We start from the raw sequence: 49463 nt of genomic DNA on the forward strand, positions 1-49463 counted from the left end.
GTTTCAGCGCCGCCGGCCCGAGGGCCCTGGAGCAAGGTCCCCGGGCGGAATCCGGGTGCCCTTCTTTGGGTACTTTCTTGGGCAAGCAAGAAAGTGCCTCGCGGCGCGCTCGCGAGTGAGCGCACGGCAGGCGGCCGGACGAAGCCACCGTAAACTCCAGAGGACGAACCAGGCCCCGCCCCAGCAGGGCAGGCGGCCCGGCAACGGGAAATCAGGGTTCGGCGCGTGGGGCGGATGAGGCGCGGGCGCCGCGGCGTTCGCCGTCGACGTCGGTGACTTCGGCGTCGAGGTCGTGCAGGCGGCGGGTAGTCGCCAGCGGCGAGGTGGTGCCGCGCGCGACCAGGCTGTAGGCCGCCGGGATCACGAACAGCGTGAACAGCGTGGCGAACAGCACGCCGGAGAACACCGCCACCCCGATCACGAAGCGCGTCTCCTCGCCCGGCCCGGAGGCCAGGATCAGCGGGATCGACCCGGCTACGGTGGTCAGCGCGGTCATCAGCACCGGCCGCAGGCGCATACGCGCCGCCTCGACCACGGCGGTGTCGAAGTCGCGCCCGCGGTCTCGCAGCTGGTTGGCGAACTCGACAATCAGGATGCCGTTCTTCGCCGCCAGCCCGATCAGCATGACCATTCCGATCTGGCTGTAGATATTCAGGGTCTGGCCGGTCAGGTGCAGCCCGAGCAATGCCCCGACCACCGCGAGCGGTACGGTCAGCATGATCACGAACGGGTGCACGAAGCTCTCGAACTGTGCGGCCAGCACCAGGAACACAACCAGCAACGCCAGCGCAAAGACGAACAGGATCGCCTCGGATCCCGTGCGCAGGTCCAGCGACTCGCCCTTGTAGTCGATCCCGGCCTCGTCGGGCAGCAACTCCGCCGCCTTGGCATCCAGGGCATCCAGCGCCTGACCGAGCGTCATCCCGTCCTGCAGGCCGGCGGTCAGGGTGACCGAGCGGGAGCGGTTGTAGCGCTCCAGCGACGAGGGACCGGCGAACTCCTCGTAGGTGACCAGACTCGACAGCGGCACCATGGAGCCGGCCGCCGAACGCACGTAGAGGTTGTCGATATCCCCCGGGGTGCGGCGTTGGTCCGTCAGCCCCTCGATGATCACGTCGTACTCCTCGCCACGATCGACAAAGGTGGTCACATCGCGGCCGCCGAGCACGATGTCCAGCGTGCGCCCGACATCGCGCATGGATACGCCGAGGTCGCCTGCGCGATCGCGGTCCAGGCGTACATTGATCTGCGGCTGCGTGGGCTCGTAGTCGAGATCCACGCGTGTGAGGCCGTCAATGCCCTCGGCCGCCTCGCGCATGATCTCGCCCCACTCCTCGAGGGTGTCGTAGTCCGGCCCGGAGATCACGAACTGTACGGGTGGACCGATACGTCCGCGCGAGAGGCCCTGGCGCATGACCACGCGCGCCTCGACCCCCGGCATCTCTTCGACGATTTCCCTCACCTCGTCGATCACCTCCTGCCCCGACATGTCGCGGTCATCCCAGTGCTCGAGGATCGCGATCACAAAGCCGTTGTTCATCAGCTCCGAGCCACCGAAGCCGCGCGGCGTACGCACCAGGGCCCGGCGAATGGGACCATCCTCGATCAAGGGCTGGATGCGCGTCTCGATCTCGGCCATCTGGCGGCTCATGTAGTCGAAATTGGCCCCCTCCGGGCCGTCCACCATTACGAAGAAGGCACCACGATCCTCGTGCGGTGCGAACTCCTCGGGCAGGGTGTCGAACAGATACCAGGCCGCCGCGAGCACCAGGGCAAGGATCGGCACGATCAGCCAGGCGCCCTTCAGGCCGGTCTGCAGCGCCCGCCCGTAACCGCGTTCCAGGTAGGAAAAGCCACGGCTGATGAAGCGCGCCGCACCGGTGTCGTCGTCGCCCTTGTGCATCAAGCGCCCGGACAGCACCGGCGCGAGGGTGAGCGCGACAATACTGGAGAAGAACACGGCGATCGCCATCGCGATCGCGAACTCCGTAAACAGGCGTCCGACCGTACCCTCGAGGAAGGCCAGCGGCACGAATACCGCGATCAGTACCGAGGTGGTTGCCACGATCGCGAAGCCCACCTGCCCGGCGCCGCGATAAGCGGCCAGCAGGCCGGGCTCGCCACGCTCGATGCGGCGATGGATGTTCTCCAGCATCACGATGGAATCATCCACCACCAACCCGACCGCAAGCACCAGCGCCAGCAGGGTCAGCAGGTTGACCGAGAAACCGAACAGGTTGATGCCGATAAAGGCCGCCGTGATCGCCACGGGTACCGTGACCGCCGGGATGATGGTCGCCCGCCAGCTGCCCAGGAACAGCCAGATCACGAACACCACCGCCGCGGTTGCCACGGCCAGTGTGATGTAGACCTCGCGGATCGCCCCCTCGATGAACACCGACTCGTCGTAGGTGGTCACCAGCGAGGTGCCCTCCGGCAGGCTGTCCTGCAGATCGGCCGCCAGGGCCTTCACCCCGTTGGCGACATCCAGCACGTTTGCGTTCGACTGGCGGATGATCCCCAGCCCGATCATGTCCTCGCGGTTGCCCCGGAACTCGCTGCGTTCGGTGTCCGCGCCGATATTGACCTCGGCGACGTCGCTCAGCCGCACCAGCTGCCCTTCCTCGCCACGCTTGAGCACGAGGTTGGAGAAGTCCTCCGGGGTGCGGTACTGGCGATCGACCCGCACCGTGAACTCGCGCTCGACCGACTCCAGACGCCCGGCCGGGAGCTCGACGTTCTCCTGTTCCAGGGCATCGGCGATGTCCGTTACGGTCAGCTCGCGCGCAGCCAGGGCCTCGCGGTCCACCCAGATCCGCATCGCATAGCTGCGCGCACCGCCGCGGCGCACCAGCGCGACACCATCCACCACCGAGATGCGGTCGATCAGGTGACGCTCCGCGTAGTCCGCCAGCTCCAGCTGATCCATCGTGGTACTGGACAGGTTCAGCCAGAGGATCGGGTTGGCGTCGGCATCCGCCTTGGTGACCTCCGGCGGGTCAATATCCTCGGGCAGGTCGCGCATCGCGCGGCTGACGGCCTCGCGCACGTCGTTGGCCGCCGCGTCCAGGTCGCGATTCAGGTTGAATTCGATGGTAATGCGGGACTGGCCGTCCTCGCTGGTGGACTCCACATAGCGGATGCCCTCGATCCCCGCGACCCGGTCTTCCAGCCGCTGGGTCACCTCGCGCTCGATGATGTCGCCGCTGGCGCCAGGGTAGACGGTGTCGATCGTGACCACGGGCGGGTCCACGTCGGGGTATTCACGTAGCGGCAGGTTGTCGTAGGCGATCAGGCCGAAGGTAATCAGCAGCAGGTTGAAGACAATCGCCAGGACCGGACGGCGATTGGCGACATCCGAGATAATCATTGCGCGTCACCGGCCTCGCCGGTTTCCAGGAACTCGGGCACGCGCGGCGGCAGTACGCGCACGGACTGCCCGTCACGCACCCGGGACACGCCCTCGGAGACGACCACATCCCCGGTTTCCAGCCCGGAGAGGATCTCGGCAAAGCCCGGCATGCGCCGCCCGATGCGGATCCGTACGCGCTCTACCGTGCCGTCATCCAGATGGCGGAAGGTGAAGTGCTGATCGGCCACCTGCTGAACCGCGCCCTCGGGGATAGCGACCCGTTCGACCGGATCCAGCGCCAGGCGAATATTGACCAGCATCCCCGGGCGCAGGATGAAGTCGGGGTTGTCCACCGTCGCGCGCACCGTCAGCGTCCGGGTCGACACATCGAGGCGGTTGCTCACCGCAGAGACCTGCCCCTCGAACGCGCCGATCGCGCTGCGGCCCATTACCGTGCTGCCCAGTGGAATCGCGGCCGCGTGCCGCTCGGGCACCGCGAAATCGACCCTCACCCGTTCGATATCGTCCAGCTCCGCGATCGGGGTGCCGGGGCTTACCAGCGAACCGGGACTGACCTGACGCAGACCCAGCCGGCCGGAGAACGGGGCACGGATGGTGCGATTGGCCACACGCGCCTGGGCGGCCGCCAGCCGGGCCTCGGCCTCGCTCAGGCGCGAGCGCTGCTGGTCCACCTGCTGCTGTGTCACGACGCCATCGGCCACGCGATCACGCACGCGTTCCAGTTCGCGCCGGGCCTCCTCCACCTGGACCCGGGCCTCGCGCAGGGCCGCCTCGGCCTCGTCCGCATCCAGGCGCACCAGGACCTGCCCGGCCTCGACCTCGTCACCGTCGTCGAACAGGACCTCGACCACGCGCTCGGTCACGTTTGCCGTGACCAGTACCGACTCGTTGGCGCGGACCGTGCCCAGGGACTCGACGATGGTTTCGAAGGTGCGCGGCTGCACGATGGAGGTCCGTACCGGGGTGCGACGATCCGCCTCCTCGGGGGCTTCATCAGTGGCCTGGCCCTCTCCGTTGGCCTCCGGACGTTCACCCTCGACCCCGTACCAGACGGCCACGCCAAGCGCCACCACGGCCAACAACCCCAGCAACCAGCCAATCGCCTTCACCCAGCCAACCCCTCGATACAAGGATGGCCCGGGCAAGCCCGGGCCAGCGTAGTCCCCGCCAATAGTGTAACGACCGTCACATCTCCGCGGCGTTCCGAAGCTCGGCCGGGAGATCCCCCAGCGGCCGACCGTGCGGCGCACTGTAATCGATCACCGGGCCCTTCGGCACGATGCCACTGGGATTCAGCATCGGGTGGCTGCCGTAGTAGTGCGACTTGATGTGATCCATGCGCACGGTCTCGGCCACGCCGGGGCGCTGGTAGAGCATGCGCAGGTAGGCCGACAGTGCCGGGAAGTCGATAATGCGCTGGCGGTTGCACTTGAAGTGGTTGTAGTAGACCGGGTCGAAGCGCACCAGCGTGGTGAACAGCCGCCAGTCGGCCTCGGTGATCCGGTCACCCACCAGGAACGGCTGGCGCGCCAGGCGCTCTTCCAGCCAGTCCAGGGTCTCGAACAGGCGGTCCCAGGCGGCATCGTAGGCCTTCTGGGAGGTCGCGAAGCCGGAGCGGTAGACCCCGTTGTTCACGTTCTCGTAGACACGCTCGTTGACCGCGTGGATCTCCTCGCGCAGGTCCTCCGGGTAGAAATCCAGGGTGTTGCCGGTGATGCCGTCGAAGGCGCTGTTGAACATGCGCACCAGGTCTTCCGACTCGTTGTTCACGATCCGGTCGGTCTGGGTGTCGAACAGCACCGGGACGGTCACGATGCCCGTGTACTTCGGATCGGTGCGGGTGTAGAGCTCGTGCATGTAGCGTGAGCCGTGCACCCGGTCGCCGGTGCAGCCGTCACAGTCATCGAAGGACCAGCCGGCATCGCCCATGTAGTGATGCACGACCGACAGCCCGATGTGCGGCTCCAGACCCTTGAGCCTGCGCAGGATCAACGCGCGGTGTGCCCAGGGGCAGGCATAGGAGACGTACAGGTGATAGCGCCCGGACTCGGCCGGGTAGCCGCCCTCGCCCAGCGGGCCCGCGGAGCCGTCGGCAGTCACGTAGTTGCGGTACTGCTGGTCCTGGCGCACGAACTCGCCGTTCTCGTCGGACTCCTCTTCCAGCCAGCCCTCGCGCAGTTCGCCGTTGATCAGAAGACTCATGGGATTCCCTCGGAGACGGTCCGGCCGCCACGGTTACGGATGATGAGCCCCGATTATCCTGTCGATAAACCCGAAAATAAATTGCGTAATTTGCGCTTGATAATTCGAAAATGTCGAACTCAAACTCAGGAGGCGCGCAGGGTCCCGTCGAAGTAGCGCTGCAGGAAGGTGTCGAAATCCAGGGTATCGGCCACCTCGATCGCCGCCTGCTCCGCCAGGCTCTGGCGCGCCAGGGCCTCCAGGGTCTCCGCGCGCGGCAATGGGCCGTTAAAGCGAAACGCCTCGCGGTGCTGCGCGGACAGACGGCGCGCATAGCGGTAGAAGCCTTCCTCCCGCGCCATCATGTCTTCAAGCATGCGTGCCGAGGGGGTCAGGTCGGCCTGTTCGACCTTGCCCCACTGCTCGCTGAGGGCGCGGCGGTACGGGTCGCCCGGCAGCTCCTGGTCAAGGATCGCGGCGACCGGGCGCATCACGGCCAGCAGCTTCCGGGCCCAGTCCTGCAGCGCGATCTCGCCGTCGGGGCGGCGCAGTTTCAACCCGGGCCGGCGGCCGTAGTGCGCCACATCCAGCAGGTTGGCGTCGATCGCATCCAGCTCACCCGGCTCCAGCTGCGGCCCCGGATGCAGCAGGCAGGTCAGGGCGAACACCTCGAGAAAGCGCAGCTGGGTCTCGTCCACCCCCAACGGGTGCTGGGCATTGATATCCACCGAGCGCAGCTCGACATACTCGATCCCGCGTGCCTCCAGCGCATCGGTGGGCTTCTCGAAGCGCTCCAGCGGCTGCTTCGGGCGCACGGTGGAGTAGTACTCGTTCTCGATCTGCAGGATGTTGGCGTTGAGCTGGCGGTATTCGCCATCGACTTTCACGCCGATGCGCTCCCACTCCGGACTGGGCGTGTTGATTGCGCAGCGCAGCGAGTCGACATAGCCGGCCAGCGAGTTGTAGTCCGCCTTGATGCCGGTGTCCGCCTCCTTGCGGTTGGTGTAGCCGATGTCGCCCATGCGCAGGCTGGTGGCATGCGGGAGGTAGGAGGTGTCGTCGTCGAAGTCCTCCAGCACCGCCCCGTGGCCCTCGAGAAAGGAATTGCAAACGGCCGGCGAGGCCCCGAACAGGTACGGCACCAGCCAGCCGAAGCGCAGCAGGTTGCGGATCATGCCCATCATGCGCTCGTCGCGGAAGGCGCGGTCGTCCTGCTCGCCCAGCACCTGCGCGAGCGCCGGCCAGAACTCGGGGCGCGGGGAATAGTTGAAGTGCACCCCGGCGATCACCTGCATCTTGCGCCCGTAGCGGTGCCCCAGTCCGATACGGTAAACGGTCTTCATGCGCCCGGCGTTGGACGTGCCGTACTGCGCGACCGGGATGGCGCTGTCATCGGCGGTCACGCAGGGCATGGAGGTGGACCACAGGGTCTCGTCGCCGACATTGGCGGCGGCGAAGGCCTGCAGGTCGTGCAGGAAACCCAGCGTCTCGCGCACATCGTCGAACGGCGGGGTGACCAGCTCCAGCAGGGCCTCGGAGTAGTCGGTCGTGATATTCGGATGGGTCAGGGCCGAGCCCAGCGCCGTCGGGTGCGGGGTCAGGGCCGGCGACCCTTGCGGGCCAACGCGCAGGGTCTCCTTCTCCAGGCCAATGCGCCCGTGCAGGCCGGTGCCCGCCAGGCGCTCCGCCAGCTGCGCGACCAGTCCCTGCAGATTGCGTTCGTCGGTTCCCACGGGGCTGCGTTTCCTGCCTGTCTGCAAACCCGGCGAACATACCGGAATGCGCCCCCGGGGTCACATGCAACCGGCACGGGGTTGCGGGAAGCCCGGCGCCCGCGCAACCTTCCCGGCAACCGATTGCGCTGACCGGAAGCCGCCGCGATGCCCAGTAACAAGCTGCCCCCTGAATTAATGGAACGCCTGAATGCGCGCGCCCGCCGCGAGGACCTGGACCCGCAGGCCCTGCTCGAGCGCTGGCTGGAGACGCCGGCGGCCCCCGCCAGCCTGTACGTCTCGGCACCGGTGAACGCCCTGGTCGAAGGACTTTATCGCGAGGACACGACGATCGCCGACATCCTTGATCGCGGCGATTTCGGGCTGGGTACCTTCAACGACCTCGACGGCGAGATGGTGGTCCTGGATGGCGAGGTCTTCCAGCTGCGCTCGGACGGCCGCGCCTACGCGGTCGTGCCGGAGACGCGCACGCCCTTCGCCTGCGTCACGCGCTTTCGCCCGTGGAGCGAGGAAACCATCAATACCCCGATGGACTACGACGGGCTGCTCGCCCTGTTCGACCGTCTGATCCCGTCACACAACATGGTCTACGCGATTCGGCTGGACGGCGTTTTCGACTACGTGCGCACCCGCTCGGTCCCGCGCCAGGATGCCTACCGGCCGCTGGTGGAGGTCGCCCGCGAGCAGCCGGAATACGAATTCGAGGGCATCGAGGGTTCGATGGCCGGCTTCTGGACCCCCGCGTTCATGCAGTCGGTCGCGGTGCCCGGCTACCACCTGCACTTTATCGATGCCGACCGCCGCTGCGGCGGTCACCTGCTCGAGGCCCGCCCGCGATCCATCCGGATCACCCTGCAGCACCTCCCGCGCGTGGATCTGGGCCTGCCCATGACGCTGGACTACCTGACCGCGGACCTGTCGCGGGACACATCCGAGGACCTGGACGAGGCCGAACACTGAGCTGACCATTCATACGCGCCTTTGCCTGCGCCCGCGCTGTATATTAGTCTTTTCTTATTTTTGGTAATCGGGGGCGCCAGTGGACCAGGAAAGACAACGCCGCAGCTGGGACGAGATCGTGGTGGATGCCCTGCGCACGCCCGCCGCCTGGCTGTTCCTGCTCGGGCTGGCCGCGGGCGCGGCACTGGTGCACTGGGGCGTCGAGCCGGGGCCGCCCGAGGGGGTCCTGATGGTCACCCTGCACAACGACAGCGAGGTCCCCATCCGCGCGGTCCACTTCGACTTCGGACACGACCTGTCCGAGTCGTCGCTGCGCGAGGGCGAGATCGGCCCCGGAGAACGCCGCCGTGTGGCCCTGAACCACCCGCCCGGGGCCGGTTTCAACGTGGAGATCCGCTACGCCGACGGCCATGAACAGGAGTTCTGCGCCAACCGCGGCGTGGAGGGCCGGGAACAGGAAGTCCGGGTCTATCGCTGACACCCCTGTCGCGGGAATCCCGTCACAAGTGGATCGACGGCTCGCCATGGCCTATAAGCCAGGTTGCGGGGTGCAGACGATGCCACAACGATCGACCAGTATGCTCGACTTCTTTGCGCGGGGGCGCGACGCGCCGTTCCTGCAGGAGGTCCGCGCGCGGGGAAACCCGCCGATCCCGATGCTCGAGAACGCCCACCCGCCGGGGCGCATGAGCACCCCGCCGGTGCGCGAGCTGATGATCAGCGACACCTGCGGGGCGCCCTTTCGCTTTCGTTGCGACATCGGTGCCGGGGCTTTTTCCGGCTGGGCAGACCCGAAGGAGTTCGTGGTGATCCCACCGAACGTTCCTACTTACTGCCAGATGCACGACCCTGCCAGGATGCGTTTTGTCGGTATACCAGCGGGACTCGCCCGCGCCTGCCTGGAACGCGACCCCGATGACCCACTGGACTTTGGCCCCCTTCATACCCGCACACAGGCCGACCCGCTGGTGAGTCAGGCCCTGGCGTGCCTTTGGCAGGAGATGGGGCGGCAGGACCCGGCCGCACGTCTGTTCGTGGAAAGCATGATCGCGGTGCTGGTCGTGCGCCTCGCCCGCCTCGCGGATCAGCACCAGGAACTGGCGTCGCGCCGAGCGAGTCTCGCGCCGCACCAGTCGGCACGGGTCATCGAATACATGCGCGGCCATCTGGATCACCGTGTCACACTGGGCGACCTGGCCGCCCTGACCGGTCTGTCACCCTGGCACTTCGCGCGCGCCTTCCGCGAGACGCATGGCCTGCCACCACATCGGTACCTCACGCGCCTGCGCCTGGAGCGGGCCCGCGACCTGCTGGTCCGCACCCCCCTGAGCGTTACCGAGATCGCCAGCGCCACCGGGTACTCGTCGCAGCAGCTGGCCCGACACTTCCGCCGCGCCTTCGGTGTTGCCCCGGCGGCCTACCGGCGCATCCACGCGGGCAGCGCCGCATAGGGCCACACGGTTTTTTCGAGCCTTCCTCGCTCGACCCGCACCCGCCTCGGGGTGGCCGGCCAGCGGCGGACGCCCCCGGCGGGACATTTGCCGCAAGAAAGCGCCGCCCGGCGCAAGTTTCTGACAGCGCAGGGCGCCCCCGCCCCCTAGGCTCGAGACAAAGCCATCCGCCACCCCCGAGGCCGGCCCATGTCTTCTGTCTCGCAAACCAGAGCAACGCCACGGACTGCCGAGGCCTTCGGCGAGCACCTGATCGAGGTCCTCAACCACGGCGCGGTGTGCCTGATGCTCTCGGTCGGACACCGCACCGGGCTGTTCGACCAGATGCGCGACCGACCCGCCGCGACCGCGGAGGCGATCGCCACGGCCGCGGGCCTTAACCCGCGCTACGTGCGCGAATGGCTGGGCGCGATGGCCACCGGCGGCTTCGTCACCGTGGAGCCGGAGGGCCCGCGCTTCGCCCTGCCCCCGGCACACGCCGCCTGCCTGACCCGGGCCGCCGCGGCTGACAACCTGGCCGTCTTCGCCCAGTACATCGGCCTGCTGGGCGGCGTGGAGGACCGGATCGTGGACGCCTTCCATACCGGCGAAGGCGTCGGATACGAACACTATGCCCGCTTCCACGAGGTGATGGCCGAGGACAGCGGCCAGTCCGTCCTGTCGTCGCTGGAAAGCGACATCCTGCCGCTGGTGCCGGGCCTGACCGACCACCTCGAGCGCGGCATCCGCGTACTGGATGTCGGCTGCGGCAGGGGCCGTATCCTCAACCGGCTGGCGACGCTCTACCCGCGCAGCGAGTTCACGGGGCTCGACCTGTCGGCAGAGGCCATCGAGCAGGCCCGAGCCGAGACGCAGACCCTCGGGCTGGACAACGCGGTATTCATTGAGGCGGATGCCGCAACGCTCGATCGCCACGTGCCGGCACGCCAGTTCGAGCTGATTACCACCTTCGACGCCATCCACGACCAGGCCGACCCGCTGGCCACCCTGGAGGGCATCCACCGCGCACTCGCGCCCGAAGGGATCTACCTGATGCAGGACATCCGCGGTTCCGGCGCGATCCGCGACGATCTCGATCATCCCCTGGGCCCCTTTCTCTACACCGTGTCCTGCATGCACTGCATGCCGGTATCACTCGCTCAGGGCGGCCCGGGACTGGGCGCGATGTGGGGCGAGCCCCGGGCCCGCGAATACCTGGCGCGCGCCGGCTTTCACGACATCCAGGTCCATCAACTGGCCCATGACCCGCAGAACAACTGGTACGTGGCCACCCGATAACCCCCGCGAGGAGGATTCATCATGACCGACACAAATCTCTACGAACGCCTGGGCGGCGAGACGCGCATCCGCGAACTCGCCACCACCATCTTCGACAAGCACACGCAGAACGCCACCATCCGCAACCGCTACGCCAATACGGATCGCGATGACGTGATTCGCCTGGTGACCGAATTCATCTGCAACGGCACCGGCGGCCCGCAGGCCTACAGCGGACGCGACATGCTGACCACCCATCGCGGCATGAACATCAGCGAAGAGGAATTCGTCGCGGTGGTCGACGACATCGTCGAGGCCCTGGACGAACACGGGGTCGGCCAGCGCGAGAAGGAAGAACTGCTGATGATCTCCTGGTCGCTGAAGCCGGAGATCGTGCGGGTCTGACATCCCTGTCTCCCTGGAGGACACCATCATGAACATACCTGCACACTTCCCCGCGCTCGCCCTGTGCATCGCCGGCGCCGCCGCTGTGGGCCTGGGCACACCGGTCGCCAGCGCGGACGAACCGGACGACCACTTCATCATCCGCGACTGCGAACAGTCCCGCGAGGATCTGGCCCGCGCCATCCGCGAGTTCGCCGAGAACGAGGAGGACTGGATCTTTCTGGCCGAGTTCGACCTGGCCGGTGGCGACATCACGGCCCTGAAGGTCTGCTATCTGCCACTGGGCCCGGACATCGTGGATGCCGGACTGCACGTCGGAGCGATGATGCCCTGCGGCCAGATCGGTCTGTACGAGGAGAACGGCAACACGAAACTCTCGATGCTGCATCCGAAGTTCATGACCACGCTGCAGCCGCACCCCAGTCTGGAGCGCGCGGTAGAACGCGCCGAGCCGGCCTTCGAGACGCTGCTCGATCATGTCCTGGGTGGTCCGTAGCGCACGCGGCCCGGCACGCTGGCCCCGCTGCCTTGCGCTGGCCCTGCTGGCACTGGCCGCGTCACTGGCGTCGGCCAGCGCCGGGGCCTCGGGAGAATTACAGATACACACGGACGCAAGCAGCGGCCTGACGACCTGGACGTGGCAGGACAGGAGTCTCTCGCTGGAGCTGGCGCAACTGCTACCGGACCAGACGCGCGCGTTCTTCCAGGGGCGTGGCTTCGGCTCCGACCACGCCGAGCTTGTCGCAAGCCATTGCGTCTTTCAGGCGATCCTGCGCAATCGCGGCCAGCATGCCATCGAGGTGGCCCTGCCCCACTGGAGCAGCCACGGACCGGAAGGGTCAGCCCCTCCGCGCACAAACCGGGACTGGCAGGCCGCATGGGCGCAAGGGGAGGTAGCGGACGCGGCACGCATCGCCTTTCGCTGGGCCCTGTTTCCCGGCGAGCATCACTTCGAACCCGGCGACTGGCTGATGGGCATGATCCTGTTCGATCTCCCGCCAGCCACCCCCTTTGAACTCACGTTGCGCTGGCGTGAGGCCGGGGAGACGCAAGAGGCCCGTCTGCCGGACCTGAGCTGCGCCGGGGAACCGTCGGGATGACGACCATGTACCGGATCACGATGGGGCTGATCCTTGTCGCCCTGCTGGCTGGCACCGGCGCGGCAGACACCGGCACTCTTACCGGCATCGAGCCGCGCCCGGAAGCCCCGCCCCTGGAACTCGGAGATCTGGACGGCCGGGAGCACACCCTGGGCGATTACCGGGGCCAGGTCGTGGTCGTGAACTTCTGGGCGACCTGGTGCCCGCCGTGCCGCGAGGAGTTGCCATCCCTGCAGAGACTGTGGGACACGCTGGGGCCCGAAGGGCTGGTCGTCCTCGGCGTCAACGTTGGCGAGGACGCCGATCGCATCTTCTTTTTCACCGCCGACTACCCGGTCGACTTCCCCCTGTTGCTGGACCGCGCTGCTAACGCCATCGATACCTGGCCGGTACGCGGCATCCCCACCACCTTTGTGATCGACCCGGAGGGACGCATCGCGTATCGCGCCATCGGGGCGCGCGAGTTCGACCACCCCGACATCGTCGAACGACTGCGCGAGTTGCGGCGGACCCACTCACCCGAGGCAGCCATGCCCGAGTAACGCGGGCCCGGGGTCGGCGCGCGTTGCGCAGACCGAGACGTCATTCAAGGAACCATGCCTCCGGGGGCAGGCATATCCGGCACCACCGACTCAAGGCGCCGGGCACGCTCGAACCGGTGCCATAGCCACTTGCAGCCGCTGCCCAGCACGCGGAGCCGGGGCCCGGCCAGGGGATGCGGAGACTTGAACCTGCGCGGCCGCCCCGACAGGATGTTGGTTTCCCTCTCGCACAGGAACTGCGCACGCGATGTCGGTCGTCGCCCACCTGCAAACCCGCCTGCGGCGCTTTATCTGGCCGGGCTGGGCCACCCGTGTCCTGGGGTCGCTGTCGATCCCGGGGCTGATCCTGGCCACGCTGTTCTTCGCCGCCTCGCTGACGCCAAGCCTGATCCCGCGTACGGACGATGTACAGGGCATCCTGTCCGGGTTGTCGCTGGCCGCGGGGTACGGGCTGGGCGTGTTTTTCCACTGGCTGTGGTCCTACCTGGAGCTGCCAGAGTTCGGCGAGCGTACGCACAACACCCTGGTGGTAATCGCCGGCGGCGGGGCCGCGCTGATCGTGCTGACGTTCCTGTGGCAGGCCACCGAGTGGCAGAACACCATCCGCGAGCTGATGGAGCAGGAGCCAGTGGACGGCGGCTTCCCGATCCGGCTGGGCCTCATCGCCGCGGCGGTATTCGCGGCCACCCTTGCCGTCGCACGACTGTTCCGGCTGCTGGTACGTTTTCTTGCGCGGCACCTGCGGCGCTTCGTCCCGCGGCGGCTTTCGAATGTGATCGGCGTCCTGGCCGCCGCCGCCGTGTTCTGGGCCATCATTGACGGCGTGGTGCTGGAGTACGGCCTGCGCACCGCCGATCGCAGCTTCCAGCAGTTCGACGTACGCGAGTACCCCGGGGCCGAACAACCCACCAACCCCGCTCGCACCGGCAGTGCCGAGTCGTTGATCTCCTGGGACGAGGGACTGGGCCGTCAGGGGCAGCGCTTTATCAGCGACACCCCGGCCGCATCCGATATTGCGGACTTCACCCGCGAAGAGGCCCTTGATCCGATTCGGGTGTACGTCGGCCTGAATGCGGCCGAGGAAATCGAGGAACGTGCACGCCTGGCCCTGCAGGAGCTCGTTCGCACGGACGCCTTCGAGCGCTCCGTATTGATTCTGGCAACGCCCACCGGACGCGGCTGGGTGGACAACCGCGCGATCGCGCCGGTGGAATACCTGCACGGCGGCGACATCGCAACGGTCGCCGTCCAGTACTCCTACCTGCCGAGCTGGCTGTCGCTGATGTCGGAATCCCAGTACGGCCACGAGACGGCCCAGGCCGTATTCGCGGAGATCTACAGCTACTGGAAACAGCTCCCCGCGGACGCGCGACCGGAGCTTTACCTCTATGGCCTGAGCCTGGGTGCGCTGAACTCCGAACGCGCAGCGGACCTGTACGACGTGATCGGCGACCCGTTCAACGGTGCGCTCTGGGCGGGGCCACCGTTTCGAAGCGAGACCTGGCGCGACATCACGCGCCAGCGCCAGCCGGACTCCCCGGCCTGGCTCCCGCGTTTTCGCGACAGTTCGGTCGTGCGCTTCACCAACCAGGAGAACCACCTCGACATCCCCGGCGCCTCGTGGGGCCCGATGCGCATCGTTTACCTGCAGTACGCGAGCGACCCGATCACCTTCTTCGAGCCTCAGGCGCTGTACCGGAAGCCGGAATGGATGCAGCATCCACGCGGTCCGGACGTCTCGCCGGACCTGACCTGGTATCCGGTCGTCACCATGCTTCAGCTGGCCGTGGATGTGGCCATCGGCGATGCCGCGCCGCGCGGCTACGGCCACGTCTACGCGGCTGAACACTATGTCGACGCCTGGCAGGCGGTGACGGATACGGAGTGGTCCGAAGACGAGATCGCATGGCTCAAGCGCCACCTGGCCGACTAGTCGGAAGCCCCATGGGGAACCAGGCCGCGCTTGCGGAGATTGCGCCCCGTGAGGTTGACCAGCGCCACCACGAATCCCGCATACAAAAGCGCGAAGAAGCCCACGATCCCGAGGACCACGGCGTCGAGTGCGATGCCTTCGGCCCATACCAGCAGCAGCGTGAGGGGCAGCTGGGTACCCCAGAGCACGGCCACCATCACTGTGATCACCCGCCGTTTCTCGGAGGGTGACAGATAGCGCCCGTTCCTGCGCCCGAAGGCCTCGCAGGGCCACATGACCGCCAGCACGAGAATCGCGATGCCAAGCGGCGTACCGAGCTCGTCCAGCCCGAACCAGGCCACCACCAACATCGCAGCGATCGACAGCGAGAAATAAAGCAGGACGAACCGCGTCAGCAGATTCTTGATGGACATGAGCCCCCTCCCTGGGTGTGCGTCGGCCGCACCATCCTGTGCGGCCCGAATGAAATCCGAAGTTGCGCCGACCCTGCGGTCAGGGCGGGCCGCTACTGCTCGGCAAACTCCGCGTCCTCAATGATCACGGGATAGGTATAGCCCGCGCCGAAGTCGCGATCCAGAACCAGCGTCCCCGTCACCGAGACGCGTTCGCCGGCCTCGGGCAACTCGGTGGACGTGATCGTGATGTAGTCACCCTCGCTGCCGGTTCCATCCACGAAGTGGATAAAGTTCACGCCCATGATGTCCTCGTTGACCCGACCCACGATCCCCTCCAGGCGGACCATTTCGCCTTCGAGTTCAGCCGGCGCCTGGTTCAATTGCTCGACCGTATGGACCTCATCCGCGGCCACGAAGGGCACCCAAAGTGCCACCACCAGCAGTCCCGCCACGATTCCCGCTTGCTTGCGCATCCGCTCAACTCCGTCGTCTTGTTTGTGGCAGCCGTGCCGGGCCGCCCGAGTCCGCGATTCTGGCACAGAACGACCCCTTCGCGTCGCGACGCCGTCGCCCGGCGCGGACAGGAGGCCCGATGGTCTTCGACAGCCGCCCGTCGCCCGCCCTGTCCCGGGCTGGGCCGCATCCGTCCAGGCGGCATGCCGGCCGCAAACATGCGACGATGTGGCTATGCACGACACGCCCCACTATCCTTTGCGCGGCCTGCTCAAGCGGCTGATCGAGCCCTTTGCGGCCGGTCATGCCGGCCGAGTCTCGCTAAGCCCCGATGAATGGGAGACCCTGCGGCGCCAGGTCCCGTTTATCGCGACCCTCACCCCCGAGGAAACCGAGCGTCTGAAGGGACTGGTGGAAGGGCTGCTGGGAACCCGGGAGTTCGTGGGCATCGAATCGGAGCCGACACCGGGGCAGTGCCGCATGATCGCGGCCTACGCCGCCCTGCCGGTCCTGGAGCTGGGGCTCGCCCCCTACCGCGACTGGCGCACGCTGGTGCTTTACCCAGACACCTTCGTGCCGGAGCACGAATGGGTGGACGAGGACGGCATCGTGCATCAGGGGGCCATGCCGCAGTCCGGCGAGGCCTGGGAGCGTGGCCCGGTGATTCTGTCCTGGGCCGATATCGTTCGCGACGGTGCCGTGGTGGTGCACGAGATGACCCACGTACTGGATGCCGGCAACGGCGACGTGAACGGCTTTCCGCCGCTCGCGCGCGACCACTCCGCCGAGGACTGGACCCGTGACTTCACCGCCGCCTACGAGGCATTTGTGGCGGCCGTGGAGAACGACACCCCGGAAGACCAGCTGCCGCTGGACCCCTACGCCGCGACCGCACCGGAGGAATTCCTGGCCGTGGCCGCGGAGGCCTTCTTCTTCGAGCCGCAGGGGCTGCGCGAGACCCTGCCGGCGGTCTATGATCATCTGGCCCGATATTTCCGCCAGGAACCGCACCGTCGCGCGGCGACCATCGCCACGCGAGGGGCCCACTTGCCACACGAGATCTCCGCATGAAGACCCCGTCGCCAAGCCTTTTCCTGCTTCTCCTGCTGTGGTGGGTCATCCCCGGCAGCGTCCTCGCAGTCGATGACCTGGACAGCCGCTACGTGACCCTGGAACCCGTGGTGGTCAACATGGAGTCTTCCGACCGCGCCCGCTACCTGCAGGCGAAGATTCAGCTCGAGGCCGCCGAGATGGACGATGCCCGCCAGATCCGCGAACACATCCCGGCCGTCCGCGATCGCCTCATCCAGGTCATGGGGGGGCGCGCGCCCGACAACCTGCGTGGCAGCGCGGCCCGCGAAGACCTGCGTCAGGAAGCGCTGGAGGAACTCAACGAACTGCTGGAGGAACTGACCGGCGCGCCCCGCATCGAGGCCCTGTACTTCTCCGACTTCATTCGCCAGTAACGCACGACCCCCATAAAGGAGACCCCGGCAACCACATCCTGCCGGGGTCCAAGGGGCCCGACGGAGGACCGGGCCGGGGTCCCGCCAGGGACCCAGTAAAGTCAGTGCGGCCGGTGCAGCAGTGGCATCTCGCCACGCTCGACCATGTGCCGGATCAGTGTCGCCCGCCCCGGATCCGCCTGCTCCAGCTCGGCGGCACACTGCGAGTCCTGGTGCGTGGCCTCGGCCAGCAGCACTTCGAGCTCGCGCAGGTCCACCTTCGGCTGCTGCAAATCCTCCGGCTTCGGGTTTTCCACCATGTGAGTCTCCCAGAACATCCTGGGATGCCAGCAGTGCAATTGCGCGTCCGGGTGATGAAAGAGTTCTACACAGCGACGATTGAGTTCCTGTGCATTCATTGCGAATGACCCCTCTTGCCGGTGTATTCACCCTCCTGTATAGACGCCCGAATATCCGAGTTCAAGGGTCAGGCATTAGGCCCTGGTCACAGAATCATCCCGGTCCGACTCAAGCCGTGCCGCCTCCAGCGCCTCGAGCGCCTCCATCCATTCCGCCTCGGCGTTCTCCAGGCGCGTGCGCAACTCGCCCTGTTCGCGGGTGAGTTCCGCCAGGCGACCCGCGTTACCTCCCGCGTACAGGGCGGGATCGGCCAGCTCGCCCTCGATCGCCTGCAGCCGATCTTGCAGCTCACCACAGCTCTGTTCCGCCGCATCGGCCCGCTTCTGCAGGGGACGCAACGCCGCGCGCGCCTGCGCAGCCTGCTGACGCCGTTCCTTCTGTGAACGCGGCGCCTCGATGGTGGGGGTGATCGACGGAGTGGAGGCGCTCTGTGCCTCCCGCTCGCGCTGCAGCTCACGAGCGTAGTCGTCCAGGTCACCGTCGAATTCTGTGAGATACCCACCCTCGACCCGCCAGAAACGGTCGCAGACACGCGCCAGCAGTTCCCGGTCATGCGCCACCACGACCAGCCCGCCGGCATAGTTCTCCAGCGCCTCGGCCAGGGCCTCGCGCATATCGAGGTCCAGGTGATTGGTCGGCTCGTCAAGCAGCAACAGCGCGGGCGCCTGCCAGATCAGCATCGCCAGAACCAGGCGCACCCGCTCGCCACCGGAGCACTGACCAACGGGGCCATCCGCGCGCTCGCCTGGAAACCCCAACCCCCCCAGGAAGTCGCGCAGGCGCTGTTCGGGGGCGGCGGCGTCCAGCCGCTTCATATGCGTCAGGGGCGAGGCCGCAAGGTCCAGTTGCTCACGCTGATGCTGGGCGAAATACCCCACCCTCAAATTGGGGTCGACGCGCCGCTCGCCCGCCGTCGGCGCGAGCACGCCCGCCAGCAGGGACAACAGCGTCGATTTCCCGGCGCCATTGGGCCCCAGCACACCAATGCGATCCTCCGGGCGCAGACGCAGATCAGTCGCCTGCAGGCGACAGGTCTCGCCCTCGCAGACCTCCGCCGCCTCCAGCGCCAGCAGTGGGTCGGGTAGTCGCTCCGGGGTCGGGATCTCCAGGTGGATCGGGCGCGCGGCGCGAATCACGGCGACCTCGTCCAGCCGTTCGAGGCGCTTCAGCCGGCTCTGGGCCTGGCGCGCCTTGCTGGCCTTGGCGCGAAAGCGGCGCACGAAGTCCTCCAGGTGCGCACGCTCGGCCGCAACCTTCGCCGCGGCGGCCTCGCTTTGTGCGGCGGCCTCCGCGCGTCGCGCCTCCGCCTGGGAATAGCCGCCGCTGTAGAGCTGGATCCGCCCACGCTCGATATGGGCGATGTGCGTCACAACCGCATCCAGGAAACGTCGGTCATGTGCGATCACGATGACCGTGCCAGGATAACGCGCCAGCCAGCCCTCCAGCCAGACGATGGCCTCCATGTCGAGGTGGTTGGTCGGCTCGTCCAGCAGCAGCAGGTCCGAGCGGGTCATCAGGGTCCGCCCCAGACCAAGCCGCATGCGCCAGCCACCGGAGAAGTCGCTCATCGGGCGATCGGCATCCTCCGGCGCAAACCCGAGACCGGCCAGCAGGCGGCGCGCCCGGGCATCGGCGGCCCAGCCATCGATTGCGTCGATGGCCGCATACAGCCGCGCGTGTTCCGCGCCATCCTCGACCGACTCCAGCTGCCGCTCCAGGTCGCGCAGCTCGGCGTCGCCGTCGAGCACGTAGTCGACCGCGCGGCGGGGGCTGCCCGGGACCTCCTGCGGGAGATGGGCCACGACCCACTCCTCCGGCACCTCGACCTGGCCCGCATCCACGGACAACTCGCCCTGCAATGCCGCCAGCAACGAGGACTTGCCGCAACCATTCGCGCCGGTGAGGCCCACGCGCCACCCGGCGTGAACAGTGAGGTCGCTGTGCTGCAACAGCACCTGCCGGCCACGCCGCAACTCAATGTCGGAGAGACGAATCATGGGCGCAGTTTAGGGAAACGCTGACCAATGTACACGCTCGCGCTCGAGTCGCTCTTGCGTGCTGACAAGGCGCGGTGAGCGCGGTGTAGCCGAGCTACATAAGCGAGCCGCAACGCCGTAAGCGGGCAAGAGCGGCCGAGCCCCTGCATTGAATGGTTTGTGGGGTTGGTGCCCCCTGTTCCCCGATCCTGCGTTGCGCCGCTTGCGGGTAGAACCACTACCCGCTGCACGACGCGCCTTGTCTCGGAAAACAGGGGGCACCAACGCGAGTGCGTACATTGGTCAGCGTTTCCCTGAGGAAACGCTGAAAAAACATACACGCCGGCACACGCGGCCAAAGGCTGCACCCGCACCGATGCGTCAATATCTTGCCACCCCTTGCCGCCCGGGGCGGTCCCGCCTTGCCGCCCCGGCAGAAGGGCGCCGATTTTTTGTCACCCGCTCAAACCAATCCCACACAACATGCTGTTTGTGTGGCCTTTAATCAGTCTGGCACAAAAATCGCTTTACCCGGGGTCCGAGACTATTGGATTTGGCGAGGAAGCCATGAATCGCGACGGAAACGCAGGGAATCTGCGCCTGGTACCGGGCAAGGGGAAATCGACCGCACGCCCCGAGGCCCCATTCGATGCACTGGCCTTCGTCCAGTCTCTGACCGCAACACTGGAATTTGAGACCGTGCTTCAGCGCCTGCACGAGCAGCTCTACGCCCTCCTGCAGCATTCAGGCTGGATCTTCTACACCGAGGGCGACGAGCAATCCTGGTCGGGCGGCGAGGACGATCGCCATCGTATCGAATACGGACTGAGCTACAACGGCGCCAGCATGGGCTCGTTGATCCTGATGCGCGGACGCCGTTTCAGTGACGCGGAACAGCAGCAGATCGAAGCCGTGCTGGGCCTGGCCGCCCCGGCCCTGCACAACGCCCATCGGTACCGCCGACTCGTATCCACCCTGGAGACCGACGAGCTCACGGGACTGGGCAACCGCCGCGCCTTCGAGATCCAGGGTGCCAAATGGCTGGCCGACTGCCGGCGCCAGGACCGCCCCCTGTCCGTGCTGGCCATTGATCTGGATCACTTCAAGCGCATCAACGACGACTATGGCCATTCCGTCGGGGATGAGCTGCTGCGCCGGGTAGCCGATACCCTGCGCACGGCCACGCGACAGTCCGATCTGCTCGTGCGCATGGGCGGGGAAGAGTTTCTGGCCGTCTTGCCGGGCGCGGACCTGGCTTGTGCCATGGAATGCGCAGAGCGCATCCGTCTGGCAATTGGCAGCACCCGCGCCACCGCGACGGCCGACGACGCATCGGCCCTGCAAAGCGAGGGCATGGTCAGGGTCACCGCCAGCATCGGGGTTGCCAGCGTTGGCCGCAACACCACCCTGCAGGCCCTCTATCAGAAGGCCGACGAGGCGCTGTACGCTGCCAAGCAGTCCGGTCGCAACCGCGTCCTGGCCGGCCACTGAATCCCAGCCCGTTCGGTCTTCAGCAACTCTCTCCGGGCTGAATGAAATCCACGCAGGTCAGTGCGGTGGCGAGTATGGCCTGACGCAGGGCCTCAATCGCTTCCGGACGCGGAAAGCTGGTGCGCCAGGCCAGTGCCACCCGGCGACTGGGCACCGGATCCTGGAACCGGCGCACGGCCAGCAGGCGCTGGGCGTAGCGATCCGCCCCTACGGCCGTACATGGCAGGATGGTCACTCCCATGCCCGAGGCCACCATATGGCGGATCGTTTCCAGTGAGGATCCCTCGAGATTGCGCGGCGTACTGCCGTCTGCGGTAACCGTCCTCTGGCAGGCGGGACACCGCTCCAGCACCTGGTCACGGAAGCAGTGCCCGGCCCCGAGCATCAGCAGGGTGGCATCCGCCATGTCTTCGAGGGCCAGCGTCTCCTTGTCCTGTAACGGGTGGCCGCCCGGCAGCACCGCAACGAATGGCTCGTCATACAATGGAAGCGTGACCACTCCCGGCTCCTCAAACGGCAGCGAGATCACGATTACGTCCAGCTCGCCCTGCTTCAGACGCTGCCGCAATCGGTCCGTGTAGTTTTCCTCGATGACCAGCGGCATCCTCGGTGCGCGTTCGCGCAACGCGGGGATCAGTTCGGGCAGCAGGTACGGCCCGATGGTATAAATCGCCCCAAGCCGCAGGGGTCCGGCCAGTTGATCCTGGCTTTGCACCGCCACCGCACGCAGCTGTTCCACCTCGGTCAGTACACGCCGTGCCTGCGCCACCACCTGCTCGCCGGCAGGGGTCACATTCACATCGCCACGCCCACGCTCGAACAGCGTGACGCCCAGTTCATCCTCGAGTTTGCGAATGGCAACCGACAAAGAGGGCTGGCTGACATGACAGGCCTCGGCCGCGCGGCCAAAATGACGCTGGTCGGCCACCGCCACGACATAGCGCAGTTCGCTCAGCGTCATCGCCCGGGGCCCCGATGCCCCGCACCGTCATCGCCATCCACCAGGCGCCCGTCATCGGGCAGATCGAGGGTGACCTGACGCAGGCGACGGCCGTCCAGCGAAATCTCGCCGACATGCCGACTGGAGCCGTCGGTGGCAAACTCAAAGCGGTACTGCCGCCACCAGCCCAGCCCCCCAGGCCGGCGCCGGATGGCCTGGTGCGTGCGCACTACACTGCCGTCGAGGAACTGCACACCGGCCTGTTCACAGCTGCGCCGTGCGATCTGGCGCACACGCTCGTGCGTGCGCCAGGAGTCATTCACATAAAAGGCCACCAGAACCAGGGCGAGGATTATCAGCAAAGCCGTCATGGATCGGTATGATACCCACATTCCATTTCCGGCCGACGATCACCCCAAACTCGACGCCCATGCCCATCAGCGACCCCGTATTCAATCAACTGGCCGAAGAGCTCCGTGCTGTCGGCCGCAGCGAGCTGCTACCGCGCTTCGAGGCCGGGATTGCGGTGGACTACAAGGACGATGGCTCGGTAATTACCCAGGCCGACCACGCCGTTGATGCTCGGCTGCGCGACCTTTTGACGCGCACGGTCGCAGACGAACCCGTGCTGAGCGAGGAGCAGCCCCGGCAGGAACAAGCCCGCGTGCTCGAACAGGCACCAGCCTTCTGGCTGGTCGACCCCCTGGATGGCACCAGCAATTTCGCCGGCGGCATGCCCTTTTTCGCGATCTCCATTGCACGCATCGAACAAGACCGCGTGACCCACGGCGCGACGTACGACCCAGTGCGCGACGAACTCTTTACCGCACGAGAAGACGGGCCGCTACTGCTGAACGATGTGCCCCCTCCGGCGGCCACCCGCGCGCCAGCCAGCCGCCTGGACCAGGCGATAGCCCTGGTCGATTACAAGCGCCTGGGCCCCGACCTGGCGGCTGCCATGGCCACGGACGCCCCGTATCGCTCGCAGCGCAACCTGGGGGCCTGCGCCCTGGAATGGGCGTGGCTGGCAGCCGGACGTGCCGATCTGTATCTGCACGGCGGACAGGCCCTGTGGGACAGCGCCGCCGGGACCCTGATGCTGGCGCGCGCAGGCGGCACGATGAGCAACCTCGACGGCGAGGCGGCATTCAGCCGCTCCCTGGAGAAGCGCTCCGCCATAGCGGCGCGCTCGGCAGCATTGTTTGATCTGTGGCAGGCGTGGCTGACCCCACGCCGAAAGTCCTCCATGGCCTCCGTCTCGTGAAAGCCGGGAAACAAGGCAACGGGCGTCTCTCTGCGGGGGATTTCACCCCACGCTATCTCCCCATTGCGTGGAAAATCGTCGCGGTCGTCGCCATTCTCACCCTGCTCGGGATCGGCACCCTGTCGGTCGTGGTGCTGAATCAGGTCACCAACGTCCTCAATAACCAGGTACGGGCTCAGGCCGAGCTGACCCTGGCACCCATCGCGCGCACCTCGGCCGAGCTTATGCTGGCCGAAGACCATCTGACGCTGGAGACCCTGCTGAATTCGCTGGTCGAGGACGGTCGCGTGGAATCGGTAACCGCCTACGCCATCGACCGCGGCGCAATCGCCTCGGCTGGTACCCCGCCCTCGCCAGCCGGGGGCATCGGTGAAGGGGTCTGGCCATTGGCGGCTTCGGCTGAGCCCTACCGGCGCGAGGTGCGCTTTCAGGATGTCCAGGTCGGCTACATCGAGGCGCATATCGACACGACCCCGATGCAGGAGCTGATCCGCAACACGATCAATGCGGGGATCGCGACCGCCATCGGCGTGTTTCTGCTCAGCCTGATCCTGGCGATCGACATCAGCAAGCGCCTGGTGCGCCCGCTGGAGCGCCTGGCACACGCCATGCGCGAACGCATACGCCACCCGGTCGACGAGCACGGGCGCCCCTTGCCGATGGTGCACGAGGACGAGATCGCCCAGCTCACCGCTGCCTTCAACAACATGGCCCAGGACCTGCTGCGCAAGGACCAGGTCGAATCGGCTCTGCGCCGTTATGTATCCGACGCGATCGCCCAGGACATCCTGGAAAACCTGGACCGCATCGAGCTGGGCGGGCGTGCGGTCGAGGGGTCCGTGCTGTTTGCGGACATCAAGGGGTATACCGCGCTGTCGGAACGCTGCACGCCGGAAGAGCTCGGGCGCATGCTGAACGAATTCTTCGGTCCGATGGCGGAATGTATTGCCCGTCACGGTGGAACGGTAGACAAGTACATGGGCGACTGTACCATGGCGGTCTTCGGCCTCGGCGGCGATGACAACCATCGCCAGACTGCGGCGCAAACCGGCCTCGCATTGCTGGAAACAGTTGCCGCCATCAACGCTGAGCGTGAAGGCCGGGGCGAGGAACGTGTCGAGTTCCGCATTGGCCTGAACGCAGGCGAGATGCTGGCCGGCAACATGGGCGCCCAGGACCGCATGCAATTCACCGTGGTCGGCGACACCGTCAACGTGGCGGCGCGCCTGGTTACGGTCGCACCATCCGCCGGCATGGTGACCACCCAGTACTTCATGGAACATGAGCAGGTGAAAGGGCAGTTCAAGACCGAGCATTGGGGAACCCACGAGTTACACGGGGTCAGCGAGCCCCTCGAGGTCGTCCGCATACTCGCGGCGGCGGACGCCACTCGATGAGGTTCCAGACGTTGAGACCTGGCCTGCTGCTGGCGCTGCTGGCCCTGTTGTTTTTGCAGGGATGTGCCGGCATGCAGCCCTTCATGCCCATAGAAGACCAGATCGAAGCCGCCGTCGAGGAGGGGGCCTACCAGCACGCCCTGGACCTGATCGACGAGCACGACCCCGAACCGGCCGACGAATGGACCACGCGCCGCGAGGAGATCGAACTCCTGGCTCGGGAGGCTGCCGAACGGGCAATGGAGGACGCGCGCGCCGTTTCCGGCGAGGGCGCGGTCGCCAAGGCCCTGGAAATCCTGGAGGACGCCGAGTCCCGTCTGCCCGAGAGTGAAGAGCGGGCGCATTTCATGAACCAGCTGGAACGCCAGCGCGAAGTCGGCCTGCGCACCCTGCAGCAGCGCCACGACATCCTCGAGGCCCGCAATCTGGTCGAGCAGTTGCGCTTGCTGGAAATCATGCATCCCCTGGTCCATGACTCCGGCCAGCTGCCCGCAGACCCGGACACCCTGAACGAGCGCGCGCCCAACCTGGCCCAGACCCTGGAACGCTATGCGGAGGAGAGCGAGGGTCGCGAACAGCTGGACCTGCTGCGCCTGGCGCAGGAACTGTCCCCCGACAGTGAACGCGCCGCCCGCATCCGCGAGGTCGACGAGGAGCTGCGCACACGCGAGGAAGACCAGGACCGCGAAGAGGAAGCCGAGCGCGTGTCCGCGATCAATGCACAGCTTCGTCAGGCACTGGAAGCGGGCGAATTGCAGCGTGCCGCCCAGTGGTGCCGCAGCGGGGACCTCCAGCTGGACGAAGAGGCCTCCGGCCCCGACCAGGCGGCGCAGCGCGCACGCATATCCCTGTGCGATGAATGGCGCGAGCAACGCGATGCACGCACCGAGCACCTGCTGGAAGAGGGTCGTCGTCAGTACACGGCCGGCCAGATCCAGGAAGCCGTCACCACGTGGGAGGAGGGGCTTGCGCTTGCCCCCAGCCACTCCGGGCTGGCCACCGCACGGGAACGCGCCCTGCGCGTGCTCGAACGCCTGGATACCCTGCGCATCCCCGAGGCCATGGTGCCCGTGGATCCTGACGCCGCACCCATACCCGAGTCCGAAGACCTGGCGCCCGAGGCAGACGGGGAAGACCCATCCTGACACCGGCCGCACCCATGGAATGACCCTGCGAGGGAGACGCTGATGGCGTCGCAAGCTTGCGATTCCATCAGCGTCTCCCTAGGATTCCCGCGCTGCCGCCCCGCACGCCCAACCGGACCACCCGCTTGCGATGACCACCTCTGTCCATGACCTGATCGCCGACGAACCTCACCGCATCCTTCGGCTCGGGGACACGGAGGTGGTCGTACTCGGCACGGCCCACGTTTCGCGCGCCAGCGCCGACAAGGTACGCGCGCTGGTCGATACGGGCGAGTTCGACGCCGTAGCGATCGAGCTCTGCGAAAGCCGCCAGCGCGCGATGCTGGACCCTGAGGCAATCAAGCGCATGGACCTGTTCAGCGTGATGCGCCAGGGCCAGGCCCCGATGATCGCCGCGAGCCTCGCACTGGGGGCCTATCAGCAGCGCCTGGCCGAGCAGTACGGAATCGAGCCGGGTGCCGAGATGCGCGCGGCGATGGACGCAGCCCTGGATGGCGGGCTGCCGCTGGCTCTGATCGATCGCGACCTCGGCCTGACGCTACGCCGCACCTATCGTGCGGTGCCCTGGTGGCAACGCATGGGTCTGATCGGCGGGCTGTTCGGCTCGGTCCTCTCGCGCGAGAAGATCGACGAATCGGAGATTGAACGGCTGAAGGAAGGCGACATGCTGGAGTCCACCTTCAGCGAGTTCGCCGAACAGTCGGAGGACCTCTACCGCACGCTGATCCACGAACGCGATCAGTACATGGCCGCCCACCTGCGACGCATGGCCGAGTCCGGCAACCATCGCCGCATCCTCGCCGTGGTCGGTGCCGGGCACCTTTCCGGGATCGCGACCCAGGCGCAAGACGAACTGACGCCCCCCGACGCCATCCTGGACTCCCTCGACCAGCCGCCCCCCAAGGCTCGCTGGCCGAAGATCCTGCCGTGGGTGATCGTCGCCGTGATCCTGTCCGGCTTCGTGATCGGCTTTTTGCGCAACCCGGACATCGGCCTGCAGATGGTGATGGACTGGGTGATGATCAATGGTGGCCTGGCCGCCATTGGCGCGATTATCGCGCTGGCCCACCCTCTGACCGTGGTGACGGCGGCACTGGCCGCGCCCCTGACCTCGCTGAACCCGACCATCGGCGTGGGCTTCGTGGCGGCCGCGGCCGAGCTGTTTCTGCGCAAGCCACGTGTCGACGACTTTGCGCGCCTGCGCCAGGACACCACCACCCCGAGGGGCTGGTGGCACAACCGGGTCTCGCGCGTGCTGCTGGTCTTCCTGCTGACCACGCTCGGTTCCGCCGCCGGCACCTATATTGGCGGGGCGCGCGTGTTCAGCCATCTGTTCGGTAGCTGATCCAGGGAGACGCTGGTTACTCCTACTCCGGGATTCGCAGCACCAGCTTGCCGCGGCGGCCACCGGCCTCGATACGCCGATGCGCCTCGACCGCCTCTGCCATTGGCAGGCTGTCTTCCACATTCACCTGCAACCGCCCGCTGGCAAGTCGCGCGAGCCCCTCGGCCACCAGGGTAGCCTGATGCTTCAGGCGCCGGCGGTCCCCTTCCAGCATCGGGGTCAGCATCAGCTCCAGGCTGATACTCGGATTCCGCAGGCGCGCCGCGTTCCAGTCCACCTCATCCGGCGGCGCCAGGAGCGTGACCAGGTCACCCCCATAGGCCACCTGTGCCAGCCCTTCGCGAAACGTCTGCCCGCCCACCGTATCCAGCACGACGTCGAAACCGCGACCGTCGGTGTAGGCCCGGATGGACTCCCCGGCGTCGGGCTGAGTGAGATCGACCACGTCACCGCCGAGGCCGGTCACCAGACGCCGCGCCTCCTCGCGTCGCACGAGCCCCAGGACCCGGGCCCCGGCCGCGCGCGCGATCTGCACGGCCATCTGTCCCACCCCACCCGCGGCGGCATGCACCAGCACCGTCTGGCCACGCTGCAGGTCGGCCCGCTCGAACAACGCCTCCCAGGCGGTCAGCCAGGCCAATGGCAGGGCCGCAGCCTGCAGGTCGGTCACCGCGGCCGGCACGGGGACGACAGCCGCCTCGGGGACCACCACCTGCTCGGCATAGGTACCCGGGCTCGCGCCCACACCACCAAAGCAGAAGGCCACACGCTGCCCCGGACGCACATGGCGCACACCGCTGGCGCAGGACTCGACCACGCCGACACCGTCACAGCCGGGCGTGTTACGCGGCGCCCCGGGGACCAGCATGCCGCGCGCCCGAACCTTGGTATCGACGGGGTTCACGCCGGCCGCCAACAGGCGGACCTTCACCTCATCGGGCCCCGCCAGCTCGGGCTCGGGGACCTCTCTCAGCTGCAGGACATCAGCCTCACCGGGCTCGTCGAAAACGATCGCTCGCATCGGCGACTCCTCGTGTTTGAACATGCCTTGTGGATTTCGATACCGCTTCGGGAGGCTTTGCCAGCGGCGCGCTAGAGCCCGATCCCAATGCCGATCCCGAAACGCACGCCCGACGACGGTCGCGGCGGCTCCGGGTCCGGCCACAGATGCACAGAGTAGGCATCCAGCAGTGGGAAGACATACGCGAGCTCGCCAATCGATCCCTCCTCGGTCCCCGATACCGTGCCTACCGCCGTGATCCGCCGCCCCGGGCGGTAGTCGACCGGATCGGCAAAACCATCGACCTTGAGGCGAAAACGCCCCGTATTCGCCTGCCGCGTCTGGGGCTCCTGACGCTGCAAGGGATAGCTGACCACTTCGATCACCGTGCTGTCCGGCCGGTTGTCGACTCGGGCGATGATTCCGCCCCAGACCTGATCCTCGGCCGGCAGGTTATCGGCCGTCACGCTGCGGGGGGGCACGGGGTCACCCACCGCGTCAGGGATTTCCAGCGGACCGGGGGCACAGCCGGCCAGCACCACCACCATCACCAGCGCCACGCTGAAGATCGCGGCACGCCAGGTGTTACCAGTACCAGGGATCATATCGCCAGGGGTCGTAACGCCAGTGGTAGGGATGCGGCCGCCAGTAGGGCCCCATATAGCCGGGTGGGCCCCATGGGTCGTAGTAATACGGGTCGCGAGGCGGCGGACGCTTGGCCCACAGGTGCACCGTCTCCGCATCAATGCGGACAAAGCGGTAGTCAAACTCGCCAATCGAGCCTTCCTCGATTCCGTCGATCCGGCCACGCACGGTCACTTCGCGCCCCGTCCCGTATACTTGGGGGTCGAGGAAATCGTCGATATAGGCGCGAAAACGTCCCTCTGACTGGTCGACCTCGCGCGGACGCGCCTCGCGGCTGAGCGGACGCGCCACAATCTCGAGCCGGGTACCGTCCCGAGTATTCTCGACGTCCGCGATCACACCCCCCCACACCACCTCCTGACCCTGCACCGCCTCGGGGTCGGCCAGGACGTCGGCACGCGCGAGCGGCTCCTCGGGTAGCGGCCCGACCCCTTCGGGGATACTGGCGCAGCCCACGACCAACCCGCCGAGCAGCAACACGGCCAGCAGAGAAAATTGGCGGCATGGGTTCATGTCCGTTAGGACCGTTCAGAGCACGGCAAGGTTCGCGTTACTCCGGGACTGGCGCACAAAGCGCCTCGACATCCACGACCTCGTGCTGGGCGGCCTCCACGGCCTGCAACAGGTCTTCGGGCTCCAGCCCGACCGTCTCCCAGACATCCGCACTCACCGGCGGCGCGTCGGCCCAGTCGCGCGAGTCGATCTCGGCCAGGTGGGCCCCCGTATTGGCGAGGTGCACCAGCGCCACCGCCAGGCGATGCGCCTCGGGAGCTGACTGCGGATGATGATGCCCGGCCACACAGGCAACCAGCCCCTCCGGCAGCCCCCAGTGGGCTGCCAGGGCCTCGCCCAGCTCCGCGTGGTCAAACCCGAGCTGCTCGCGCTCGGCGTCCTGCGGGTTCAAGCCGTCCCCGATGTCCAGACTGGATAGAAACGCGCGATGCGCCGCCTCCGGCGACTGGGTGAACAGCAAGAGCTTGCCCAGATCATGCAACAGCCCGGCAAGAAACACGCTGCCGGCCTGGCGGGGCAGAACCCGGTCGGCCAGATGACGGGCAATCACGGCACAGTAGGCGGAGTGGCGCCAGAACACCTCCAGCGGAAGACGTTCCTGGTCGGGAATGTTGCTGGTGGCGCGTGTAATTGCGCCCGCGACCACCAGACGCTGGAGGGTATCCCGCCCCAGAAGGTTCACCGCCCGTTCGACTGTATCCACAGTGCGGGCCTGTGCGTAGACAGGGCTGTTGGCCAAGCGCAGGACCAGCGCCACCAGGCCGGGGTCACGCCCGAGACTACTGGCGATCTGTCCCGCTGTGCTGGTGTCATCCTCCAGCAGGCGCGCCACGTCGAACACGACCTGCGGCATCGCCAGCAGCTTGTCAGCCGACTGGACGCGGGCCTCGAGGCTTTCCTTTGCGTGCATCTCCGACATCCAGGCGCTCCATCACAGGGCCGCACGCCCCGCTGCCCCCTACTGTAACCCCACGTTTCCCGCCAGGGAAACGAAGGGCAGGAAAAACGCGGCAGCACGAACCATAATCAGAACCCCCAGTCATTATTGGGTGCTTGTCCCCAAACAGCGGAGTTTCTGCCATGGCATTGCGTCTGACGGTTGCGCTATTCGCTTTCACTCTCCCCGGCCTGGCTCTGGCCGGCATCCAGACCGAGGAGGTCACCTACGAACACGACGGCGAGGAGATGACCGGCTATCTCGCCTACCCCGACAGCGACGGCCCCCACCCGGGCGTGTTGGTGGTCCATGAGTGGTGGGGTCACAACGAGTATGCCCGCGAGCGGGCCGAACAACTGGCACAGGAGGGCTATGCCGCGTTCGCTCTGGACATGTACGGCAGCGGCAAGAAGGCGGATCACCCGTCGGACGCCGGCGAGTTCGCCGGTCAGATCCGTGGCAACCGGGACCTCCTGATGGGCCGTTTTACCGCCGCGCATGACTGGCTCAAGGACCACGACGCCACGGCCGATCAGGCCCTGGCGGCGGTGGGCTACTGCTTCGGCGGCACAGTGGTGCTCGAGGCCGCACGCGCCGGAATGGATCTCGCGCTGGTCGCCAGCTTCCACGGCGCGCTGGAAACCGATCACCCGGCCGGTACGGGCGACGTCAAGGCCGAGGTGCTGGTCTTCAACGGTGCGGCCGACCCGATGGTGCCGCCGGAGCAGGTGGCCGACTTCCGCGAAGAAATGGACAACGCCGAGGCGACCTACACCTTCGTCGACTTCTCCGGTGTGGTGCACAGCTTCACCAACCCCAGGGCCGACGAAGTCGCCGAGAAATTCGACATGCCAGTGGGCTATGACGAACGGGCCGACCGCGACTCCTGGAAACACCTGCTCAGCGCCCTGGGGCGCATGTGATTCAGACTTCGACAAGCGTGTGAGTGTGGCGGGCCGCCGCCGGCCACACTCACCCCCATGAACCGCAACAACCAGACCGGTCAGAAATTGCGGAAGAAGATCAGGGTCCCCAATCCCACCACGATGGCGACCATCACCAGGATGGCCAGCTTCAGCCACCGCCACCCGCGCGATCGCGCCGGCCGACTACGACGGCCGCGAGACGAAGTGCGAGGGGCCGGTGCATCCGCCGCCAGGGACGGCCCGGACGGGACCGATTCGTTGGCCCGGGCCACCAGGGGCTCGTGCGGCTCGACGCGTGGAGAAGAGGTGTCGCGCTCTTCCCCCGCCGCAGGCGAAGTCGATTCCGGACTGGTCACCCCCTGCTCCAGTTCACGAACCCGGGCCCGCAGGGCCTGATTGCGCTCGCGCGCTTCTCTCAGCTCCTGCTCGCGCTGCGCCAGCCGCTCGCCAAGAGCCGAAGCGGAACCGTCCTGCTCCGAACAACGGGCCTCCAGGTCGGCACGGGCCCGCTCGGCCGCGGCCGCGCGTTCGCACTGCTGGTTGCGCTCCTTGCGCAATCGGGCCGCATCCTCCAGGGCCTGGTCCCGTTCCTTCTGTACCGTCTCGCGCAGCCGGTCGAGCTCCACCAGCTCGTGATCCAGACGGATATTCTCGTTCTCGAACTCGCGCACCCGGGCGCGTAACTTTTCGAGCTCCTCGAGCTGCTCGGGCGCGCCGGGTGTCGGTGCTTCTTCATCGGGGTCTTCGCCCGCGATCATCTCGGCTGCCTGGAGTTCGGCCAGCTGACCCTCGCTTTCTTCGGCTCGCTGCAAGGCGGCCGTTGCCTCGTCCCGGGCCTCGCTCAGCGCCGTGCGCAGGCGCTCGATCTCGCGCTGCGCCTCGCGCTCGTCGGCCGACTGCTGGCGAAGCATCAGTTCGCGGCGCAGCCGCTCCACTTCCTGTCGCAGGGCCTGGTCACCGCCGGCGGGGGCAAGCGGCAGCAGTTCATTGACTACCTCGCGCACGCGACCGGGGATGAAGGGCTTCATCAGCACGGCATTGGCGCCCAGTTGCAGCCATTCACGGCTGGCTTCCTCGTCGCTTTCCTGCCCGGTAATGATGACCACCGGCAGATCGGACGGGAGCCCTTCCACGCCATCTCGGATGCGCAACAGCAGGTCCTGACCGTCCAGGCCCGGCATGGACAGATCGGTCAGGACCAGGCCGATGTCGGCGTTGCGCTGCAGGAGTGACCAGGCCTCTTCGCCATCCGCCGCCTCGTAAACGACGCGCTCACCCTGCAGGATGCGCTGCAGGGCGATACGGATCACCTTGGAATCATCCACCACCAGTATGGCGGTGCGGGTCATTGGCGGTTGCTGTTCGGTCATGAAAGTCCCCCTGGGCACGTCGAGGCCACATATCCCTGCGTGGCCGGGCTCGAGCGCCCTTGAGCAGGTTACGCATGCGCCCGCCCCGACGCCAGCACACGGCACACCCCGACGCGAACCAGATCACGTTTTTGTACATCCACTCAGACGGGCTTCGACTTCCACTGGACCGCGTACAGGTCCCGCCGCCGATCGCGCAGGTTGCGCACCGAGCCGTGGTTGCGCAGCTCCTTGAGATTGTCGAGATCGAGATCGACAATCAGGGTCATCTCCGTGTTGGGGGTGGCCTCGGCCGCGACCGCGTCGTGGGGAAAGGCGAAATCAGACGGCGTAAACACCGCAGCCTGGGAATACTGCATGTCCATGTTCTCGACCCTGGGGAGATTGCCAACCGAGCCCGACATCACCACGTAGCACTCGTTCTCGATGGCGCGCGCCTGAGCGCAGCGACGCACCCGCAGGTAGGCGTTCTTGGTGTCGGTCCAGAACGGCACGAACAGGATCTGCAACCCCTTCTCGGCCATCACCCGCGGCAGCTCCGGAAATTCCACGTCATAGCAGATCAGGATGCCGATCTTGCCGAAGTCGGTGTCGAACACGTGCACCTCATCGCCGCCCTGCAGTCCCCAGTAGGCGACCTCGTCGGGGGTCACGTGCACCTTGTACTGGCGGTCCCAGGTTCCGTCACGCCGACACAGGTAGCAGACGTTGCGCAGGACCTCGTCGCTGTATTCGGGCATCGACCCGGCAACGATATTGATGTTGTAGGCAAGTGCCAGGCGCACCATCTCCTCGCGGATCTGCTCGGTGTATTCCGACAGGTGGCGCACCGCTTCGGCCGGGTACTCCTGGTTGAACGCACCCATCAGCGGACCATTGAAGAATTCCGGGAACAGCACGCAATCGGAGCGGTAACCCGAGACCGCATCCACGAAATACTCGACCTGCTGAAACAGGGAATCGAGGTCTGGCGTGGGACGCATCTGCCACTGAACCACGCCGATGCGCACATCCGAACGGCTTCCGCCGATCAGCTTCTCCTTCTCCTCGTAGTAGATGTTGAGCCACTCGATCAGCGTCGCAAAGGCGCCGGACTTCTCGTCGTCCGGGAGGTAGTTGGTGATGATCTTGCGAACGTGGAAATCATTGGCGAGCTGAAAGGTCAGGATGGGATCAGTGATCTCGTGGTTCTTGACCTTCTCCACATACTGCTGCGGGGTCAGCTCGTCCCGATATTGCTCATAGCCCGGAATGCGCCCCCCGGCCACGATCGCCCGCAGATTGAGCTTCTGGCACAGTTCCTTGCGCGCGTCATACAGACGCCGTCCGAGGCGCAGCCCGCGGTAACCGGGATGAACGAAGATATCGACCCCGTACAGGGTGTCGCCGTCCGGGTCATGGGTCGTCAGAAAACCGTTGCCGGTAATCTGCCAGTAGCTGTGCTGATCCCCAAAACGCTTGTACTCGACAATCAGGCTGATTGCCGCAGCCACCACCTTGCCGTTGTCCTCGATACAGATCTGGCCTTCGGGAAAGCGTGAGATCTGCGAGCGAAACTGGGCCTCGCTCCAGGCCCCGTCGAGGTCCTCGTACACCCGCTCCATGATCTCGCGGATATCGTCGTAGTCCTCCATACGCGTCGGCCGCAGCGTCAGGTGGTGCGGTGCGTTGGGGTCGGCATCTTGCTGATTGCTCACGCGTTGGCACTCCGTGGTGGTGGGACCATCCGCCGGCCGGCTCAGAAGACCCAGGCCAGCAGCAGCCAGAAGAAGACAAAGAACAAAAAGAAACCGGGGATCATGAACTGCAGCTCGCCGATCAGCCCCTCCCCGGCCGCCAGTGCGAACACCAGCATCACCAGCAGCGAGACGATCGCGGCGACCAGGGCCGCCATCGCCAGCCCCATACCATCGTCAAAGGTAGCGGCCACCCACCCGGACAGTCCGGGCAGGGTGACCGCCATGGCCAGTACGATCAACGCCACCAGCAGCGCGGCCAGGGCCGAGGTCCCCAGTAGGATGCGCAGGGCCAGGCGGCTGTCACGGTGATCACGGGAGTTCATGCAGCTGCCTCGCGACGATCCCGCACATAATCACGCACGCGGTGCGGGTCGGGGATCCCGGCCACCCGAAACTCCGGGTTGTCGCCAGTGGTATACACGGCAATCTCGCCCACCCGGAAGACCCGGTTCCAGAAGCTCTGGTCCACCTTCACAGTGCGGATCTGGCCGATATCCAGGTCCACATGGGACTTGCTGAGCAGCCCCTCTTCCAGATGCACCTGGTCGGCGTCGATGCGCAGACGCACCGACCGCGTCTGCAGATACCACCACAGCAGAATCAGGAGCCCCAGACCAAAGGCCGCGATCAGCAGAACACTGAAAACGAAACCAAACGGGTGGTTGCGAAACATCGCCGGACGGGCGTCGATCGCGGGGGCACGGCTGGTCATGGGACCTCCGGTTCACGGACAGTACCGACAGTGTGCCAGATGGCGTGCCCGACGCGGATATCACCAGAGGATGCTGTCGCGCCAGTGAGCAAACGCGGCGTTTGTATCAGGCCGGACGGCTCATATTCTTGCCGTAGAAGATCTCCATCATCTCGTGCTTGAGCAGCTTGGCGATGCGCTTGGCCTCCCGGGCCGAGTAGTCGTCCTTGCCCAGGCCGAACAGGTAGTTGTCGAGGTCGAAGTCCTTCAGCACCATCTTGGTGTGGAACAGGTACTCCTGGTACACGTTCACGTCCACCATCTGGTACTTGTCCTTGGTATCGCGCGAGAGGAAGTCCTGGATGGAGTTGATCTTGTGGTCGATAAAGTGCTTCTTGCCACGCACGTCGCGGGTAAAACCGCGCACTCGATAGTCCATGATCACAATATCCGACTCGAAGCTGTGAATCAGGTAGTTCAAGGCACGCAGCGGCGAGATGCGCCCGCAGGTGGACACATCGATATCCGCGCGAAAGGTCGCGATCCCGCCCTCCGGGTGGGACTCCGGATACGTGTGGACCGTAATATGGCTCTTGTCGAGGTGGCCGACCACCGTTTCCGGCAGCGGGCCTGGGCCCTCGGTATACCCGATCTTCTCGGTGGCCACCGGCTCTTCCGAGATCAGCATGGTGACCGAGGCGCCCTGAGGATCATAGTCCTGGCGCGAGATATCCAGGATGTTGGCTCCGATCAGATGAGCCACGTCGGACAGAATCTGGGTGAGACGCTGGGCGTTGTAGGCCTCGTCGATGTACGCGATGTACTCGTCTCGATGGCGCTCGCCGGAGGCGTAGCAGATATCGTAGATATTGAAGCTCAGGCTCTTGGTCAGGTTATTGAACCCGTGGAGCTTGATCTGCTTCTTGTGGCGGGGCATGGCGTTTCCTCTTGCCCGGGACGCAGGGAACGGCGGATTGTAGACGTCCCGGCCCGTCAGGGAAACACGCCGTCCCCGCTGGTGAAAATTTCCGGCATCCCACCCGGACGCTCAGCGCGGAGCGGGACCCTCGACAATCTCGAAGTCGTGGGTAACCCTGGCCGCGGCCCCGAGCATCAGCGAGGCCGAGCAGTATTTCTCCGCGGACAGTTCCACCGCGCGGCCCACCTGCTTCTCCGACAGACCATGGCCATACACCCGAAAGTGCACGTGGATGTCGGTAAACACCTTGGGCACCGTCTCCGCCCGCGTGCCGTCCACCGTGACCTCGCAGTCGAGGACCTCCTGGCGCCCCTTCTTGAGCATTGCCACGACATCGAAACTGGTACACCCACCCAGCCCCAGTAACAACATCTCCATCGGGCGGGCCCCGAGGTTTCGCCCGCCGGCATCCGGGGGGCCATCCATCACCACCGCATGCCCACTGCCGGTCTCGCCGACAAACGCCACCTGTTCCAGCCACTTCACCCTGACCCGCATAAGCGTCTCCTTTTACCCACAAATTCCGGCCTTTTGGAAGGCCTTGTGTGGCCTATACTCAACAAAACATGCACAAACTTTGAGACGACAAGCACAGAATAGAACCCGGGTCAGCGCATTTTGTGACTCGATCCCGACACCCGGGTCCCGCTTGTGGAGGGCTGGATTACACTGAAACCCGTCCCCACTACGCGAGACGTGAGAAGCCATGGATGCCATGACCATGAATAACCCGTTCGTCTATCGCCCGGCGCAACCGTCGCCGGCACTTGAGCGCTTTCTCGGCTACTGCCACCGCCGGCACTACCGCAAGCGCACGACGATCATTCATTCCGGTACGGTACCGGATACGCTGTATTACGTCGTCAGCGGATCCGTTTCGGTGCTGGGCGAGAACAACGGTCACGAACTCGTCCTGGCCTACCTGAACAAGGGCGAATTCTTCGGCGAACTCGGCATGTTCGAGGATGACCCGCGTTCGGCGACGGTCGTCACCCGCGAGGATACCGAGACCGCCGAGATCCCCTATACCCAGTTCCGCGAGATCGTGCAGCGCGACCCGGAGATCCTGATGCTGCTGACCAGCCAGATCGCCACCCGCCTGCGCCAGACCTCGCGCAAGGTGATGGACCTGGCCTTTGTCGACGTCACCGGCCGCATTGCCCACACCCTGCTGGATCTGGCACGCCAGCCCGACGCGATGACCCACCCGGACGGCATGCAGCTGCGCATCACCCGTCAGGAGATCGCGCGCATCGTCGGCTGCTCGCGCGAAATGGCCGGACGCGTCCTGAAGGACCTGGAGGAACGCGGGCTGATCACCGCCCACGGCAAGACCATCGTCGTGTTCGGCACCCGCTGAACGGCATCCTGGCAAGAGCCTGCCCGCAGCGAACGCGGGCGGGCGCCTCGCCCGCGGGTTCAGTCCTCGCCGCGGAACAGCCGGCCCAGCGCCAGCCCCGGATCCTCGGTGCGCATGAAGGCCTCGCCCACCAGGAAGGCCTTCACTCCCGCCTCCTGCATGCGCGCCACATCCTCGCGGGTATGGATGCCGCTCTCGGTGACCAGTAGTGCCGAGTCCGGCACCTGGCCCTTCAGCTCCAACGTGGTCTCCAGCCGCGTCTCGAAGCTGCGCAGGTCGCGGTTGTTGATGCCGATCAGGTCCGCGCCGATCTTCTTCGCGCGCTCGAGCTCCTCGGCATCGTGCACCTCGACCAGGGCATCCATGCCCAGCTCGCGGGTCAGGAAGTACAGCTCGTGCAGCGCGGTGTCATCCAGCGCGGCGGCGATCAGCAGCACGCAGTCCGCCCCCAGCACCCGCGCCTCGTAGACCTGATAGAGGTCGATCACGAAGTCCTTGCGCAGAATCGGCAGCTTGCAGGCCACGCGCGCATCACGCAGATCCCCGTCACGCCCCTTGAAGAAGTCCACGTCGGTCAGCACCGACAGGCAGGTGGCCCCATGTTCCTCGTAGCTGCGGGCAAAGGCCTCGGGGTTGAAGTTCGGGCTGATCTGCCCCTGGCTAGGGCTGGCCTTCTTGATCTCCGCGATCACGGCCGCGCGCCCGGCATCGATATCGCGTTGCAGCGCCGCCCGGAACCCGCGCGGCTCCGGAGCCGAGCCCATCCAGCCACGCAGCTCGCGCAACGGCCAGAAGGCCTCGCGTTCCTTCAGCTCCTCGCGCTTGCGCTCGAGGATCCGCTTGAGGATGTCCGGGACGTCGTTCATCAGATTCCTGCTCCTTGATTGGTCAATCGTGCACTGGTCGCCTGCAGCCGCTCCAGGCGCTCGCGGGCCGCGCCCGAATCGATCGCTGCGGCCGCGCGGCCAACACCCGCGGCCAGCGACTCGGCGCCTCCCCCGGCGTAGATCGCGGCCCCGGCGTTCAGCAGGACGATATCGCGGGCGGCGCCGGCCTGCCCCTCCAGCACCCCGCGCAGCATCGCGGCCGAGGCCTCCACACTGTCGACCCGGATCGCATCCAGCCCGCTCCGTGTCAGCCCGAAGTCCTCGGGCACGATGGTGTACTCCTCGATCACACCATCCTTCAGCTCCGCCACACGCGTCGGGGCGCCGATGCTGATCTCGTCCAGCCCGTCCTCGGCGTGCACCACCAGCACGTGCTCGCTGCCCAGCCCCTTCAGGGCCTCGGCCAGCGGACGCACCCAGGCTTCGGAGAACACGCCCAGCACCTGATTCGGCGCCCCCGCGGGATTGGTCAGCGGGCCCAGCACGTTGAACAGTGTGCGCACGCCCAGTTCCTTGCGCGGGCCGATCGCGTGCTTCATCGCGCCATGATGGGCCGGGGCAAACAGGAAGCCCACGCCGACCTCCTCGATGCAGGTACCGACCGCCTCCGGCGACAGCCCGAGATGAATCCCCAGGTGCTCCAGTACGTCCGCGGAGCCGGACTTCGACGACACCGAACGGTTGCCGTGCTTGGCCACCCGCACGCCACCGGCCGCCGCAACCAGCGCCGAGGCGGTCGAGATATTGAAGGTGCCCGAGGCATCGCCGCCGGTGCCGCAGGTATCGACCAGCCCGGTCCGCGGTACATCCACGCGCGTCGCCAGCTCGCGCATCACGCCGGCCGCCGCACGAATCTCCTCGATGGTCTCGCCCTTCATGCGCAGGGCCACCAGCAGCCCGCCAATCTGGGCGTCGGTGGCCTCGCCGGTCATCACCGCCTGCATCACGGCGGTCATCGCCGCCTCATCCAGGTTCTGGCGTTCGATCAGGGCCGCTATGGCTTGCTGCACGGTCACAGGGCTGCTCCTGTCGGGGAATCGGGAGCGCTAGTGTAACGCCCGCTCCCGCGCGGCACGAACCAGGGAAACACGGATCAGCGTTTCCCTAACCCTCCACCAAACCATACGGCGGCGGCGAATAGCCAAATCAGCGCCGCACCGGCGACCAGGTGCAGCAGGACGTCATCCAGCCAGTCGACCACGAAGAGCGTGAGCAGGGCTGCAAACCCGAGCTGGATAAAGGCCTGCATCGCCGAGGCCATGCCGCGCGCGCCCGGATAGCAGTCCAGCGCCAGCAGGGTCAGCGAGGGCATCCCCAAGGCCAGGGCAAAGCTGTACAGGGCAAACGGCAGGGTCACCGCCGCCACCGAGGGTTCCGGGGCCAGCGCCGCCCAGCCCACCAGCGCCAGCGAAATCCCGGTGAGCAGCAAGCCGATGCGGACCGTGACCTCGGGCGCCACGCGCCCGGCACTCCAGCCGGAGGCCACGCCCCCCAGCATCAGCCCGACCACCATGGGCGCGAACAGCCACCAGAAATCGCGCTCGCCGCCTCCGAGATGCACATAGATCAGCGCGGGCGAGGCCGCGACGAACAGGAACTTGGCCCCGAACAGGGTGGTATGCACCAGCACCGGCTGCAGGAACTGCACATTGCGCAGGGTGCCCGCATAGCGCCCGAGCACCAGCCGCGGCCGGCTGGACACGCGCCCGACCGGGGGCAGGGTCTCCGGCAGCCACAGACGCGCGGCCAGCAGCAGCACGACCCCGTAGAGCACCAGGAACGCAAACACCGAGCGCCAGCCGAACGCGGATTGCAGATAGCCGCCCAGGATGGGCGCAATCGCAGGCCCCATCGCGAACATGATCGTCACAATCGCGAATACACGCCGCGCATCAATGGGGTCGAAACGGTCGCGCACCAGGGCACGGCTCACCACCACCCCGGCCGCCGCCGCGAAGCCCTGACCGACACGCAGCCCGATCACCTGCCAGTACTCCACCGCCACCACCAGTAGCGCGGATGTCGCGACGTAGGCCACCAGCGCCCACAGCACGACCGGACGCCGGCCAAAGGCATCCGACAGCGGCCCGGCCACCAGGGTGGCCAGGGCAAAGGCGACCAGATAGGAGGACAGCGTCGCCTGCATCGCCGCACCGTCGACGGACAGGTCCGCGGCCATCGCCGGGAACGACGGCAGGTAGGTATCCAGCGAGAACGGCGCCAGCAGCGCCAAAGGTGCGACCAGCAGCGCGAAACGCAGCCGGGTGCGCTGATGCGGCGTCACGCCGGCTGGGGCAGGCGGCGCAGGAAGTTGTCGAGGAGCTCGTGCCCCTGCCGGGTCAGGATGGATTCGGGGTGGAACTGCACGCCCTCGACGTCCAGTTCACGGTGGCGCAGGCCCATGATCTCGTCGCGGGTGCCATCCTCGCGCTCGGTCCAGGCGGTGACCTCCAGGCAATCGGGCAGCGAGGCCGACTCCACCACCAGGGAGTGATAGCGCGTGGCCTCCAGCGGATTCTCGAGGCCCGCAAAGACCCCCACCCCGGTGTGATGCACCGGGGATGTCTTGCCATGCATGATCTCGCGGGCCCGCACCACGCGCCCGCCGAACACCTGACCAATCGCCTGATGCCCGAGGCAGACCCCGAGGATCGGGATCTGCCCGGCAAAGCGGCGGATCACCTCCATGGACACACCCGCCTCGTTCGGAGTGCAGGGCCCGGGCGAGATCATGATCCCGGCAGGCGCCAGGTCGGTGACCTGGTCGGGTGTGATCTGGTCGTTGCGGTGCACCTCGACCTCCGCCCCCAACTCGCCCAGGTACTGGACCAGATTGAAGGTGAACGAGTCGTAGTTGTCGATCATCAGGATCATGCCGGGAGTCCCTCCGCCGCACCGGACCGGTACAGATCGCAGACTAGCGCGAGTGCGCCCGGCGTGCCCGACAACCGCGCTCGCGCTGCCCGTTCTGCACCGGTCATCACGTCCTCAGCCACGGTGCCTGCGCGGCCCCAGTCCGCCCAACGCCAGCTCGGCCGCGCGCACGACCGCGCGCCCCTTGTTCAGGGTCTCCTGCCACTCGTTCTCGGGCACCGAGTCGTGCACCACCCCGGCGCCGGCCTGAATGTGCAGCTCACCGTCGTGCAGTACGGCCGTGCGAATCGCGATCGCGGTATCCATGTTGCCGGACCAGGAGAGGTAGCCGACCGCCCCGGAATACGGCCCGCGCTTGACCGGCTCCAGCTCGTCGATGATCTCCAGCGCGCGGATCTTCGGCGCGCCGGAGACCGTGCCAGCCGGAAAGGTCGCGCGCAGCACGTCCATCGGCGAGTGTCCCGGGGCGAGTTGGCCCTCCACGTTGGAGACGATGTGCATCACGTGCGAATAGCGCTCGATGGTCATGGTATCGGTCACCTCCACCGAGCCGATCTCGCAGACCCGGCCGACGTCGTTGCGCCCGAGATCGATCAGCATCAGGTGCTCGGCGCACTCCTTCGGGTCCGCCAGCAGCTCGACCTCCAGCGCGCGGTCTTCCTCCTCGGTACGCCCGCGCGGGCGGGTGCCGGCGATCGGGCGCACGGTCACGCGGTCGTCCTCCAGCCGCACCAGGATCTCCGGCGAGGCCCCGACCACGTGGTGGTCGTCCAGGTCCAGGTAGTACATGTAGGGCGACGGGTTCAGCGCCCGCAACGCGCGGTAGAGGTTCAGCGGTGGCGCCGAGAACGGGACGCTCATGCGCTGCGCCAGCACCACCTGCATCACGTCGCCGTCCATGATGTATTCCTGCGCCCGCGCCACGGCCGCCTGGAAGCCCTCGGCCGACCAGCCCGGCACATACTCCGGCACCGCGTGCGGGTGCGGTGGGTCTCCCGGCGGCACCAGCGGCTCGCCGATCCGGCTCTCCAGCTCGTCGAGGCGTTCCGCGGCCACGACCTGCCCGTCGGGGCGCGAGGTATCGGCATGCACCACCAGATACAGCCGCCCGGAGAGGTTGTCGTAGACCACGACCTCCTCCGAAACCATCAGCAGGATATCTGGCAGCCCCAGCGCATCGGGCTTTTCCGGGCCCTCCAGGCGCGGCTCGATCAGGCGCACGGTCTCGAAGCCGAAGTAGCCGACCAGGCCACCGGTGAAGCGCGGCAGGCCCGGCAGTTCGGCGACCTTGAAGCGCGCCTGGTAGGCCTCGATCCAGGCCAGCGGATCGGTCTCGGTGGTCTGCTCGACCACCTTGCCGTCGGTCTCCACCGTGATGTCGTGGCCGTGCACCCGCACCCGGGTCCGCGCCGGCAGGCCGATGAAGGAGTAGCGACCCCAGCGCTCCCCGCCCTGCACCGACTCGAACAGGTAGGAATACGGCCGGTTGGCCAGCTTCAGGAAGATGGACAGGGGCGTCTCGAGATCCGCCAGGACCTCGCGCACCAGCGGGATGCGGTTATAGCCCTCGCGGGCCAGTGCGTCGAACTGTTCGGGGGTCATCACAAGGGTTCCTGACAAGAGAGGGGCAGACGGCGCGGCAGATCAGTCGCCGTTTCGCCATCGCCCCGCTGTCCGGTCCATTGCGATCATGTCAGGCCGCCCGGGCGGGCAGCAGCTCCGGCAGTTCGTCCAGCCGGTCGAGCACCGCATCCGGGTGTTCGTCGCGGATATCAAAGCCGTGATTGTAGCCGTAGGTCATGCAGACGATCTGGAAGCCGGCCGCGCGTGCCGCCTTCACGTCGCTCTTCGAGTCCCCGACCATCAGCGATTCGGAGGGCTCGACACCCAACTCCCTGGCCGCGTGCAGCAGTGGCGCCGGGTCAGGTTTCTTCTGCGGCAGGGCGTCGCCGGCGACCACGATCTCGAAGTCGTCGAGGATGCCCTTTTCGCGCAGTAGCGGCACGGTGAAGCGCTCGGCCTTGTTGGTCACGCAGCCCAGGCGGTAACCGGCGGCCTTCAGCTGATCCAGCCCCTCGCGCACCCCCGGATACAGCGGCGAGCGCCCGGCGGTGTTCTCCTGGTAGATGCGCATGAATACCGGCAGTGCCCGCTCGAAGGCCTCCGGGTCCGGCTCGCCGTCGAGCGCATTGAGCAGCGCCCGCTTGACCAGCCGTTCCACGCCGTTGCCGACCCAGTTGCGCACGGCCGCCTCGCCGCGCTCGGGCAGACCCAGCTCGCGCATCATGGCATCCACGCTATAGGCCAGGTCCGGCACGCTGTCGATCAGCGTGCCGTCCAGGTCAATCAGGATCATGCGGGGGCGCTTCAGGGACATCCCGGTCTCCGGACGAATCAGGCCTTGGCCATCTCGTCGCGCATCTGCTGGATGATGCTGTTGTAGCGGTTCGCGTCGGCATCGCTGCCGGCACCGAAGATCGCGGAACCGGCGACGAAGGTATCGGCCCCCGCGGCCTTGATCTCGCGGATATTGTCGGCCTTCACGCCGCCGTCGATCTCGAGGCGGATGTCACGCCCGGAGGCGTCGATCATCTTGCGCGCCTCGCGCAGCTTGTCGAGGGTGGCCGGGATGAACTTCTGGCCGCCAAAGCCCGGGTTCACCGACATCAGCAGGACCATGTCGACCTTGTCCATCACGTAGTCGAGATAGGACAGCGGGGTCGCCGGATTGAACACCAGACCCGCCTTGCAGCCCTCGGAGTGGATCAACTGCAGGGTGCGGTCGATATGGTCGGAGGCCTCCGGGTGGAAGGTGATGTAGCTGGCGCCGGCCTGGGCGAAGTCCGGGATGATACGGTCCACCGGCTTGACCATCAGGTGGACGTCGATCGGCGCAGTCACGCCGTGCTTGCGCAGGGCATCGCAGACCAGCGGACCGATGGTCAGGTTCGGCACGTAGTGGTTGTCCATCACGTCGAAGTGGACGATGTCCGCGCCGGAGGCCAGGACGTTGTCGACTTCCTCGCCCAGGCGGGCGAAGTCGGCGGACAGGATGGACGGGGCAATGAAATCGGGTTGTGCCATGGGAAGCCTCGCAGGAATCTCTGGGATAGCGGGACCGACCATCGGCCACGCTCTCGGAACCGCGGAACTTTACCGGATGCCGCCATGGCAGGCAAAAGGCGACGCATGCGACAGGCCCTCCAACGCAAACGGGCCGGGGAAACCCCGGCCCGTCGGCTTGCCGCTTCGCGGTTGCCGAATCAGTTGAATTCGGTCTCGATGAAGGCGGCCACATTGGCGATATCGTCATCGCTCAGCGCCTGGGCATGCGGGCGCATCAGACCGGTATGGGAACCGATCTCTTCACCGGCGCGGTAGCGCTCGAGCTTGTCGGTCACGTACTCGGCGTCACGACCGGCCAGCGCGGGGAAGATCGCCTGGCCCTTGCCTTCGGCCCCATGGCAGCTAAGGCAGGTAGACTGGTACTTGGACTGGCCAGCCTGGATGTCGGTCGCCTGCGCGGCGGACGACAGCATCAGCACACTTCCTGCAATCCCGGCCAGAACGAACAGCTTGGTTTTCATTGTTGTGGTCTCCTCGTTTGCAGCTCACCAACGGGGTTGCACCCCATCGTGAAGCGAACGTTAGCAGGGCTTCCCTGAATGGTGCATTAACATAAAAGCAAATGGGGGCATACGGACACCCGGACGCTCGACGATCAGCGTCCGTGCACGTAGCGCTCGTCCGACCAGGTCGCCAGCCACTCCGGACGCACCATCACCAGGCCGGTGACCACCATGCCGTTGAGGACGGCCTCGGGCAGTACGAGCAGGGCCAGATAACGCACGTAATCGCGGTAGATATCGCCCCAGGCCAGGTCGGTGAACAGCCCGTAGATCACCGCCGAGGTCAGCACCGTGGCGGCCACCGTCAGGGCCCCGCCAAGGAACGCGACCCCGTACAGGTAGATGAACATGTGGCGGGGCAGCCAGGCCTCGGTCGCCCGCAGCAGCCCCCAGGTCACAGCTACCGGAAGCACGCCCGCCAGCAGGACTGTCAGCGGAAAGGCCGCAAGCGGCAGCGCCCCCAGCAGGGCCAGTCCCGCGACCACCAGAAATACCATCAGGATCGCCAGCTGCCAGCCAAACATCAGCGTGATCGTGGCCATGCCGAGAAAATGCAGCGCCAGACCCTCCAGGGCCTGCGCGCGCAGCCCCCAGATCAGCAGCAGACACAAAGTGGCGATCACAAAGAGCTGCGTTCGCCCGGGGACAAAGAAGGCCTCCCAGGGCATGCGCCGCAGCATGATCAGCAGCCCCGCCCCCAGCAGGAGGGCGGACAGCACGCGGAGCGCAACCGGGAGTTCGCCCGCCCCCTCGACCATGGTCAGTCGGGCTCGCGTTCGGCGGCCGCGACGGTGTACTCGCGGCCCTGCTTGACCTTGTCGTAGTTGCCGAACACTTCCTTGAACCCCTTCTCGATAAAACGCCGCAACCCGGTAATGGTTACGACATAGATGCGACCACCGGGGTTCATCTGCTCGTGGGCATCGAGCAGATAGGTGTAAAGCATCTCCCGCCCTACCTTGGCCGGCAGATTGGACGCCACGAGATCGAAGCGGCGCTCGCGGATCTGGGCGAAGCCGTTGCTGGTCACGCACTCGACGTTGGTAATGCCGTTGAGCTCGGCGTTGCGCCGGCTGTACTCGACCGCGAGAAAATTGGTGTCCACCAGCGTCGTCGTGCCCTGCGGCGCCTTGCGCGCCAGGGTCAGGCCGATCGGGCCATAGCCGCAGCCCAGATCCAGGCAATCGTCATCCGGGCGCACCTCGATGCGATCCAGCAGCATGCGCGTGCCATCGTCGATCCGGCGCGGCGAAAAAAGCCCCCAGGTCGTGCGAAAGCGCAGGGACTCGCCCGCCAGGGTATCGGCGAATTCGAGGTCGCGCTTGAGCTCCGCCTGACGCGCACGCCGCGAACGGGCATCGGGGAACGCCTCGGTCACGTGGTCACCCCGGCCGCCCGCGCCAGGTCCTGCCAAAGCCCCTCGGCGGTGGACGCCGGGGCCATCGCATCGTCCTCGCCGGGCAGACCCAGCACGCTCAGGTGTCCCATCTTGCGCCCCGCCCGCGCCTCGCTCTTGCCGTACAGATGCAGACGCGCACGCCCGGCCTCCAGCGCACCGGACCAGTCCGGGCTGCCGTCCGCGGGCCACAGGTCCCCCAGCAGATTGACCATCGCCACCGGGGCCGTCAGGCGCGCCGGGGCCAACCCCAGACCGCAAACCGCGCGCACCTGCTGCTCGAACTGGGACACGGTGCAGGCGTCCAGCGTGTAATGGCCGGTGTTGTGCGGGCGCGGGGCGATCTCGTTGACCAGCAGCTCTCCCCCCATCGTCAGGAAGAACTCGACCGCCAGCACGCCACAATAGTCGAGGCGATCGGCAATCAACTGCGCGATCGCCACCGCGCGCCCGGACAGGTCCGTGTCGACACGCGCCGGCACCCGGCTCAGGTGCAGGATGCCGTCTCGATGCACGTTTTCGGATACCGGGAAGGCCTCACTGCGACCGTCGAAGGTGCGCGCCACCACCACCGACAGTTCACGCTCCAGCTGCACCCGTTCCTCGAGCACACAGTCCACGCCACCGAGCTCCGCGTGCGCGGCCGCCAGATCGCCCATGTGATCCATCGGGCGCTGTCCCTTGCCGTCGTACCCCAGCCGGGCGGTCTTCAGGAGCGCCGGGAAGGACGGTGCACCGGAGGCGTCCTCGCCACCATCGCCGCCGGCCATCACCGGGCGCCAGGGCGCAACCGCTACCCCGATCTCGGCGAGAAAGCGCTTCTCCTCCAGCCGGTCCTGGGCCACGCCCAGCGCGCAAAGACCGGGGCGCAGACAGGCATTGGCCTCCAGCCATTCCAGTGCCGGGCGCGGGATGTTCTCGAACTCGCAGGTAATCACCGCGCACTGGCCGGCCAGGGCCGACAGCGTCTCCGCATCCTCGTAGGGCTGGCAAAGATGGCGTGTTGCGACCTGTCCGGCGGGGCTGTGCGGGTCGGGGTCCAGCACCCAGACCGCATAGCCCATCTCGCGCGCGGCCCGCACAAAGTAGCGACCGAGCTGCCCGCCGCCGAGCAGCCCCAGGGTGGCGGGAGGCAGGATCATGATGCGGCCGGCGGCAGGATCTGGTTAAGCACCGTATCGCGCTGCGCGCGCCGGAAGGCGTCCAGCCGTTCGCACAGAGCGGGGTCGGAGTTCGCGAGCATCGCGGCGGCAAACAAGGCCGCATTGGCCGCGCCGGCCTCGCCAATGGCGAAGGTCGCGACCGGGATCCCCTTCGGCATCTGCACGATCGACAGCAGCGAGTCCTGCCCCTTCAGATGGCGCGAAGCGACCGGCACGCCGAGCACCGGCACCGAGGTCTTGGCGGCCAGCATCCCGGGCAGATGCGCGGCGCCCCCGGCCCCGGCAATGATCGCGGCCAGACCGCGTTCGCGGGCCTGTTCGGCGTACTCGAAAAGGAGATCCGGGGTGCGGTGGGCGGAGACCACCCGAGCCTCACAGGGGACGCCCAGTTCTTCCAGCACGTCCACTGCGCATTCCATCGTCGCCCAGTCGGAGGTACTGCCCATCACCACACCCACGCGTGGGGTAGTCTTGTCGTTGTTGCCCGTCATGGACGGAACCTTAGCCGCCCCGCCCCGGGGCGACAAGCCCGCGATGCGGCCGAATCCTCACGGCGCCGGGCTGACACCGGTCGACCGCCCCCTCGGGTGCCGCTCATCTCAGCTCCGCCAGCAACTGGCGGATCATGCGCTCGGCCTGGGAACCATAGCCCCCGCCAAACAGGTGATCGTGATTCAGGATGTGGTAGAGGTTGTAGAGCGTCTTGCGCACCGGGTAGCCGGTGTCGACCGGACGCATCTCCTCGTAGGCGTCGAAGAAGTCCTGCCCGGGATGGCCGAACAGCTCCATCATCGCCAGATCCGCCTCCGGATCCCCGTAGTAGACGGCCGGATCGAACAGCACGGCCGTACCATCGGACTGGAAGCCCCAGTTACCGCTCCACAGGTCCCCGTGCAGCAGTGAAGGCTCGGGGCGGTAGTCGCTGAAGAACCCGCCCAGATTCGCTTCCAGGGACTCCAGCGCCTGGATCAGCGAATGCGCGGCCCCGCGCTCACGCGCCAGACCCCGCTGGAAGCCGAGGCGCTCGTCGCGATAGAACGATACCCAGTCCTCGTGCTGGCGGTTCGACTGCGGTGTCGAGCCGATGTAGTTGTCGTGATCCAGCCCGAAGCGCGCCGCCGTCTTCATGTGCATGTCGGCCACCCCGTGCCCCAGCGCAACCCCGTCGCGGCGCCCCCCCAGGTCCAGTTCCTCCAGCACGATGAAGCAGGCACCGCCCGCCCGGCCTGTGCCGATCACCGCGGGGATCTTCATCCGCTCGCAGCGGGCCAGCTCCTCCAGCCCGCGCGCCTCGGCCGCGAACATCGCCTCGGCCATCGCGCCCCGGTTGAGCTTCACGAAAAAACTCCGGCCATCGGTCCCGGTCACGCGCTGGGCCTGGTTGATCGAGCCCCCGGAACAGGCCTGGCTTCCTGTCGGCTCGAACGCGCTTGCGGTATGGTCCGTGATGCACTGGGCCACCGCCGCCGTGATGGCGTCAGGGCCCGCAGAATCCAATCGGTTCATCCTCGGTATCCGGCTTGCTGATCAACGTGCAGGTTAACGGTTACCGCAGGATTCGTCAGGAGATCTACCCCATGGCCTTTCGCAAACTCGAGCCGCTGTGCGACAAGATCGGCGCCGACCGCATCCGCGCGGTCATCGACGACTTCTATCGCCGCCTTTCCAGCGACCCGGAGATCGGGCACCACTTCGAACGCATCCAGGACTTCGAGTCCCATGTCCGGCGCATCTCGGATTTCTGGTACATGAACCTGGGCGGACGCCTGGAACAGCCGCCCACGATCGACATGGTCGGCAAGCACGCCCCGCTGAACCTGACCGAAGCCGATCTGGCGGTCTGGATGCGGCACTTCAAGGCGACCACCGAGGAGCATCTGGAGGCGCCACTGGCGGCCGAATGGCAGCAGCTGGCGGATGGCATCGCCAGCCGAATGCGCGAGGACATCATTCGCTAGCGTCGCCCTACCCTCCTGCCCTGTTGAGGCTGGCCCTGGTTCGGCATCCGGTGTTTACGGTGCCTTCGTCCGGCCGCCTGCCTGCGCTGTCTCGGCAGCGCGCCGCGAGGTACTTTCTTGCTTGCCCAAGAAAGTACCCAAAGAAGGGCACCCGGATTCCGCCCGGGGACCTTGCTCCAGGGCCCTCGGG

Annotated in this window: 52 protein-coding genes; 19 read left to right on the top strand and 33 right to left on the bottom strand. The window is 66.7% G+C overall.

Features of this window, described 5'->3' with window-relative positions:
* Positions 1–211: 211 nt before the first annotated feature.
* The 4 genes from G372_RS0103890 to gshA form a co-directional block, all read right to left on the bottom strand.
* Entirely contained in the window at positions 212–3370 is a 3159-nt protein-coding gene (locus G372_RS0103890) for an efflux RND transporter permease subunit (protein WP_018864584.1), read from the bottom strand.
* A complete protein-coding gene (locus G372_RS0103895; RefSeq protein ID WP_019624037.1) occupies positions 3367–4482 on the bottom strand; it encodes an efflux RND transporter periplasmic adaptor subunit in 1116 nt (371 codons plus the stop codon). Before G372_RS0103895 ends, G372_RS0103890 begins: the two co-directional genes overlap by 4 nt.
* A 76-nt stretch (positions 4483–4558) precedes the next feature.
* Entirely contained in the window at positions 4559–5575 is a 1017-nt protein-coding gene (locus tag G372_RS0103900; RefSeq protein ID WP_019624036.1) for a glutathione S-transferase family protein, read from the bottom strand.
* Between the two features lie 125 nt (positions 5576–5700).
* Complete coding sequence (gene gshA, locus G372_RS0103905) at positions 5701–7287, bottom strand: glutamate--cysteine ligase (protein WP_019624035.1); 1587 nt, start codon at positions 7285–7287, stop codon at positions 5701–5703.
* A gap of 147 nt (positions 7288–7434) precedes the next feature.
* Between gshA and budA the strand changes: the two genes are divergently transcribed.
* The 9 genes from budA (at position 7435) to G372_RS0103950 (ending at position 14935) form a co-directional block, all read left to right on the top strand.
* Positions 7435–8247: an acetolactate decarboxylase gene (budA, locus tag G372_RS0103910; protein ID WP_026279045.1), complete on the top strand. Its 813-nt coding sequence runs from the start codon at positions 7435–7437 to the stop codon at positions 8245–8247.
* A gap of 79 nt (positions 8248–8326) precedes the next feature.
* Positions 8327–8725: a hypothetical protein gene (locus tag G372_RS0103915; RefSeq protein WP_018864579.1), complete on the top strand. Its 399-nt coding sequence runs from the start codon at positions 8327–8329 to the stop codon at positions 8723–8725.
* A gap of 100 nt (positions 8726–8825) precedes the next feature.
* The gene (locus G372_RS0103920) at positions 8826–9698 is read left to right on the top strand and encodes a helix-turn-helix domain-containing protein (RefSeq protein ID WP_019624034.1); all 873 of its coding nucleotides are present in this window, start codon (positions 8826–8828) and stop codon (positions 9696–9698) included.
* A 189-nt stretch (positions 9699–9887) separates the two neighbouring features.
* Positions 9888–10976, top strand: a complete 1089-nt coding sequence (locus G372_RS0103925; protein ID WP_019624033.1) for a class I SAM-dependent methyltransferase — start codon at positions 9888–9890, stop codon at positions 10974–10976.
* Positions 10977–10997: 21 nt separating this feature from the next.
* Positions 10998–11360 carry a group I truncated hemoglobin gene (locus tag G372_RS0103930; RefSeq protein ID WP_019624032.1) on the top strand — a complete coding sequence of 121 codons (363 nt, stop codon included), beginning with the start codon at positions 10998–11000 and terminating at the stop codon, positions 11358–11360.
* Positions 11361–11388: 28 nt separating this feature from the next.
* Positions 11389–11856 (top strand): DUF302 domain-containing protein, encoded by a 468-nt coding sequence (locus G372_RS0103935; protein WP_019624031.1) that lies wholly within the window; start codon positions 11389–11391, stop codon positions 11854–11856.
* On the top strand, positions 11837–12460 hold the full coding sequence (locus G372_RS0103940; RefSeq protein WP_019624030.1) for a hypothetical protein: 624 nt from the start codon (positions 11837–11839) through the stop codon (positions 12458–12460). Before G372_RS0103935 ends, G372_RS0103940 begins: the two co-directional genes overlap by 20 nt.
* 20 nt (positions 12461–12480) lie before the next feature.
* The gene (locus G372_RS0103945; protein ID WP_425274025.1) at positions 12481–13002 is read left to right on the top strand and encodes a TlpA family protein disulfide reductase; all 522 of its coding nucleotides are present in this window, start codon (positions 12481–12483) and stop codon (positions 13000–13002) included.
* A gap of 247 nt (positions 13003–13249) precedes the next feature.
* Positions 13250–14935, top strand: a complete 1686-nt coding sequence (locus G372_RS0103950) for an alpha/beta hydrolase (protein ID WP_018864573.1) — start codon at positions 13250–13252, stop codon at positions 14933–14935.
* Here the strand turns inward: G372_RS0103950 and G372_RS0103955 are convergent.
* Positions 14932–15348 carry an ABZJ_00895 family protein gene (locus G372_RS0103955; protein WP_019624028.1) on the bottom strand — a complete coding sequence of 139 codons (417 nt, stop codon included), beginning with the start codon at positions 15346–15348 and terminating at the stop codon, positions 14932–14934. The genes G372_RS0103950 and G372_RS0103955 overlap by 4 nt on opposite strands.
* 92 nt (positions 15349–15440) lie before the next feature.
* Positions 15441–15803 (bottom strand): hypothetical protein, encoded by a 363-nt coding sequence (locus G372_RS0103960; RefSeq protein WP_019624027.1) that lies wholly within the window; start codon positions 15801–15803, stop codon positions 15441–15443.
* A gap of 214 nt (positions 15804–16017) precedes the next feature.
* On the opposite strand from G372_RS0103960, the gene G372_RS0103965 reads away from it, so the two are divergent.
* Together G372_RS0103965 and G372_RS0103970 are read left to right on the top strand one after the other, a co-directional pair.
* On the top strand, positions 16018–16854 hold the full coding sequence (locus G372_RS0103965; protein WP_019624026.1) for a M90 family metallopeptidase: 837 nt from the start codon (positions 16018–16020) through the stop codon (positions 16852–16854).
* Positions 16851–17249 (top strand): flagellar basal body-associated FliL family protein, encoded by a 399-nt coding sequence (locus tag G372_RS0103970; RefSeq protein WP_018864569.1) that lies wholly within the window; start codon positions 16851–16853, stop codon positions 17247–17249. Before G372_RS0103965 ends, G372_RS0103970 begins: the two co-directional genes overlap by 4 nt.
* A 101-nt stretch (positions 17250–17350) precedes the next feature.
* On the opposite strand, the gene G372_RS0103975 is transcribed toward G372_RS0103970, so the two are convergent.
* Entirely contained in the window at positions 17351–17647 is a 297-nt protein-coding gene (locus G372_RS0103975; RefSeq protein ID WP_018864568.1) for a hypothetical protein, read from the bottom strand.
* Between the two features lie 75 nt (positions 17648–17722).
* Positions 17723–19645 carry an ATP-binding cassette domain-containing protein gene (locus G372_RS0103980; RefSeq protein ID WP_019624024.1) on the bottom strand — a complete coding sequence of 641 codons (1923 nt, stop codon included), beginning with the start codon at positions 19643–19645 and terminating at the stop codon, positions 17723–17725.
* A 546-nt stretch (positions 19646–20191) separates the two neighbouring features.
* Here G372_RS0103980 and G372_RS0103985 point away from each other — a divergent pair.
* Positions 20192–21115, top strand: coding sequence for a GGDEF domain-containing protein (locus tag G372_RS0103985; protein ID WP_019624023.1), 924 nt, complete (start codon positions 20192–20194; stop codon positions 21113–21115).
* 19 nt (positions 21116–21134) lie between these two features.
* Here the strand turns inward: G372_RS0103985 and G372_RS0103990 are convergent, their stop codons facing one another.
* A complete protein-coding gene (locus tag G372_RS0103990) occupies positions 21135–22076 on the bottom strand; it encodes a hydrogen peroxide-inducible genes activator (RefSeq protein ID WP_018864565.1) in 942 nt (313 codons plus the stop codon).
* Positions 22073–22426 carry a DUF3301 domain-containing protein gene (locus tag G372_RS0103995; RefSeq protein WP_019624022.1) on the bottom strand — a complete coding sequence of 118 codons (354 nt, stop codon included), beginning with the start codon at positions 22424–22426 and terminating at the stop codon, positions 22073–22075. Before G372_RS0103995 ends, G372_RS0103990 begins: the two co-directional genes overlap by 4 nt.
* A gap of 59 nt (positions 22427–22485) precedes the next feature.
* Here G372_RS0103995 and G372_RS0104000 point away from each other — a divergent pair, with 59 nt between their 5' ends.
* From G372_RS0104000 to G372_RS0104015, 4 genes are all read left to right on the top strand, one after another.
* Complete coding sequence (locus G372_RS0104000) at positions 22486–23319, top strand: inositol monophosphatase family protein (protein WP_018864563.1); 834 nt, start codon at positions 22486–22488, stop codon at positions 23317–23319.
* Positions 23316–24716, top strand: a complete 1401-nt coding sequence (locus G372_RS0104005; protein WP_019624021.1) for an adenylate/guanylate cyclase domain-containing protein — start codon at positions 23316–23318, stop codon at positions 24714–24716. The genes G372_RS0104000 and G372_RS0104005 overlap by 4 nt, the downstream gene beginning before the upstream one ends.
* Entirely contained in the window at positions 24713–25861 is a 1149-nt protein-coding gene (locus G372_RS0104010) for a hypothetical protein (RefSeq protein WP_026279043.1), read from the top strand. The genes G372_RS0104005 and G372_RS0104010 overlap by 4 nt, the downstream gene beginning before the upstream one ends.
* Before the next feature lie 130 nt (positions 25862–25991).
* Entirely contained in the window at positions 25992–27206 is a 1215-nt protein-coding gene (locus G372_RS0104015) for a TraB/GumN family protein (RefSeq protein WP_018864560.1), read from the top strand.
* 22 nt (positions 27207–27228) lie between these two features.
* On the opposite strand, the gene G372_RS0104020 is transcribed toward G372_RS0104015, so the two are convergent.
* From G372_RS0104020 to G372_RS0104035, 4 genes are all read right to left on the bottom strand, one after another.
* Positions 27229–28227 carry a zinc-binding dehydrogenase gene (locus tag G372_RS0104020; RefSeq protein ID WP_026340358.1) on the bottom strand — a complete coding sequence of 333 codons (999 nt, stop codon included), beginning with the start codon at positions 28225–28227 and terminating at the stop codon, positions 27229–27231.
* Positions 28228–28298: 71 nt separating this feature from the next.
* On the bottom strand, positions 28299–28754 hold the full coding sequence (locus G372_RS0104025; RefSeq protein WP_038070522.1) for a Slp family lipoprotein: 456 nt from the start codon (positions 28752–28754) through the stop codon (positions 28299–28301).
* A gap of 37 nt (positions 28755–28791) precedes the next feature.
* Positions 28792–29364, bottom strand: a complete 573-nt coding sequence (locus G372_RS0104030; protein ID WP_018864557.1) for a Slp family lipoprotein — start codon at positions 29362–29364, stop codon at positions 28792–28794.
* 37 nt (positions 29365–29401) lie between these two features.
* On the bottom strand, positions 29402–30283 hold the full coding sequence (locus tag G372_RS0104035; RefSeq protein ID WP_018864556.1) for an HDOD domain-containing protein: 882 nt from the start codon (positions 30281–30283) through the stop codon (positions 29402–29404).
* 161 nt (positions 30284–30444) lie between these two features.
* Here G372_RS0104035 and G372_RS0104040 point away from each other — a divergent pair, with 161 nt between their 5' ends.
* Positions 30445–31224: a dienelactone hydrolase family protein gene (locus G372_RS0104040; protein ID WP_018864555.1), complete on the top strand. Its 780-nt coding sequence runs from the start codon at positions 30445–30447 to the stop codon at positions 31222–31224.
* Between the two features lie 80 nt (positions 31225–31304).
* Here the strand turns inward: G372_RS0104040 and G372_RS0104045 are convergent, their stop codons facing one another.
* The 6 genes from G372_RS0104045 to G372_RS0104070 form a co-directional block, all read right to left on the bottom strand.
* On the bottom strand, positions 31305–32597 hold the full coding sequence (locus tag G372_RS0104045; protein WP_018864554.1) for a response regulator: 1293 nt from the start codon (positions 32595–32597) through the stop codon (positions 31305–31307).
* A gap of 143 nt (positions 32598–32740) precedes the next feature.
* The gene (locus G372_RS0104050; protein WP_018864553.1) at positions 32741–34294 is read right to left on the bottom strand and encodes a bifunctional GNAT family N-acetyltransferase/carbon-nitrogen hydrolase family protein; all 1554 of its coding nucleotides are present in this window, start codon (positions 34292–34294) and stop codon (positions 32741–32743) included.
* A gap of 41 nt (positions 34295–34335) precedes the next feature.
* Positions 34336–34659, bottom strand: a complete 324-nt coding sequence (locus tag G372_RS0104055; protein WP_018864552.1) for a hypothetical protein — start codon at positions 34657–34659, stop codon at positions 34336–34338.
* Positions 34656–35048, bottom strand: coding sequence for a PH domain-containing protein (locus G372_RS0104060; RefSeq protein WP_018864551.1), 393 nt, complete (start codon positions 35046–35048; stop codon positions 34656–34658). The genes G372_RS0104055 and G372_RS0104060 overlap by 4 nt, the downstream gene beginning before the upstream one ends.
* A 106-nt stretch (positions 35049–35154) precedes the next feature.
* Positions 35155–35964 (bottom strand): adenosylmethionine decarboxylase, encoded by an 810-nt coding sequence (speD, locus tag G372_RS0104065; protein WP_018864550.1) that lies wholly within the window; start codon positions 35962–35964, stop codon positions 35155–35157.
* 111 nt (positions 35965–36075) lie between these two features.
* Positions 36076–36504 (bottom strand): OsmC family protein, encoded by a 429-nt coding sequence (locus G372_RS0104070; protein WP_018864549.1) that lies wholly within the window; start codon positions 36502–36504, stop codon positions 36076–36078.
* A gap of 223 nt (positions 36505–36727) precedes the next feature.
* On the opposite strand from G372_RS0104070, the gene crp reads away from it, so the two are divergent.
* Positions 36728–37366, top strand: coding sequence for a cAMP-activated global transcriptional regulator CRP (gene crp / locus G372_RS0104075; protein ID WP_012983719.1), 639 nt, complete (start codon positions 36728–36730; stop codon positions 37364–37366).
* Positions 37367–37425: 59 nt separating this feature from the next.
* Here crp and trpC read toward each other — a convergent pair whose 3' ends face one another.
* The 13 genes from trpC to G372_RS0104140 form a co-directional block, all read right to left on the bottom strand.
* Positions 37426–38232 (bottom strand): indole-3-glycerol phosphate synthase TrpC, encoded by an 807-nt coding sequence (gene trpC / locus G372_RS0104080; RefSeq protein WP_019624017.1) that lies wholly within the window; start codon positions 38230–38232, stop codon positions 37426–37428.
* On the bottom strand, positions 38232–39269 hold the full coding sequence (gene trpD / locus G372_RS0104085; protein WP_019624016.1) for an anthranilate phosphoribosyltransferase: 1038 nt from the start codon (positions 39267–39269) through the stop codon (positions 38232–38234). Before trpD ends, trpC begins: the two co-directional genes overlap by 1 nt.
* Positions 39270–39346: 77 nt before the next feature.
* The gene (locus tag G372_RS0104090) at positions 39347–40537 is read right to left on the bottom strand and encodes a multidrug effflux MFS transporter (RefSeq protein WP_019624015.1); all 1191 of its coding nucleotides are present in this window, start codon (positions 40535–40537) and stop codon (positions 39347–39349) included.
* Complete coding sequence (locus G372_RS0104095) at positions 40534–41127, bottom strand: anthranilate synthase component II (protein WP_019624014.1); 594 nt, start codon at positions 41125–41127, stop codon at positions 40534–40536. The genes G372_RS0104090 and G372_RS0104095 overlap by 4 nt, the downstream gene beginning before the upstream one ends.
* Positions 41128–41241: 114 nt before the next feature.
* Complete coding sequence (trpE, locus tag G372_RS0104100; RefSeq protein ID WP_018864543.1) at positions 41242–42729, bottom strand: anthranilate synthase component I; 1488 nt, start codon at positions 42727–42729, stop codon at positions 41242–41244.
* A 91-nt stretch (positions 42730–42820) separates the two neighbouring features.
* Positions 42821–43504, bottom strand: coding sequence for a phosphoglycolate phosphatase (locus G372_RS0104105; RefSeq protein WP_018864542.1), 684 nt, complete (start codon positions 43502–43504; stop codon positions 42821–42823).
* Between the two features lie 17 nt (positions 43505–43521).
* Positions 43522–44211, bottom strand: coding sequence for a ribulose-phosphate 3-epimerase (rpe, locus tag G372_RS0104110; protein WP_018864541.1), 690 nt, complete (start codon positions 44209–44211; stop codon positions 43522–43524).
* 179 nt (positions 44212–44390) lie between these two features.
* Positions 44391–44714, bottom strand: a complete 324-nt coding sequence (locus tag G372_RS0104115; protein WP_018864540.1) for a c-type cytochrome — start codon at positions 44712–44714, stop codon at positions 44391–44393.
* Between the two features lie 134 nt (positions 44715–44848).
* A complete protein-coding gene (locus tag G372_RS0104120) occupies positions 44849–45514 on the bottom strand; it encodes an energy-coupling factor ABC transporter permease (protein WP_019624013.1) in 666 nt (221 codons plus the stop codon).
* A 2-nt stretch (positions 45515–45516) separates the two neighbouring features.
* The gene (locus G372_RS0104125; protein WP_018864538.1) at positions 45517–46134 is read right to left on the bottom strand and encodes a class I SAM-dependent methyltransferase; all 618 of its coding nucleotides are present in this window, start codon (positions 46132–46134) and stop codon (positions 45517–45519) included.
* Positions 46131–47294, bottom strand: a complete 1164-nt coding sequence (locus G372_RS0104130) for a 5-(carboxyamino)imidazole ribonucleotide synthase (protein WP_019624012.1) — start codon at positions 47292–47294, stop codon at positions 46131–46133. The genes G372_RS0104125 and G372_RS0104130 overlap by 4 nt, the downstream gene beginning before the upstream one ends.
* Entirely contained in the window at positions 47291–47806 is a 516-nt protein-coding gene (gene purE / locus G372_RS0104135; protein ID WP_018864536.1) for a 5-(carboxyamino)imidazole ribonucleotide mutase, read from the bottom strand. Before purE ends, G372_RS0104130 begins: the two co-directional genes overlap by 4 nt.
* 103 nt (positions 47807–47909) lie before the next feature.
* Entirely contained in the window at positions 47910–48821 is a 912-nt protein-coding gene (locus G372_RS0104140) for a fructosamine kinase family protein (RefSeq protein ID WP_019624011.1), read from the bottom strand.
* 71 nt (positions 48822–48892) lie between these two features.
* On the opposite strand from G372_RS0104140, the gene G372_RS0104145 reads away from it, so the two are divergent.
* The gene (locus G372_RS0104145) at positions 48893–49273 is read left to right on the top strand and encodes a group III truncated hemoglobin (protein WP_019624010.1); all 381 of its coding nucleotides are present in this window, start codon (positions 48893–48895) and stop codon (positions 49271–49273) included.
* The last annotated feature ends 190 nt before the right edge of the window (positions 49274–49463 follow it).

Source organism: Thioalkalivibrio thiocyanoxidans ARh2, assembly GCF_000385215.1.
In the GTDB taxonomy this organism is placed as follows: domain Bacteria; phylum Pseudomonadota; class Gammaproteobacteria; order Ectothiorhodospirales; family Ectothiorhodospiraceae; genus Thioalkalivibrio; species Thioalkalivibrio thiocyanoxidans.

What these genes read in the sequence shown, in the direction of transcription:
- G372_RS0103890 (WP_018864584.1), bottom strand. Translation starts at nt 3,370, where the DNA reads ATGATTATCTCGGATGTCGCCAATCGCCGTCCGGTCCTGGCGATTGTC.
- G372_RS0103900 (WP_019624036.1), bottom strand. Translation starts at nt 5,575, where the DNA reads ATGAGTCTTCTGATCAACGGCGAACTGCGCGAGGGCTGGCTGGAAGAG.
- budA (WP_026279045.1), top strand. Translation starts at nt 7,435, where the DNA reads ATGCCCAGTAACAAGCTGCCCCCTGAATTAATGGAACGCCTGAATGCG.
- G372_RS0103920 (WP_019624034.1), top strand. Translation starts at nt 8,826, where the DNA reads ATGCTCGACTTCTTTGCGCGGGGGCGCGACGCGCCGTTCCTGCAGGAG.
- G372_RS0103925 (WP_019624033.1), top strand. Translation starts at nt 9,888, where the DNA reads ATGTCTTCTGTCTCGCAAACCAGAGCAACGCCACGGACTGCCGAGGCC.
- G372_RS0103930 (WP_019624032.1), top strand. Translation starts at nt 10,998, where the DNA reads ATGACCGACACAAATCTCTACGAACGCCTGGGCGGCGAGACGCGCATC.
- G372_RS0103935 (WP_019624031.1), top strand. Translation starts at nt 11,389, where the DNA reads ATGAACATACCTGCACACTTCCCCGCGCTCGCCCTGTGCATCGCCGGC.
- G372_RS0103940 (WP_019624030.1), top strand. Translation starts at nt 11,837, where the DNA reads ATGTCCTGGGTGGTCCGTAGCGCACGCGGCCCGGCACGCTGGCCCCGC.
- G372_RS0103945 (WP_425274025.1), top strand. Translation starts at nt 12,481, where the DNA reads ATGGGGCTGATCCTTGTCGCCCTGCTGGCTGGCACCGGCGCGGCAGAC.
- G372_RS0103950 (WP_018864573.1), top strand. Translation starts at nt 13,250, where the DNA reads ATGTCGGTCGTCGCCCACCTGCAAACCCGCCTGCGGCGCTTTATCTGG.
- G372_RS0103955 (WP_019624028.1), bottom strand. Translation starts at nt 15,348, where the DNA reads ATGTCCATCAAGAATCTGCTGACGCGGTTCGTCCTGCTTTATTTCTCG.
- G372_RS0103960 (WP_019624027.1), bottom strand. Translation starts at nt 15,803, where the DNA reads ATGCGCAAGCAAGCGGGAATCGTGGCGGGACTGCTGGTGGTGGCACTT.
- G372_RS0103965 (WP_019624026.1), top strand. Translation starts at nt 16,018, where the DNA reads ATGCACGACACGCCCCACTATCCTTTGCGCGGCCTGCTCAAGCGGCTG.
- G372_RS0103970 (WP_018864569.1), top strand. Translation starts at nt 16,851, where the DNA reads ATGAAGACCCCGTCGCCAAGCCTTTTCCTGCTTCTCCTGCTGTGGTGG.
- G372_RS0103975 (WP_018864568.1), bottom strand. Translation starts at nt 17,647, where the DNA reads ATGAATGCACAGGAACTCAATCGTCGCTGTGTAGAACTCTTTCATCAC.
- G372_RS0103980 (WP_019624024.1), bottom strand. Translation starts at nt 19,645, where the DNA reads ATGATTCGTCTCTCCGACATTGAGTTGCGGCGTGGCCGGCAGGTGCTG.
- G372_RS0103985 (WP_019624023.1), top strand. Translation starts at nt 20,192, where the DNA reads ATGAATCGCGACGGAAACGCAGGGAATCTGCGCCTGGTACCGGGCAAG.
- G372_RS0103990 (WP_018864565.1), bottom strand. Translation starts at nt 22,076, where the DNA reads ATGACGCTGAGCGAACTGCGCTATGTCGTGGCGGTGGCCGACCAGCGT.
- G372_RS0103995 (WP_019624022.1), bottom strand. Translation starts at nt 22,426, where the DNA reads ATGACGGCTTTGCTGATAATCCTCGCCCTGGTTCTGGTGGCCTTTTAT.
- G372_RS0104000 (WP_018864563.1), top strand. Translation starts at nt 22,486, where the DNA reads ATGCCCATCAGCGACCCCGTATTCAATCAACTGGCCGAAGAGCTCCGT.
- G372_RS0104010 (WP_026279043.1), top strand. Translation starts at nt 24,713, where the DNA reads ATGAGGTTCCAGACGTTGAGACCTGGCCTGCTGCTGGCGCTGCTGGCC.
- G372_RS0104015 (WP_018864560.1), top strand. Translation starts at nt 25,992, where the DNA reads ATGACCACCTCTGTCCATGACCTGATCGCCGACGAACCTCACCGCATC.
- G372_RS0104020 (WP_026340358.1), bottom strand. Translation starts at nt 28,227, where the DNA reads ATGCGAGCGATCGTTTTCGACGAGCCCGGTGAGGCTGATGTCCTGCAG.
- G372_RS0104025 (WP_038070522.1), bottom strand. Translation starts at nt 28,754, where the DNA reads ATGGTGGTGGTGCTGGCCGGCTGTGCCCCCGGTCCGCTGGAAATCCCT.
- G372_RS0104030 (WP_018864557.1), bottom strand. Translation starts at nt 29,364, where the DNA reads ATGAACCCATGCCGCCAATTTTCTCTGCTGGCCGTGTTGCTGCTCGGC.
- G372_RS0104035 (WP_018864556.1), bottom strand. Translation starts at nt 30,283, where the DNA reads ATGTCGGAGATGCACGCAAAGGAAAGCCTCGAGGCCCGCGTCCAGTCG.
- G372_RS0104040 (WP_018864555.1), top strand. Translation starts at nt 30,445, where the DNA reads ATGGCATTGCGTCTGACGGTTGCGCTATTCGCTTTCACTCTCCCCGGC.
- G372_RS0104045 (WP_018864554.1), bottom strand. Translation starts at nt 32,597, where the DNA reads ATGACCGAACAGCAACCGCCAATGACCCGCACCGCCATACTGGTGGTG.
- G372_RS0104055 (WP_018864552.1), bottom strand. Translation starts at nt 34,659, where the DNA reads ATGAACTCCCGTGATCACCGTGACAGCCGCCTGGCCCTGCGCATCCTA.
- G372_RS0104060 (WP_018864551.1), bottom strand. Translation starts at nt 35,048, where the DNA reads ATGACCAGCCGTGCCCCCGCGATCGACGCCCGTCCGGCGATGTTTCGC.
- speD (WP_018864550.1), bottom strand. Translation starts at nt 35,964, where the DNA reads ATGCCCCGCCACAAGAAGCAGATCAAGCTCCACGGGTTCAATAACCTG.
- G372_RS0104070 (WP_018864549.1), bottom strand. Translation starts at nt 36,504, where the DNA reads ATGCGGGTCAGGGTGAAGTGGCTGGAACAGGTGGCGTTTGTCGGCGAG.
- crp (WP_012983719.1), top strand. Translation starts at nt 36,728, where the DNA reads ATGAATAACCCGTTCGTCTATCGCCCGGCGCAACCGTCGCCGGCACTT.
- trpC (WP_019624017.1), bottom strand. Translation starts at nt 38,232, where the DNA reads ATGAACGACGTCCCGGACATCCTCAAGCGGATCCTCGAGCGCAAGCGC.
- G372_RS0104095 (WP_019624014.1), bottom strand. Translation starts at nt 41,127, where the DNA reads ATGATCCTGATGATCGACAACTACGACTCGTTCACCTTCAATCTGGTC.
- trpE (WP_018864543.1), bottom strand. Translation starts at nt 42,729, where the DNA reads ATGACCCCCGAACAGTTCGACGCACTGGCCCGCGAGGGCTATAACCGC.
- G372_RS0104105 (WP_018864542.1), bottom strand. Translation starts at nt 43,504, where the DNA reads ATGTCCCTGAAGCGCCCCCGCATGATCCTGATTGACCTGGACGGCACG.
- rpe (WP_018864541.1), bottom strand. Translation starts at nt 44,211, where the DNA reads ATGGCACAACCCGATTTCATTGCCCCGTCCATCCTGTCCGCCGACTTC.
- G372_RS0104115 (WP_018864540.1), bottom strand. Translation starts at nt 44,714, where the DNA reads ATGAAAACCAAGCTGTTCGTTCTGGCCGGGATTGCAGGAAGTGTGCTG.
- G372_RS0104120 (WP_019624013.1), bottom strand. Translation starts at nt 45,514, where the DNA reads ATGGTCGAGGGGGCGGGCGAACTCCCGGTTGCGCTCCGCGTGCTGTCC.
- G372_RS0104130 (WP_019624012.1), bottom strand. Translation starts at nt 47,294, where the DNA reads ATGATCCTGCCTCCCGCCACCCTGGGGCTGCTCGGCGGCGGGCAGCTC.
- purE (WP_018864536.1), bottom strand. Translation starts at nt 47,806, where the DNA reads ATGACGGGCAACAACGACAAGACTACCCCACGCGTGGGTGTGGTGATG.
- G372_RS0104140 (WP_019624011.1), bottom strand. Translation starts at nt 48,821, where the DNA reads ATGAACCGATTGGATTCTGCGGGCCCTGACGCCATCACGGCGGCGGTG.
- G372_RS0104145 (WP_019624010.1), top strand. Translation starts at nt 48,893, where the DNA reads ATGGCCTTTCGCAAACTCGAGCCGCTGTGCGACAAGATCGGCGCCGAC.